Raw genomic sequence first — 57,671 nt, 5'->3', positions numbered from 1 at the left:
CGGAGAGTCCATTCATCCCTTGAACTGGGGCTACGACCGCCAGCAGTTCCTGGACGAGCCGATGGGTGCACTTGCCAGGAGCAACCTCCCGCCAAGCGAGGAGGTCCTCATCAACGATGAGCATGACGCAGCTGAGTTGAGGCCAGCGAAGAGGCCGAGGACCCTAGACAATCTGCACGGCCTTGCCAGCGAGCGGCAGCTGAGCGAGATCGCCAATTCAAATGGAGGTGGTGGAGCAATGCCGGCCGCCTCGGCGCTGCAGCCGGCTCAGTCAGCTGGGGTTTTGATAGGGCGGCAGAGCAAGCAGCCTCTTTATTCCGAGGATGCTCGCCTTATTTCGGGGCTTGAGGAGGCCCTCCGCAATGGCAACGCCGCCAACCAAACCGCCTACGCCTATGTAAGTTCTCTTCGCAGCTTTGGCCGCTGGCTCTTCGCAAATAACAAAGATCCAATTGCTGCTCGGCTCGACGACCAGTCGCTGACCGATGATGCGCGCGAGGCCATCGAAAAGGGTCATAACAGGAGACTCCGTCCGGCAATAGACCATCTCCGGACCTTCCAGTCGACGGGCGGCGGAGCCGTGCCGATCACAGGCCGCGCTGAGCTAAATCCTCACCCCCAGGACGTGGCTCTCATCGAAGAGTACAAAAACGAAGCAGCGACAGGGACCGGCAAGGCGTATGCAGTTGCTCTACGCAGTTTCAGTGACTACCTGCGTGAAAACAACAAGAAGGGCATTGCTGCTCGGCTTTCCGGCAACACGTTGGATGAAGATGTTGAGCGCTATAGGAAGGACGCCGGGGGTAATCCGACTATCGGTGCCGCACTGGCTGATCTCCGAAAATCGCAGGCCGGCGCTAAAGCGATGGAGCGCGAGCGCCATATTTCCCCCGTTCCTGATCCCGAAGACGCGGCCCTGATGGAGCCGAGGCGGGGCGGCGACGCCGCTGCGCAGCACAGCGCGTCGCAGGACGCGGGCAGTTGGCCAGAGGAGGTGCTTCCTGTAGAAGGCTACGATCAGGATTTGCTTTGGGAGCTGATGGACGAACCCGGCCCGTCGTCATCTCTCGAGCCAGCCGCGCGCCATGACCAGTCATCGGATCCCGGAGAGACCATTCGTCCCTTGAACTGGGGCTGCGACCGCCAGCAGTTCCTGGACGAGCCGATGGCTGCACTTGCCAAAAGCAACCTCCTGCCAAGCGAGGAGGTCCTCATCAACGATGAGCATGACACAGCTGAGTTGCGGCCAGCGAAGAGGCCGAGGCCCCTAGACAATCTGCACGGCCTTGCCAGCGAGCGGCAGCTGAGCGAGATCGCCAATTCAAATGGAGGTGGTGGAGCAATGCCGGCCGCCTCGGCGCTGCAGCCGGCTCAGTCAGCTGGGGTTTTGAAAGGGCGGAGCAAGCAGCCTCTTTATTCCGAGGACGCTCGCCTTATTTCGGGGCTTGAGGAGGCCCTCCGCAATGGCAACGCCGCCAACCAAACCGCCCACGGCTATGTAAGTTCTCTTCGCAGCTTTGGCCGCTGGCTCAAAGCAAATAACAAAGATCCGATTGCTGCTCGGCTCGACGACCAGTCGCTGACCGATGATGCGCGCGAGGCCATCGAAAAGGGTCATAACAGGAGACTCCGTCCGGCAATAGACCATCTCCGGACCTTCCAGTCGACGGGCGGAGTCGTGCCGATCACAGGCCGCTCTGGGCTAAATCCTCACCCCCAGGACGTGGCTCTCATCGAAGAGTACAAAAACGAAGCAGCGACAAGGACCAGCAAGGCGTATGCAGCTGCTCTACGCAGTTTCAGTGACTACCTGCGTGAAAACAACAAGAAGGGCATTGCTGGTCGGCTTTCCGGCAACACGTTGGATGAAGATGTTAAGCGCTATAGGAAGGACGCCGGGGGTAATCGGCATATCGGTGCCGCACTGGCTGATCTCCGAAAATCGCAGGCCGGCGCTAAAGCGATGGAGCGCGAGCGCCATATTTCCCCCGTTCCTGATCCCGAAGACGCGGCACTGATGGAGCCGATGCCCGTCGGCGGCGCCGCTGCGCAGCACAGCGCGTCGCAGGACGCGGGCAGTTGGCCAAAGGAGCGGCTTCCTGCAGAAGGCTACGATCAGGATTTGCTTTTGGGGCTGATGGACGAACCCGGCCCGTCGTCATCTCTCGAGCCAGCCGCGCGCCATGACCAGTCATCGGATCCCGGAGAGACCATTCGTCCCTTGAACTGGGGCTACGACCGCCAGCAGTTCCTGGACGAGCCGATGGCTGCACTTGCCAGGAGCAACCTCCTGCCAAGCGAGGAGGTCCTCATCAACGATGAGCATGACACGGCTGAGTTGCGGCCAGCGAAGAGGCCGAGGACCCTAGACAATCTGCACGGCCTTGCCGGCGAGCGGCAGCTGAGCGAGATCGCCAATTCAGGCGGTCGCCTGCTGACGTCGGTGGCCCCCACCCATCAACAGGGTGCATCGCCATGGCAGGCGCAGCCGATGATGCAGGCGAGCGGGCACGAAGATGCCACGGCGCCGCATGCGGTCGCGACGTACGTCGGAGGCGCCCCTGCGCACAGCGCGCCGCAGGGAGGTTACGATCAGGATCTGCGTTTGATGGTGGAAGACGGCCCACCGTGGTCCGGGGTTCCCCCTGAGCAGGCGCAGGAGATAGTCCAAGCTCGAGAGCAGGAACCTGCCAGGTCCACCTCAACCTGGTCGCCGCAGATGCCGCTCAACTTTGATTGGAGTATGTGGCCGACCCTGGAAGCAGCGTCAGCGCACTCTGCCAGGGCTCCTTCAGACATCGAAGGCGGTCTTGAGGCCGCGGTTCATCCGAATCCGCCCGCACCGTTCGAGTTGCGTGACAATGCTTGGAGCCCGGCGCCTGACTTTCCGCCGCCGTTTGCCGGGCCAGTACCGGGTCATCACCAGGGCGTTCGACAGCCCGGCTCGCCGCAGGGGCTTTCTCCGGCGCCAGCCTTCTCGGATGATGAAGCTTTGGCGTGGTTGCGCGAGGAGCTGGCGCGGCGGCAGATGCAAGAGCCGGCCTCACCATCAACCAGCAGGGCTCCGTCAGACACCTACGGCGGTCTTGAGTCTTTTGTTGATCTGGATGCGCCCCCGCCGTCCGAATTGCGCGACGATGCTCACTTTGCGCCGGCGCCCGCTGCCAGGGCTCGCTCAGACACCTACCGTGGTTTTCCATTGGTTGATCTGACTGCGCCCACGCCGTCCGAACCACGCGACGATGCTAATTCTGTACGGCCATTTCCGAGCACCTCCGCTGATGCTCAGATCGGGGCTTTAGATCCGACAGCCTCGTCCCACGGCCACGGGCTGGTGCTCGAGGACACGGAATGGCTGGGCGACGAGCATATCGACAGGGATTACCGGCTCCAGGAGCTGGATTTGCGGAGGAACCATCCGGATCTCGCCGCCCGGACGCGGTTCGTGAATCCCCTCATCGTCCTAAATTATCTGCGCTCTAACGACGATGGCGTCGTGCTAACCGAATTCCAGCGCATCGTCTACGATAATGGTAACGATACAGCCGACTTCCTGTTCCTGCCCGTGATTAATGCCGTTCCTGAAGATCCTAATAGCCTCGGCAACCATTGGTCGCTGCTGTTCGTTGATCGCCGCGACCGGGGGCGGCCGGTCGCCTATCACTACGATTCCTACGGGGGACTCAACAACAAGGATGCAGAACATCTCGCAGGTCGGCTGGACCTCCACCTGGAGCCAGCCGGCATGGCCCGGCAGCGGAACGGCTATGATTGCGGCGTCTTCGTGGTGGACGGCACGCGGGCGCTGGTTAGGCAATTGGAGCAAGGACGGGAGCCAGACCTGCTGAACCTCAGCAACCTCGTTGCCAATCGGCAGGCACTGCAGAACCGACTCAGGGGCTGATGTCGCCATGGGCGGATAGCTCAGGCTGGAGCGGCTCACGCCGACGGCCTGGGCCCCCGGGCACGAAGGACCGGAACCAGCGCAGCGTCGCGAACTCGGCTGTGGCCAATTCCCGGGCTTTGGGAATCGCGTCGCGCACGGTCAGCATCAGCCATTAAGCGGCGGTGTGGAGAACGAGGCGGACTTGATTGGCGAGCGCCGAACGGCAGCTGGTGCGATCGGAGGCGAGCTGTGTCTTATGCAGCTTGATCAGATTCTCGGCTTGGCCGCGTGCGCAATACAGGCTGTCGTAGATCCACTCGGCCGAGCCGACATCGAGGCTGGTGACGACGAAACGGATGTCGAGGCCGAGCATCGTCGCCTCAATACGGGCGACGGTACGCCGTTCGCGATCCCAGGACTTTGCCTTGTGGCGCGTCTCGGTATAGCCGCGCAGAACCGGCAGGTTCTCGATGGCGCGTCGCGTGCGGATGTCGTCGGCGGCCTCGTCGACTTTTCTGGCGAGCGGCTTGGTGCCGGACAGACCGAAGATGTAGTCGATGCCGTTGGTCTCGCACCACGCCATTGCCTCCGGCCGGGCATAGTGCCCGTCGCCACGGAACGTAATTCGCGTGTTGTGCCACCGCGTCCGGATATGCCGTATCAGGCGGCGCAGGTGGGCACGCACCTCGACGCCGCCCGGCGTCTTGCCGGGCCGCAGCACGACCGCCACGGGCCGGCTCTTCTCCGTGTCGTAGACGTGGATCGGCAGGAAGCAGCGTTCGTCATAATGAGCGTTGAACAGCGAGAGCTGCTGATGGCCGTGGACGACATCGCAGGTATCATCGATGTCGAGCGTGACGGATGCCGGCTCGCGCGGGTAGCTATCCATCCATGCGTCGACCAAAGTGTAGGTCAGTCGGATCACGTCGCGCAGGCGCGGAGCATTCTCCAGCCGCGACAGCGTCGGCTCGCCAGCCTCTCAGGCGCCCTCTGACGAATAAGACGGGCTAGGTGGTGTGGACACTTATCGCATCCATAAGACGATGGCTGCGAGAGTGACGACGGCCAGGTAATTTCGGGCGGTCTTTTCGAAGCGGGTTGCAACGCGGCGGAACTGCTTGAGCTTTGAGAAGCAGCATTCGACGAGATGACGCTGGGCATAGAAATGCTTGTCGAGTGGATATTTGAGCGCGCGTGACGGGTTGTTGGGGATCACGGCGAGCGCGCCTTTGGCGGCGATGGCTTGGCGCAAGTGATCGGCGTCATAGGCCGTATCGGCCATGACGACCTCGGCGGATAAGCCTTCGATCAATGCGGCGGCTTGCGGTGCATCGCCCTTCTGACCTGCGGTGAGCTTGAACCGCACCGGACATCCCAAGCCTCGAACGGCCATATGTATCTTGGTGCTCAGGCCGCCGCGCGAGCGGCCGATCGCTTGATCTTCCGCTTGATCTTCAGACCCCCCTTTTTGGCGCCGGCGGCGTGCTGATGCGCCCGAACGATGGTGGAATCGACGATCAGATATTCGAAGTCCGGATCATCGGACATCCGAACCAGATCACGATCTGGAAAAACCAGCTCCTGGAAGGCGCCGCCGGCGTGTTTGGGCATGACAAGGCGTCGGCCGAGACGCCGGTCGATTTGAAGGCGTTACATGCCAAGATCGGCGAGCTGGCGTTGGAAAACGATTTTTTGTCCGGCGCGCTCACCAAGGCGGGCCTGCTGAGCGCAAAGCGATGATCGACCGCGGTCATGATCTTTCTATCGTGCGCCAGGCGAAGGTCCTGAAGCTGGCTCGCAGCACGGTCTACTATGAACCTCGGCCAGTTTCGGCCGAGGACCTTGCCTTGATGCGTCGGCTCGATGAGCTGCATCTCGATTATCCCTTCGCGGGAGCGCGTATGCAGCGATCGTTGCTGCGGCGGGAGGGCGTATACGCCGGTCGCCGCCACATCGCGACGCTGATGAAGCGCATGGGGATCGAGGCGGTCTATCGTCGCCCGAACACGAGTAAGCCGGCACCGGGTCACAAGATCTACCCGTACCTGTTGCGCGGATTGAAGATCGAGCGGCCCGACCAGGCGTGGGCAATGGACATCACCTACATTCCGATGCGGCGTGGCTTCGTCTATCTCGCGGCGGTCGTCGATGTGTTCAGCCGACGGGTCCTGGCCCATCGCGTCTCGATCACAATGGAGGCGGCCTTCTGCGTCGAAGCGGTCCAGGAGGCGTTGGCGAAGCACGGCAGGCCCGAGATTTTCAACACGGACCAGGGCAGCCAGTTCACCAGCCTCGAGTTCACCGATGTGCTGCTGGACGCGAAGATCGCCATCAGCATGGACGGCAAGGGCGCCTGGCGCGACAACGTGTTTGTCGAGCGGCTCTGGCGCACGGTCAAATACGAAGAAGTTTATCTCCGCGCCTACGACAGCGTGTCCGAGGCGCGAGCGTCAATTGCCAAGTATCTGGCCTTCTACAATCAGGGACGCCCTCACTCGAGCCTTGACGGGCGCACGCCCGACGAGGCTTACTTCGGCACGCAAGCTATGGTGATGGCCGCATGACCGTCGCCGACGATTTTGTCGTCGCTCTGGTCGGGCTACGCCCTCCCGACGCAACGACAAAATCGTAAGGCCCCGCGTTCAGCATAACCCGGCAGGAATCCACTTAAATCCCGCGGGGCGCTGTCCAAACAACCGGCGCCAGCTCTATGATCTGCACCGTCCATAACCTCCTCAAGCTGTTCAACCTCGCAAACGCAGCCTGAGCCTGCTACTCTACAACAAATGCCCGTCACGAAAACATATCTGGACGGGCTCCTAGCCCGTCCTATTCGTGAGAGTGCGTTTTTTTTTGGTCCGATTGATGTGGCCGCACATCTGCTCTGACGAGGCGCGCGGGATTGCCTTCGGCTTTTCACCGCCTGACGACCGGTACTTTGCAACGCGCTTGAGGTGTAGGTTGGGCGAACGGGGGGCGGACGCCCCGCCGCTCAAGGACCGAGCGGCAGATCGGCGTGCCCGCCGACTGGCTGGCCGATGTCCGTGCGGCCAACGAAGATGGCTTCTTCGCGTTGGCGGCCCGAAAAAGCAGTGAATGATTTCGGTCGGCTGTGATTCCTTCGGATTTGCGAAGATTCGAGGGAGTGCACCATGCCATGGACCAAAATCACTCGTGGCACGCCGAAGACGGACTTGACGCCCCGCTCGTCAGCTTCTCGTCAGCTACTTCGCCAATCATCCTACAGTCAAATAGCCCGTGAGTGAGCGTAGGCGTAAATAATTCTCCCCTGGCAATGACCAACCTACAAAAGACTTTCTCAGTAGGAACGCAAATCGCGATGTATGGCAGAATTGGTTGCTCATCCAATATCCCGTCCACGAGTGCTGGCGAGGCTGACGAAACGAGACAGTCAGCAGGCTGCCACGAATTCGAAAAGAAATTAGCAGATATGCACTTGGAGACGCCGGATCCCAACGCTAGTTCGTCTTCGACGACAACACGGTTGTATTGTCTCGTTCCCCGACCTCCTGTGGTAGAGATCTCAAGGTCTTCATTCGAGCGGAAGATGAAGGACTTTCATGGCGATCGAATCAGGCATATCGCCGCGAACCCAGAAGAGTACTCGCATTTCGTATCCTCAAAAGCCGAGCGCACGGTAGGTCTTGCTAAAGGCGTCGGTTCTGCCAGAAAGCATACGAGCGACGCGCGCTATTTCAGCTATGAGCTGGGCAATAAGAGTGTTGGACTTCTGAGAACAGAAGGCGGATTTAGCATGAGTGATGTGTTCGAAGGGGAAAAGTGGAAGGATCAGTTTCCCGGACGAACTGAAATCACCTCCACTACAGTTCTTCGGGTCACTCATCCACTTGTCGACAACGCAGGCGATATTCTGCTGGAACACCAACTTCGGCTCGACGGCGAACGACCGTTAGTTGATTCTACTCCTGCCAGCCTAGAGGCACAATCACGCTTAGCAGCCATGGGTTATGTTGAGGTGGATGAAGCGAACATGGTGCTTGACCCCACCCAGCATCCCGAAAAGTGGACCAAGAACGGCGATGGTGAATGGCAACGTGCAGACAAACCTACACTATATCTTTCCAAAGTTGGTAGCGGTGAGGACGATGATAGCGAGAGTGCAGAAAGCGCCTCGACGGCCTCGAGCCATGATGACTTTGATGTAGACGACCTTACTCACGCGCTCGACGACCTTCTCGCGTAACGATAAACGGTTAATGCGAGTCGCTTAAACAAAAGCCTACTACCTGCTTCCGCCCTCCTTGCTGGCGGAAGGAGAGCGGACGAGCAGCGCAGAAGGCCGTGACTGGCGCGAAGCGTTGAATTGCAAATCTCCTCAGAATCATTATTTCATAGTTCAGACAAAAGCGGCCGCCGGTGTCTGCTTAAGCTGCGGTACCCAGCTTATCGAAGAAATCGATTTGCCCGTCGTTGACCTTCGGGATTGCCTCAGGAAACGCGCGATAGAAGGCTCTCTCAAACTCCACTTTGTCCCTAGAAGCGTTCCCGATACCGATTGCCTGCCAAAGGTGCTGACGCAACGCTGGAACGCCAACCTCTTCGGTTAAGAACTGATGGAGTTTGAATTTGCGGGCGCCGCCTGCGTAGACGACAGGGTTACCGCATGATGGTGATGCAGGAGAATGACCGGGTGCGCCTGATCACCAAAGGCGGGCTGGATTGGTCAAAGCGCTTTCCGTGGATTGTCGAGTCGGCACTCAAGCTGCGGCAGCAGCAATTCATCCTGGACGGCGAAGCAGTGGTGCTCGGCGTCGACGGCATGTCGGACTTCGATGCACTACACTCGCGCGAGCACGATCAAGAAGCCCAGTTCTTCGCCTTTGACATGCTGGCTGGCGGTGGCGATGACTTTCGGCGGTTGCCGCTGTTGCTGCGCAAGCAGAACCTGGCGGCGCTGCTCGCGCGCGGCGCCGACGGCATCCATGCGCACCGTTCGAACAAGGCGAGATCGGCCCCGATCTGTTTCGCCACGCCTGCCTGATGGGATTGGAAGGGCTGGTGTCGAAGCACCGCGAGCGCGCCTGTGGCGCTGGCCGTTGCACGCACTGGCTCAAGATCAAGAACCCGCAGCATCCGGCCTATCGGCGCGTGCAGGATCACTTCTGATCAGCCCGAGCCTTTTGTCGTGACCTTCAACTCGATCTGAAGGACGACGACCTCTTGGTGGTGTCAACGGGGAACCCGTGTACAATCTTGACCGAATCGAGGTGAAGAATGTCGCTCCGTGGCGTGACTGATGAGGACCTGAAGGCGGTTCTTTCTGAAAATTTGACCCCCTCGGATTCGATCAAGACCCGGGAACGGCTGTTCGGCCGGGAGAAGACACTGCGCACGATCGACCGCGCCTTCGCATCTCCTGGCCGCCAGATTTTCATCTTCGGCGACCGCGGCGTGGGCAAAACGTCGCTCGCACTGACAGCGGCCTATCTGCATACCGGCATCGAAAACCTGCCCGTCTATGTGATGTGCGGAAAGACGAACAACTTCGGACAGACGATTCAAGCCATCGGAAACGCCCTGATCCCCGTGGAGCAGCGGATGGAAAAGCCGTCCTCCGGTGGTGGGTTCAATTTCAACCTGCCTGGAGGAATGGGCGGAGTCGGGCTGTCGGGTGGTACTCAAAGTGCGGCCGCCATCCCGGTGCCCCAGTCGCTCAACGAAGCGCTCGATATCATCCGGTATGTCGCTGCGAAGCGGAACACCACAACCATTGTCATTGTCGACGAACTGGAGCGCATTGATAGCACCCCGGAGCGAGAGAAATTCGCCGAATTCATCCGCAACATTCCGGAGCTGAACGCGAACGTGCGGTTCATATTCTGTGGCATCATGCATGACGTGACGGAGCTTTTGCAGTCGCACCCGTCCGCCGGCCGCATTCTGGAAACGATTGAGCTGAAGCGGCTGAATCACGACGACCTATGGAAGATCTTGAGCGTCGTCGCGACAAAACTCAATGTCGAGCTCCAACAAGAAGCGCTGATCCGCGTCGGGCAGGTGAGCGACGGCTTCCCCCACTACGTCCACTTGATCGGCGAGTCGATGTTTTGGAGCATGTTCGACGACCCCGAAGAGGTTCGGAAGTCGGATTCTCGCCATTACAAAGAGGGCATCAAGGGCGCTCTACAGCGGACTGAGGCGGCGCTCAAGGCCCAGTACGAAAAGGCCACGCAGAAGTACCGCAATACGCAGGAATTCGAGGAAGCGTTATGGGCACTGGCCGATAGCACATCAGACCGGCGCCAAATCGCGGAGATTTACGACAGTTCGTACAAATGGATCATGGGCAAGCGGTCAGACCGCCCACTCCTCCCGCGTGAGAGACTCAACCAGCGCTATCTTTCTCTGCGTAAAGACACGCATAGCCGGATAGTTGTAGGCCACGGCTCCGGCTGGTTTTCTTTCCGGGAAGCCATCATGCGCGGTTACGTGCGGCTCAAGGCCGAAGACAACGGCATCGACCTCGGGAAGCACCACAACACCGCCGGGATGAAATAAACGAAAAGGGCGCCCCATTCCTGAGATGCCCGATCCGTTAGAACAACCGAGATATGCGGCTAATCGCGTGGGTGAGCATACACCGTCCACAGCTGCAAGCCCCGCGCTTCCTCGGGGCCTGGAATGCCGCTCATGTCGTTCATCGCCTGCACCTCCACGAGAGCCACCGGCTGATGTGGAAATAGCGGCGGCCCCGGCTGCCGCATACCGGATCGGCATAGCGCGCGGCATGCCTTGGCCTCGCTTGGATCGGTTTGGGCTCATCTGGCCTTATCTCGGCCTCTGCCACTTTGCGCTCCTGCTGCATGGCTGGAACTGGAGTCTGCCAGCGATCATCGAAGAGCAGCTCCGGGGTGATCGGGATCGTCCGCACCATCAACGTAAATGGCTGCGGCGGATCAGCGGCCGCTGGCGCTGGTGCGTTTATCGGGAAGGTATGGACGAAGACAGCGGCCACCGTCCACGCGCACCACACGGCTCCTGAAGCGATGGCCAGCTTGGTCGGAAACATTGGCTGCAGCATCGGATGCATTCTCGCACCTCGCCGCGCCCCAGAAGCTGATGGCAACAAAGAAGCTGCCTCGGATCAACCGCGGCAGCTAATTTTTTCTGAGCTATGTCACTTTTCGCATACCGTTTTTAAGCGGCCTGTCGCATCTCCTCCTGCGCTTCCGCCGGCTCGGCGATGATGCGCCGCAGCTCATCGGCCAGCCGCTGCAGGGCCTCGCGCTTCTCGCCGATGCGCGGGTCCTGATCATAGTGCAGCCCGGTCACCGCAGAGACCGCGCCATGATCGTCGGACTTGATGGTGTGATCCAAGCAGAGCGAGATGGTCGAGCGCGGCACCTTGATGTTGCCCATCAGGCTCGCCGCCGTGCGCCGCAGATCGTGCGGCGTGAAAGGCTTCAGCCCGAGCAGCTCGCACAGCCCCATGGTCTTGGTGACCATCTTGCCGCCGACCTTCTTCTTGGTGCCGCGCAGCGCGCAAGCCATCGCCTTGCGGTTCAGCGGCTCGGTGCCCCAGCGGCCCGCGAACAGCCAAGGGTAATTGCCCAGCGCTTCCTTCGCGATCTCGACCGCCAGATCGCTCAGCGGCTGATGAATCTCGCGGCCCGCCTTGACGCGCTCCTCGGGGATCACCACCAGCGGCAGCTCGCTGTTCAGGCCATTGCGCCCCAGCTCATCGCGGTGGATGTGCAGCAGCTCAAGCGAGCGCAGCATGCTCGCCAGCGCGAACTTGATCGCGAGACAGATGCGGCGATCAATGGTGATGTCGGGCCGTTCGAGACCATGCCAGAGAATCCTGATCTCGTCAGGGTTCAGCTTGCGCTTGCGCGGCGGCTCCGCGTCGAGCGGCGGCAGGTTCACGCAGGGCGAGGTCTGGACATAATCGCGGCCCGCTTCAGCCGCCCAGTTGAACAGGCCAGAGACCGCCTTGCGCATGTGGCGGGCGCTGGAGATCGAGCCCTTCTTGGTGGTCTTGCCCTTCTTGATGATCAGCGTGCCCGCGAGGATGTCGGCCTGCAGCTGCGCAATGTCATGCTTGGTGACTTCGCTGGCGATCCTCTTGCCGAGGCGCGGGCGCACGAAACGGTTCAGATGCGAGGCCATGTTCGCCCAGTCCTTCTTGCGCGGCCCCATCTTGATCTTGATGCCGTCCTTGTCGCGGCCCTTCGGCACCAGCTCGCTGATCCACGCGATGCGCTCGTCAATGATCTGATCCACGGTGATCCCCGACCGCTTGGCCTGCAGCTTGCGGGCCTGCCGCGCGCTCTGCGCGATGTCCTCGCCGGCATTGATCTTGACCTTCAGCTTCCACGCTTCCTTGCGCCAATAGTCCACGCCGCGCTCGGGCTCCTGATAGACGCCGAGCCAATGGGTGAGCCGCTCCTTGGTGATGGGGCAAGTGTATTTCAGGGAGAACGTCGGCGGCGCTGTCGGGCTCAGACTGACGTACAGGCCCGAGCATTCAGCATCGTAAATTTTCGAGCGCGCGGTAACGGCCTTGCGGCACTGCTTGTTGGTGATGTTGGGCATGGGTGATGCCTTTCCTTATCGGATGGTTTCGTTGCGCGGATGATCGGGATGCGGCTCCAGCTGCATCAGGTGGAGGTTCAGAACGAGGTAGTGGCCGTTGTCGTGCAGGCCCGAGTACCAGCCGCGCGAATCAAGCTCGTGCCGCATGTCCTCCTCATTGCAGCGATGCTGCCAGCCGCCGCCCACATTGAAGTTTGCGATCAGCTGGTTCAGCAGCATGATGGCAGGGCCTTCATTGTCGGCCCGGTACAGCACGCGCATATCGGTGGGGTGCACCATGGTGAAGGCCAGCTCGGTGATCTTGCGCGCCCTCGGATGGACAAGGCAGTCGCCTTCCATCCTGATCAGGCCGCGCTTCAGCATCACTGCAAACTTCTTGTCATCCAGCTGCCAGTGCAGGATCGCGCCGTCAGCCTTCTCCAGCTCGGCGAGGCAACCCACGATCTCGGCGCGCTCCTCCTCGACGGCTTCGATGATCACCCAGAGGATGATTGGCAATGCGAAGTTGCCGAAGGTTGCGCCGTTTGCGACGGCGATGGTTTCGGCGACGATGATCAGGGCGAAGGTGCCGCCGATCAGGGTGGGGATGAATGCTTGCTTCATTGGCTGATGATCCTGTTTGAACTGAGGAGGAGCTGCAGCGATCTGCTGCAGCTCCAGTTGCTTCACTTCGGGGCCGAGGCAGAGAGGGTGCCGTCTGCGGCCTTCTTCAGCTTCATGCCCTTCCGAGCGCAGATCGCCTTGATGTTGATCGACGGCCACTCGGTGGCCTCGGCAATATCCTTGCGGGTGACCGCCTTCTTGCCGGTGAGCATCGCGATCACGATCTCAACCTTCGAGCCCTCGCGCTTCGCCGCCTTCTTGGCGGCTGGCTTCGCCTTTGCCTTCCTGGCTGACTTCGCCTTCGCTGGTCTCGCTACCTTTGCGGGCTTCGCGGCCTTCGCGGCCTTTGCATCGCGCGCCTTGTCATCGGCCTTCGCTGCCTCGCTGCCTGCATCGGCAGGCGTGCGCCCATACAATGCCGGAACGAGGATCGCGCGGCCTTCGGCGGTGATCGCGTGCACCAGCGCCTTGCGGCTATTGTTCGCAGTCGCGTTCAGTTTCGCCGCCTCAAGCCGCGCGCCAGCGAGCGTGTCAAACTCGGAGGTCTGCGGCTTGTTGTTCTTGAGGATGGTCGCGGTGAACTTCTTGCAAGCCGGGATGAGCGCGAGATCGGCGACATCGGCGGGGTGGGTTTTTTTGGTAGTCATTTTGCCGGTTTCCTTTTTTCAGAAGCCTGCGCCGGAATGGCGAGGTTCTGACCGCCTAACCCCGGCACCTTGCGGTGATCCGGGGCTTTGGCTGGGAAGCTGGGCCGCGCTATTGGTTCGCGGCTCCTTTGGTTTCGCGATGCAGAATCGCGGTGGCCGTTTCAATTTCCTTGATGCGGAGCGCGGCCTGCAGCGCTGCGATCATGCGCTGCAGTTCGGCGATGCGAGCGCGGATGATCTCGCCCTCGGTCATGCTGCACCGCCAGTAATGAAGGCGGGCTCGTCGCCAGCGCAGCGGCAAACGAAGCAGAAGCCGGAATCGCTCGGCATGCTGCCCATCTGCCAAGAGCCAGCCCAGCCGAATTTTTCGGCGAGGGCCTCGGCGGCCTGCGCGTGATTGGCTTCGCTGCTCAAAGCATGATCGAGATGCAGGGTGATGTTGCCAGCGGCAGCGCTCGCCTTGATGCGCGAGCCCTTGGTGTTCGTCGCGCTGAGATACTTGGTGAGGATCGCTTGGTAGGTTCGATGCGCAGTCATTTTCGTGTAGGCTCTCTGGGCTGTGCCCATTGCTCGGTTTTGGGTGCTGCCTCTGGGTGCAGGCTCCAGCCTCGTCGGCCTGTGGAAGGGTTCGAGGCTGGGGCCTTGCCCCAGTTGCAGCGGTTCAGCGGCGAGCCTGCTGCCTTTGATCGAAAATGATAATTCCAAAAGGGCCTATTTTAGAAGCACTTAGATAGGCTCGCTTGGGGCCAGATAGGCTCGCCAAGGGCCAAAATAGGGCCGTGTGGTCCTGACGCCCCAGTGGCAGGTGTCCCCTTGTAAGACGCAATTGCGTCTTGCGAAGGCGGTGACAAAAAAGCCAAGTCTCGCCGGGGAGAGCACGAAATAAGCCGTAACCCATCGCGCAGGGAAAGCCGGGTTGCTCCCGGTTACACCTGTGGTCCTACCTCCGGTGCTTTTTGTTGCACCGGACCCATGGGTGCAATCGGCACCCGGCTTTCCCTGCGCCCTCTGTTTGATGAGAGGGGCAGAACGAATGGCAAAACTCGGGCGCTTCATGTCGCGAGAGTGCGAAGCCATGCTCGCACTCACATTTGTCATCGCCCGGCTCGACCGGGCGATCCAGTACGCCGCGGCCCCTCAGCTCAAGCACGGACGCCTCTGGAATACTGGATCACCCGCATGCGCGGGTGATGACACCGAATACATGGTCTTCGTTGCTGCCGCTCTTCGCAACGACGGTGGTGGAATTCTGGGTCGCGCAACGGCCTTTCTTGCTACCTGCTTTCGCAGGGACGACAGCGCAGCATTCGCGCACCGCGAACTCGCCATTGCCAAACCTCGCATTGACCGTATCGCGATGGCCGGGCACAGCGTGCGGGCGGTGTCATTGAACGGTCGCAAGAGCCGAAGGGGATACCGCCGCATCGGATTTTGCAGTGCAGCAACGGCGCATTTAGCCCCTGCTAAAGGGGCAATGGCAATCGCCGCGGCTTGTCTGTAATGGTGCGACCGGATGTCTCGGGGCCGGTAAACGTGCTCCGCAATTACGCGGGAGGAAACATGCGTAAACTCATATTGGCTGCGGCTTCGATCGCGGCCTTGACCTTTGTCGGGCCGGCGTCGGCGCAGTCGCCTGTTGTCATCAAGTTCAGCCACGTGGTGGCCTCGGATACGCCGAAGGGCAAGGCGGCCGACAAGTTCAAGGAACTCGCCGAGAAGTACACCGGCGGCAAGGTAAAGGTCGAGGTCTATCCGAACTCGACGCTTTACAAGGACAAGGAAGAGCTCGAGGCGCTGCAGCTCGGCGCCGTGCAGATGCTGGCGCCGTCGAACTCGAAGTTCGGCCCGATCGGCATCAAGGAATTCGAAGTCTTCGATCTGCCCTACATCCTCCCCGACCTGAAATCGCTGCGCAAGGTGACCGACGGTCCGCTCGGCGCCCAGCTGCTCAAGAAGCTGGATTCCAAGGGCATGACCGGTCTCGCCTATTGGGACAACGGCTTCAAGCAGATGAGCGCGAACAAGAAGCTGGTCGCGCCCGCCGACTACAAGGGGCTCAAGTTCCGCATCCAGTCGTCGAAGGTGCTGGAAGCACAGTTCCGCTCGCTCGGCGCGATTCCGCAGGTGATGGCGTTCTCGGACGTCTACCAGGCGCTGCAGACCGGCGTGGTCGATGGCCAGGAGAACACCTGGTCGAACATCTACACCCAGAAAATGCATGAGGTGCAGAAGTACGCCACCGTCACCAATCACGGCTATATCGGCTACATCGTCGTCGTGAACAAGAAGTTCTGGGACGGCCTGCCGGCCGATATCCGCGATCAGCTCTCCAAGGCGATGAAGGAAGCGACCGAGTTCGGCAACGGCCAGTCGGCCAAGGAGAACGAGGACGCGCTCGCCGAGATCAAGAAGGCCGGCAAGACCGAGATCATCGCATTGACGCCCGAGCAGGACGAGGCGATGCGCAAGGCGATGATGCCGGTCTACAAGGACGTGGCGTCGCGCGTCGGCCAGCCGCTGATCGACGAATTCCTCAAGGAAACGGGCCGCGGCCCGATGAACTGAGGCGGGTCGCCTATTAGCCGCCAAGAAGGCGGTGCGCTCCCTCTCCCGCTTGCGGGGGAGGGCTGGGGTGGGGGTATCACCGCGAGTCGTATTGTCGATAGAGCCCCCACCCGCATTGCATCTTCGATGCAATGCGACCTCCCCGCGCAAGCGTGAGAGGTGTAACGAGTGCGCGGATGGGCCTCTCGATTGAGAACCGTCACGTAAAAACACAACGAATGCCGTGGCCGGTCGCCGCATCAGGCCATGACAGGGGAGATCAATGCTGCTGAAAATTCTGGATCGGCTCGAGGAAATCATCATCGCGAGCCTGATGGGCGCAGCGACCTTGCTGACCTTCATCACGGTCGTGCACCGCTTTCTGGTCGACGTGCCGGTGCTCTATCCGTACCTGTTCGGCATCAATCTCGCATGGTCGCAGGAACTCTGCATCTACATGTTCATCTGGATGGCGAAGTTCGGCGCCGCCTATGGCGTGCGCGCCGGCGTCCATGTCGGCGTCGACGTGCTGATCAACCGCCTCAATGATTTCTGGCGCAAGCGCACCATCATGTTCGGCCTGCTCGGCGGCGCGCTGTTCACCGGGATCGTCGGCACCATGGGCGCCAAGTTCGTGTTCGAACTGATGCATACCGACCAGGTCTCGCCCGATCTCGAGATCCCGAGCTGGATCGTCTACGCCTGTATCCCGCTCGGCTCCTATCTGATGTGCTTCCGCTTCCTGCAGGTGTGCTGGAACTACTGGTGGACCGACCAGCTGCCGCACCATGACGCCTCCCATGTCGACGGCGTCGAGACCAGCAAGACCGCGCCGATCGCGCTTGGAGAAGCGTGATGAGCGCCGCCCTTATTTTCGGACTGCTGTTTGCCCTGATGCTGACGGGCATGCCGATCTCGATTTCGCTCGGCCTGACCGTGCTCACCTTCCTGTTCACGATGACCGAGGTGCCGATCGAGAGCGTCGGCCTGAAACTATTTTCGGGCCTCGACAATTTCGGCATCATGGCGATCCCGTTCTTCATCCTGGCCGGCACCTTCCTGACCCGCGGCGGCGTCGCGCGGCGCATGATCGCGTTCACGACCTCGCTGGTCGGCCATCTGCCCGGCGGCCTCGGGCTTGCGGGTGTCGCTGCTTGCGCGATGTTCGCGGCGATCTCGGGCTCGAGCGTCGCCACCGTGGTCGCGATCGGCTCGATCATGATGCCGGCGATGGTCGATCACGGCTATCCGAAGCGGTTCGGCGTCGGCGTGATCTCGACCTCGGGCGCGCTCGGCATCCTGGTGCCGCCCTCGATCATCCTGGTGCTGTACGGCGTCTCCACCAATACCTCGATCGGCGCGCTGTTCATGGCCGGCATCGTGCCGGGCGTCGTGCTCGCATTGATGCTGGCTGCGGTGACCTTCTTCGTCGCGCAGCGCAACGGCTATCCGAGGATGCCGCGCGCGACGGTCGGCCAGCAGTTCACGGCGTTCCGTGAAAGCATCTGGGGCCTCTCGCTGATCGCGATCGTGCTCGGCGGCATCTATGGCGGCGTCTTCACGCCGACCGAGGCGGCTGCGGTCGCCGCGACCTATGCCTTCTTCATCACCGTGTTCGTCTACAAGGAGCTGAAGCTCTCCGAGGTGCCGAAGGTGCTGCTGCAGGCGGCGAGCATGAGCTCGATGCTGCTCTACATCATCACCAACGCGGTGCTGTTCTCGTTCCTGATGACGCATGAGCAGATCCCGCAGGAGATGGCGGCCTAGATCATCGACAAGAACTTCTCGGTGTGGATGTTCCTGCTGGTCGTCAACGTCATCCTGTTGCTCGCCGGCAACGTGATGGATCCGTCGTCGATCCTCCTGATCATGGCGCCGATCCTGTTTCCGCTGGCGACCAAGCTCGGCGTGCATCCGGTGCATCTGGGCATCCTGATGATCGTCAACACCGAGGTCGGGCTGTGCCATCCGCCGGTCGGGCTCAACCTCTACATCGCGAGCAGTATCGCCAAGATGGGCATCAGCGAGATCACCATCTCGGTGCTGCCGTGGCTGTGCGCGATGCTGGTGTTCCTCGGCCTGATCACCTACGTGCCGGAGATCTCGCTGTGGCTGCCGCGGTTGTTGGGAATGATCTAGCGACAACAAGAAATCCAAAGCGCGACCTCGCGCTCTGGATGTTTCTGGCGGGCAAAGAAGGGGATTACATCTTGGTAAGAGAGGTCTCCCTGTCCAATCCGTAAGTTGAAGGCGTGGGCAGGGCGCATCATCTTCGAGCAACCTTCAAAGGAGGTTCGTATGAAGAAAGTTCTGCTCGCCGGCGTCGCGGCGCTCACGATTGCCGGTTCGACCGTGGTCTATGCCCAGCATCGTCCCTGGTTCCACGGCCATATGCGGATGAGCCCCGAGGATCGGGCGGCCTTCCTCGACGCGCGGATCGCCGCCGTCCACGCCGGGCTGAAGCTGACGGCGGATCAGGAGAAGCTGTGGCCGCCGGTCGAGGCCGCGGTGCGCGACTTCGCCAAGGCGCGGCTCGATCGCGCCAATGCGCGGATGGCCGCGGAGAAGGCCGACGCGGACAAGGCCGGGAACAAGGCCGAGAAGCCGGACGATCCGGTCGCCCGTCTGCGCGAGCGCGCCGACAACATGGCGGCGACCGCGACGTCGCTGAAGAAGATCGCCGACGCCGCCGACCCGCTCTACAAGACGCTCGACGACAACCAGAAGCGGCGGCTGACGATGCTCACCCACATGGAAGGGCGCGGCTTCGGCGCCGAGGGCTGGCGCCGCCACCGCCTCGAGCGCGGCATGGACCGCTGGGAACGCGGCGGCCGCGACCGCCATTTCGACCGGGACGACGGTCCGGATCAGGAGCGCTCCGGCCGGCTCTGAGAGCCGTCCACCGAGCTCTTCACCAAGCTACTGAAAGGCCGCCGGAATCCGGCGGCCTTTCGGCTGTGAGGAGGGCTGGTAAAAGTCGGGAAAACTTGCGCCCATTTGCTGGACATCGGGGAATCGCTTTGCTAAACGACCGCTCTCTTGCGAGGGTCATTTCCGGACAAGTTCCGGGCGCATAGCTCAGTTGGTAGAGCAGCTGACTCTTAATCAGCGGGTCCCAGGTTCGAGCCCTGGTGCGCCCACCACCCTCAAGAGTTTGGCCCTGCGGGGCTTTTTACATTTTTGCCAATAGAACAAATTGTGCTCATGCGACGTTTTTCGTGGTCGCACGTCGCACGGCATGCGACGACGTCCTCGTCGCCTGGACATGAGCTGGTCCGCGAAGGGTCGCCGCGTGTCGTTGCCGGAAATCGACCGTGAGTCAAAGGGGCGCAGGGCGGAACTGCGAACCGCCATCGGCGTGGCAAATCGAACCGATGGGGTCGCGTTCGTCGTTAGCAGACACGCACAGCTCGCGGTACCATTATGCCGGAAACCGCGGAATCGAGCGCCGCTCTGTTGCGATCAGCTCTTCATCCCGTCCTTGCGCACCTGCAATTCGAGCTGGTCGATACCGGCATCGGCGCGATCGGCATTGCGAGCACGATAATGCTTCACGATGGTCTGCGCGCTTCGGTATGAATGGCCGGTGATGTCGCAGATCGTCAGCAAGTCGCAGCCGGCTCGGTCAAGCAGCATGACGCAAGTATCGCGCAGATCCTGGTCGTGTTTCTGGTCAAGTTCGCCGGCACTATTGACGAACATTAGGGACCGGCACGGCCTCAGGCGCCAGGCTCCGTCATCACCATTGCTGTCACGCGCAGACTGTGCGTCCAACCATTCCGACAGCGCACGCGCGCGCTGATCGACCGAACGAGCTCGCAGCGCCTTGTTCTCTTCATCGAGAGGGAAACGCGTGAAAAGCGCTTCGACGGTTCCGTTCAGTTCAGTGATCAGTCGCTCCGCACGGACGATCGCCTGGCGTACGCTATCGCGCGCGAGAAAGCCGAACACGGCGACCGCGCGCGCGGTCGACACCCAATGGCGATAGGTGCTCTCGTCATAAGGCGCACCATTGTCTTCGTTGACGACGAGTTCACGTGGTACTGCTTCAAGCTGAAGTCGCAGCTTAAGCGTCTTTATCCGGGTGCGCGATGCGCTCAGCCGCGCGCTGAGTTGTCGAGCCTCCTTGATGTCGACGAGCTCACCCGTCTTGCTTTGCCTGAAGGCATGTCGTCCCGGAGTATCGCTCTCGTCGCGCATGATCAAACGGTCGGTCTGGCGCTGCCCCGTGAACAACGCCAGATAGAAGCTGTCACCAATTGAGGCCCGTTCGATGGCATCGGCTGCAGCGACCCAGGCAGAAAACTCCCCCATCGCGACCAGTACGATGCGGCCGTCTGGATGATCGAATTCCATGCCAGCTCGTGGGTTGGGTCCGAGGCGCCACAGGATGCTTTCCTGGCCCCAGGTAAACGCGGCTGACAAAGTAGCAATCATAGCCAGCGCCATATGATGGCCGCGGGTCGACCTGGCATAGTTATAGAACGCCCGGAGCTCCGGCTTGCCGAATGACGACGGAGTGGCGGTCGCGATCGCCTCGAGTTCTCGCGCCGGCTCGGATACGCCGAGCAGCCTGGCGGCGCGGATCTCGGCCCGCATCTTTGCAGCGGCCTCGCGCGTCTGCGGCCGGTGGAGGATGGCTGAAATGCACTTGCGATAGGAAGATTGCGAGGCGGATGAAAGGGCTTTGAACTCGGTCGATTTGCTCCAGTCATCAAGAAGATCCTGGATCGTGGTTCGCTTTCGTATGGTAACCCTCTTCGGCAGTTTGCCCGAGCGCCGCGCCGCCTCAATTTCCGAACTTCGTTTGTCGGAGAATTCAGAAGCCTCCTGAAGATTAAACCATGGGCCTACCGGTCGGCCCTTTTCATCATGGGGCGGATGGCGCAGGTCGGAGTCCACAAAGCCGAGCGCTCTCGCGTAAGCGCCATGCGATGAGCGTGGACGACCGTCACGCCACTTCACGTAGGGGAATTTGGGATCGGCCATGACAAGCCTCGGTGCCGAATTGATGGAGGCACCCATAGGAGTCCAGCGCGATCTTTAATGTCAAGCGCCATGATCTCCGTAAGCTGTTCTCAACCGCGTGCGATGTTCTTCATCGCTTGCAGCATGAGGTAGCACGAATGCGTCATTAGCGATCGTCTTCGGACGCATGGGATGGTGGCGAGTCAGCCACGCGTCGAAGCCAGAACGCTCCCATTTAAGCGGTCCGCGTTCGCTGATTGGTGCGGGCAAGTTGTCACGCTGGTGCCGGATATGGCGCGTGCGATAGAACGTGTCTAATGAGATACCTATTGCCATCGCAACCTCGGCCGAAGAATAAGGGGGCTCTATCCCCTTTGGATTGCCCGGCGAGCGCAAATGCAAAAGTCCGCAACGCCGGCTCACCTTTCTCTCCTTTGACCAAAGTCGATGGAGCATGAAAGCAGACACAATCGAGAGTGAGAAGCGAACGCGGCCGTCGTAGGGAATTTGGATGATATAGGCGGCAAATGTGATGCTGGCCGTCCTGTCGTGTCGTGGGGGGCCGAGCGTGTTCTTCTTGAAGGCCGTACGGACTAATCGAGAGCGAGCCTGCCCGCGTGTCGCAATTGCGCCTTCAATTGCTGCAGGCTAGACACCGCAAAAACGTAAAAGTATGAGCGTCTCCGCTAAACTTGGCAGGCAGGATTGCACATCGCTCAAACGTGAGGCTTTTCGGCTTTATCGTCGAGTGCTTTGTCGACTGGGCGGCCTTCGGCCAATGCTTCGACGGTCTCGACAACGTGCCGACGCGCAGCCGGTTCCTTGATCAAGCGAAACGCTCGCAGCAGTCGGAATATTTCTGCGGCGTCTCGAGCGAGCTGCTCTTTCGTCAAGAATCCCCCATAGTCTATCCGCTGAGGCCCGCTGGCCATTAACGCTATCGGCGGACCCATAGAGGCTGGGCCTTGCCAGAAAGTACCTTGGACGCTTTAATCGAACGATTGCATTACGTTAATCATTTAGTCTGGGTTACTGATGAACGCTATAGAACAAATCATCGCTGGCTACGTGTCATTGAAGGACCGACAAGCTCTGAAAAGATCAGAGAGCATCGCCAACGACTGCTGGACAACGTTCAAACGCTGGGCGTCCCTGGCTTCAAGCCATCGGTCTTGAGCGATACTCTCCGCGAGGAGCTACAACTCATCGAAGCAGCATTGGCTCGCTTCGACGATGATCGGACGGTTCCAGCGAGCGACGAGCGTGAGGACACTGAGACCAAGGCGGCGGGTTCCGTGGTTGACAACGATGGCTTGCGGGAAGCCGAGAGCGACACAGAGCAAAGGTAGTAGTGCGCCGCCGCCGCGACCGCTAAGAAGTTAGATCGGAAAATACTGCTGATCGCAATCGCTGCCGCGCAGTACAGGGCACGATCTCTATCTCGGGAGATATCCCTTCCAGTGTGTTTCCGATACCAGGCAAATTGGCAGGCCGTCGTCACGCCATTCGCAGGCCTTCATGATCTTGTTTCCAAACGACGAGTGCTTCCAAGAGTCGGTGGCATAGATGCCTATGACCAGAACGGTCGTCTTCTGTGTGAGACTGCCGACTTCGGCGCCTAGAGTCTGCACAGCCTGCTCGCACTCCTTGCGGCAGCCAAAGTTGAACGTGCCTGTGAAGCAATATCGTTGACCCGCAAACGTCAGTGGCGGTTCCGGATCATTCAGAGGGAGAGAAGTCGATTTAAGGATCTCACCCAAACCACCTATGTCGCGATTTGAAAACCGATTGAGCGTATCAAGCAGCTCGGCTTTCTCGCTATCATCAACAATTCCGTCGCTCAGCATCTCCGTGACACGCTTGTAGAGCACTCGCACGACCGGTTGGTCGCTGATGTGGAGGTTGGCGGCAAGCCACTTCTGCAGAAATTCAACTTCGGCCTGGCTGATCTGGTTGTCTGCGACCAGGCCCCGCGCAATGCCTATCAATTCGTCGATCTGCCTTGAGCCGATTCTGTCACCACCTACGCGATTGTAGAAATCGTCGCCCGCGGTTTCTGCCATCGAAAATCTCCAAAATATGAACTCAAGCGTAAGCAGCGGGCAAGCGAGACCGTTGTGGCAAATCATTTGTTTACGGTCGCGTCGGCGGCGGTGCTTGTTCCTTGATGTCGTGCGCACCTTCCATGAGTGAACGAATGGCTGCGCCTTTCGTAGCGGCCTGATCAGCTCCGGTGGCGACACGCTCTGGCGTACATTTCGTCGATGGCGGATTGCCGCACTGTCGCGCCAGCGCCTCCCAGCCCACGCACGTGCCTGCCTGGTTGCGGTAGCCCGGGCCGCCGCTGTCGCCGCAAGCTGCCAGCGCCGGCTCACACGCAAAGCAGAGTGCGAGAGCAATCGTGGCTCTCGTGATCATCGCGACGCCGGTGAATATGCGGGCTTAGTGTCAGCTGCCGATGAGGCGCGACCGCTTAATGCAGCGCCAAATGCTGCTGCTGAAAGTCTCTTCATGAAAACGAGCCTCCCCAGTAGCACCGACTTAATCGCAACCAGTGGTGGAGAGCAAGTCCGTAGGTACACGGGGCTAAGGAAATGAGATAACCCTTGGTCGACACGCACCTTTGGCCGGATCGCGCCTGATTCATAACTCGTGCTCGTGTTCCCATCGTCACGACGTTTGCGCCGACGCTATTCGCCGTTGCCCGCCGGCGCCTGGTTTACCCGGTCTTGTCGGTATTAAATCGATCGGCACTCTGCCGATCGTTTCTCTTTCTACGCCTGTCTACGCTCGACAGCGGCCTCTCGTTGCGATCAGGAAAATTCTGCCCTCTCTAATCATCCCCATCGAAGGGCGCTACTTGCCCATTTTCAATGAGGGTGGTGGTGAATTCAGTTCATTCACTCGCACGCTGCGTCGCGCGCTCGATGCTGCGATTTATCTCGATCGCGAGGATGCGTCGATCGTCGAGACGGTGCTCGAAACAAATGGTCGATCGCCGGATCGACCGAAGATCCTGCGGGCCAACAGATGCCGACAGACGTTTCGCGGTCGCTCATCGCGAACGAGCTGCCCGGCGAGCTAGCCATCACATGAGCGGCAATCGTCCGCGCCGCGCTGTCGCGCGCGAGCGTTCGGCGACGTGACCTCGCGGCTAGGGTGCGCCGATCCAGCCCGCATTTTCAGTTCTTCACGCGAAAGGAAATCGTGACATGTTGAGACCGACATTGGGAGCCGTCCTCTTCCTATCGGGGGTGGCCGTTTGGCTTTCCGCACCGGCAAGGGCGCAGGTCCAACATTCCGGGGCGACAACGGCAGCGCAGAACAGCCGTCCCTCGGGCGGTTGCACAGACCAACTCAAGCAGCAGTGGACGGCCATGGGCGGCGCCCTTGACTGCGGCGAACAGAAGCCGGCGCAGGTGCCACAATCGGACGCGAGCGTAAAATCGCTCCCGGCTGCACAGTCGGTGTCGACGCCGCAACCGGTGACCCAAGGTCCCAGCCCGAAAACCACGATAAGCAACGAGGTGAAGTCATTGAACGACAGGCCGACTGCGACCGGTGCTAGCCCGTCGAAGACGAACGGCGACTTGGGAGCGGCTAGCGATGGACTGACCGCTTCAAATCACGCACTCCAGGTTACCAACAATGCGTTAGCCAAGCTGACCAACGACATCGGAAACGGCACGATCGGGTTGGTCCGGCAGACGGACGCAAATGCAGCCGTAACCATTGCTGCCAAGACGGGCGGCAGGCTCGTCGATCTGACCGGCGGCGACGACAGTCGGACCTTGAGGGGCATCACAAATGGCGCTGTCTCACCGCAATCATCTGACGCGCTAACGGGACAACAGCTGTACCGATCCGCTGATTCCGTCGCGACTTGGCTTGGCGGAGGCTCTCACGTCAATCCGGACGGAACTGTGTCGCAGCCGTCCTATGCAGTCCTCGGGGGCATCTATCATGACGTCGCCTCTGCGTTGAATGCTGCGTCCACAAACAGCATTCAATATGACGTCTCGGCAGACGGTCATCGGCTAAATTCGGTAACTCTGCAGGGGGGCTCTCCGGGAACTGTCGCGCTGCACAACGTGGCGGCGGGTACCGCGGCGAACGATGCGACGAATCTGAAACAGCTGAATGATGCTCTCGCCGTGCTGGGCGCTGATGACCGGGCGTACACAGATCGGAAGGTGGCCGAGGTCGACCGGCACGCGCGAGCGGCTGGTTCAGCAGCGATGGCAGCGGCGGGACTCGCCTTCTCAGATGAAGCCAAAGGCGACCGCTCTGTAGCAATTGCGATCGGCACTTTCCGTGACTCGATCTCGCTGGCTGGGGGGCTCGCCTACCGCGTGAGTGATGCGGTGCGTGTCAAGGCAAGTGTGTCCTACACGCCGGACACTGGCGACGTCGGAGGCTCCGCTTCCCTCGGTGTCAGATTCTGATCTCCTCGGCGCCGCGCCGCTGTCGTTCGGATCCGCCGTCCTCAAGCCGGAAACAAGCCATGCCCAAGTCACGCTTGCCTATTATTGCTGCTTGGCTCTTGCCATTGGCCCTGGCCGGTTTGTCGGCGGCGATCGCTTCCGATCCTTCACCCGGGCCTCCGGGCCAGCCTGGAGCCGCCCCTGCGAGCATCTTACCCGAACCGGCGAGAGCGCAATCGCTTGGATTCGAGTGGGCGAGCGTGTTCGCGCCAGGGAAATCGGTCGCGGCGGGCGACTACACCCGCACGATCAGGCCTTTCCTCGATTGGACCCAGATTTGCGATGAAGTCCGCAACGTGCGGCGCATTTGCTATCTTGAAACGATTTCGCGCGACGACGCCGCACTATTGAACTGGCGTATCGCGCTAACCAAGGATGGGCGTTCGATGGCCCTGATCATGCTACCACGCGACAGCAGCGCAGAGGTCGGCGTTGCGGTAACTTTTGGCGGCTTCACGCGAATCGCCAAGCCGCTGATCTGCGACCAAGCGCTATGCGTCGCAACGTTTCCGGCGGACAGCGCGTTGATCTCGTTACTTGTACGTGAGGACCACGCCACGATTGTGTTCGAGCGAGTTGGCAAGCCCATCGCGATGATGGCGAGCCTGCGCGGCCTAATGTCGGCACTGACAGATCTTTCGCTAGCGGCTGCTCCTGGCACCTCGGCCCGCCCTCCAGCGGCAAAGCCCGTTGCCCGCCGGCCATCGACCGGAGTCGTTGCCGAAACCTCAGGTGCTGGCGGCGCCTGGAACGGCGTCCGATGACGCTTGGCACTTGAGAATAGAACGACGATCCGCTGGCTGTTTCGCTCGCAAGCGGGGGCAGTTTGAGGACTGATAAGCAGATGGTCGCGAATCAATGAAACTTCAGAAATCCGAACACCGCGATGTCGGGATTTCCCAGATAGTCGGACCCGACCACTCGACCGTCTGCTCTTTGATCCCGGGGGGCATGGCGCGATTGCTTCGATGGGACGAGAGATCATACCGGCACGTACTTGAGATGACAGGGCGAGCTGGCGCAAGAACATCGTCGGTTACGAAGCCTGTCGTGACCTCCGTTCTCGCTTCCGCTAGCGAATCAGGTCATTCATTTGGAGAGCAAGATAAAGCAGCACGCGCTGCTCGTGAGCTGCGAGCTTCAAACCTGTTATACGCTCGATCTTATCGAGTCGATAAGCGATGGTCTTTTGGTGTGTTCGGAGTTCTCTTGCCGTCGCCTGCTGAGAACAATTGCATGCGAAGAAAACACGCAAGGTTTGCAATAGGGTCTCTCGTTGCGGGCTCTTCTCCTTTAACAGCCCTCCTATCGATTGTCCGACAAATCCCTGAAAATCGGTCCCTTCCCGGATACTCATTAGAAGACCGGCGACTCCAACGTCATTGTAGTCGATGACCGCTGCTGTACGACTCTGGCAGGCCACATCCAGGGCGATGCGCGCGTCCCGCCAAGCTGACGGTATCGACATAGGTTCCGAGCAACCTCGGCTCAGGCCGACGCGCGCGGTACATCCAGGAACGCGGCGCATGATCTCGACAATAAGACTTTGGGCAAAATCACGAGCCTTGACACTCTCGCAGCTCGAGATAACGAGGGCGAGTTCGTTGCCGCGCAGCCCGGACAATTTTGCGATTTGACGTCCTGGTAAATGGTTCGGAGCTTCAGCTACTGACCGGCGACGACCTTCTATTTCTCCACCGGTCAGGACGCCGGATTTGTCCGGCTTGTCTAGTCCGTCGATGCGACAGACGGCGATGCAGTACTCTGCGGGGATTTCAGCATCCAGCTCCTTGGCGCGTTGAAGCGCCAACTGCCGTAGATGGTCCGTTCCTTCCAGAAGATCCCAAGTCAACGTCGCGAGCTTGTCGCTGAGTGCACGCGCTGCCGCCCTTTCTTTGGTTTGATGGAGTGCGGCAGTAACACATAGTTCTGTAATCGCGAGCTGTGCGCTTTCATTTTCGATCTCCGGGTTGAGCATGACGGCCCAACCCAACTGTTCTGACCCTGCCGTTATGCTCTGAAACGCGAACCGCAGTGCTCCAGCTGATATCGTCTTGTATCGAGTATCAGGGCCTCTATTTTGCGAGATCGCGATACGAACCGCGCGGAGAACTGCGTCCGTAGCTGCCGTTCGAGGATGGCAGGCCTGAACATCCAAATGTTTGTCCAGAATAAGCACGGGGCTGTGAAGATGTTGATGCGCGCGTTGCGCAATTTCGCAAAGGCCGCCGCCATCGAGTAAGGTAGAGATAAGCCCTTCCTGAAGATCGGCGGAATTGCGGATGACGTTATACCGCTGCTGGAGCTTGGAATGCGCATCCTCTAGCTCCCGAGCGGCGGCTTCGCGCGCGTCGAGCAGGGCGGCATTCTCGATCGCAAGAGACGCAAGATTAGCGAGCGTAGCGAGTTCCGCCGTATGCTGCGGCGTAAATGTCGATGGTTTGCGACGCCAGACCTCGAGAACGCCGATGACCTGATCCTGGGACATCAGCGGTACCGCGAGGGCAGAACGAACGCGTTCGGCCCGCGCCAAGCTCATGAAGTCACGGCTGATGATCTCGCTTTGTACGTAGTCTTCGATGGAACAAGGCTGACGAGTTTCGAGGACGCGTCCGCCGACGCCCTGTCCGGCCTTCATGCGAAGGGCCGCCGTTTCCGCTGCCAGATTACCCGTGCAGCGCTTCATGACCAGCGCTTCTTCTTCGAGGAGCATGATGCCGCATATATCAGCGGAGAGCCTCGCTTTCGCCTCATGCGTGATCTGGAGGAAAATCTCTTGGAGATTGCGGCTTTTCAGAATTTTGTTGGCGACGCGTTGGAAGACGCGGATCGCTTCGAGCTTGTCGGGATTGCCGTTGCGGGTCTCGCTGGATGCGATCGCGAGCCTGAAGACGTGCGACAGGGTCGCGGCGCGCTCACGCAGTGCATCGGAATCGGTCATGCCCTCGACGAGGAGAGCCACGCTTCCGACCTGGACTGGAACCAAGATAGCGTCCTCGAATCGCATCATATCGATGAACGAGTCGGGAAGCCGCTCTATCAGCGCTTCATCGGCGCCATCGTTGAGTTTCTCCCATTCACGCCAGGCGCCGGCCGAGCGGACCAGGAGTCGGACATCTCGGACAGCAAGGAGATTGCGGAACAATATGCGGGCTTCGGCGAAGAGCACCTGAGGCCCGCGATCTGCTGCTTCTGAAAGGGAGATGATCGCTTCTCTCAGCACTGCGAGCCCTTGGTGCGGATCATCACTAAACGTCCCTCGCTGAGCCAGTAGCGCGGTCCCACTCATTGAGCATCCTCCAGGCGGCTCAAGTTCGGCACCGCGGCGCTCGTCTCACGCGAGCGTTCTTGTGCGGTGCAATATAATTGCCGCTCCTGTAAGAGCTTGCGCTGCTTAGCTTAATTTGGCAACCGCCGGACCAGCCGTATTAGAGCCGGGGGTCGATAACCGCTTTCATGATCCGCTGGGCCTTGAGGTCGGCATACGTCTGGGGAGCGGCCGCAAACCCGATCTTGCGATCGATGACCACGGTTGGATCGAGAGCGCCCGTGGTGATGAGCGAAAGGAGACGAGGACGAAGACGGATCGAATCCCCGATCGCGAAGCCCAGGGTCAACTCGTTGGCAAAGCTCCTCGCCAATGGAAACGGCCACGTCTCAGCTGCATGGGCGCCTACCGAGATGATTCGGCCTCGCTTTCGCACCAAGTCAAACGCCGCCGTGAGAGCGGATGCGCCACCTACGGCCTCGATGACAACATCGACGCCTTCTCCGTCTGTCACGCGGCTGGCCAACTCGCGAGCCTCTTGCGGCGACGCCGCAAGACTGCCGTTTGCGCGGGCGAACTCGCGGCGTCCTTCGCTCGGCTCCACCACGATGACCGCGCCCGCTCCAGCGGCCTGCGCCGAAAGACTCGCAAGTTGACCGACCGTTCCGCCGCCGATCACTGCGACGATCTCGCCCGGCAAGAGCCCGCTGCGCTCTACGGCCGCCCATCCCGTCGCTAGATTATCCCCGAGGAGGATTGCAGCCTCGTCAGAACAGCCCTTTGGCATACGTCCGAGCGTCGTGTCGGCATGCGGGACCCGCACGATTTCGGCCTGCGCACCGGCCAGGGGCAGCCCGAAAGAAGTGCCTGTCCCGAAGAAGGCTCGCTCCGGACATTCCCAATGGTCGCCCCGCTCACAACACCGGCAACGGCCACAGGCGGTGAAGTCGGACGCCATAACCCTGTCACCGACGGCAAATCCGGTCACGGCACTCCCGATAGCCGTGAGCACACCCACGAACTCGTGGCCGATAACGGCTCCTGGCTGGATGCCCGCAAAATCGCCGGCAATCACATGCAGATCGGTACCGCAAATGCCGGCTAACTCTACTCGAACCAGAGCGTCTCTGGGGTCCTCGAGCCGAGGCGGCGGTACGTCCCGTACCGCAATTGCGCCCGGTCCCTGGTAGACGATTGCGCGCATGTCAGGCCAATTCGGAGATGCGTTTGGCGATGCTTCCGGTGGCCGCCGCAAGCGCGGCCCGCTCATCGGGCCGCAGCGGCAGTTCCGCGATTTCCTTCACTCCGTCCGTGTCTAGTCGGACCGGAAGCCCAATGCGCGTATCGTCAACGCCGTAGGCGCCTCCCGATTGAACGCACGCGGCGATCAATTCGCTGTCTCCCTTCACCATGGCTGCCACCATGGACGCTGCCGATTCGGCCGGAGAGAAATAGGCGCTGCCCTTCTGAAGTAGTTTGACGACCTCGGCGCCGGAGTCTCTCGCGCGCTCCACGATCGCAGCCAGGCGGTCCTTGGGGATCAGTTGCTCGAGGGGACGACCTTGGACCTTGGCAAGGCTCAAAGGAATCACCATCTCGGCGCCGTGGCTGCCCAGCGCGATTGCATCGACGTCCTCTGGCCGGGCGATTCCTTCCAGGGCGACGAGCGAGCAGAAGCGTGCGCTGTCGAGCACGCCCGCCATGCCAATGACCCTTGCCGAGGGAAACCCCGTCCGCTTCGCCATCAGGTGGGTCATTTCCTCAAGTGGATTTGTCACAACAACGACGACCGAAGCGGGAGCATAGCGACGGATCCCGTCGGCGACGTTTCCTACTATTTCTGCGTTCACGCCGGTGAGATCAGTTCGGCTCATGCCCGGTTGACGGGGACGGCCGGCCGTCATGACGATGTAGCGTGCTCCCTCAAGCGCCGAGAGATCGGTGCTTCCCTCGATCCTGGTCGTAAATCTGCGCAGCGGGGCGCTGTGCCACATGTCGAGGGCCAATCCGGCCGCAAGTCCAGGGACGATGTCAACGAGTGTGACCCGCGAGAATAGCGATGTTTCAGCGAGGCGCAGCGCCGTCATGGCGCCGACGTGACCGGCGCCGATGACCGCAGCCCGCGGTCGATCGTCACGAGCGGCGGATGCCGCATCTCCTTGAACCCGCATCGCGGCGGGGACCGGCGCTCCACGACGATACAGAGCGCCCGACAGCGCTCCGGGTTGCACGGCACCGGCGTTAGCTATGGGTTTGGCCGCGGGCTCTGCCTTCGCCGACAATTGGACGGTCGGCCGCGAAGGGGCCACGACAGGCGATGTCACTTCTCTTGCGGAGCTGCTGGATCGCTCGATCCGAACGTTCAACTCCTTGGCGCGATCGGCGGCAAGCGGCGTGAGGATATCTCTCGCTCCGACGACGAGTACCCCATTTGCATTCTCTACATCCGCAACGGAGACGACGCTCATTTCTTGCCTCCCAGCTCCTCGAGTGACGCAACAGCAGCTTTCGCTGCGGTCTCGACTTCGCTCTCGGTCCCTGAGATAAACAAGCGGCCAAACCGGCCCACCGCACGAACTTCAATCAGGCTGATGTTTGCGGCCTTTTCTGCCTCATTGCCGGCGAGCGTGACATACGCCGCCGGTGTCGCCTCGAGGACGAAAAGGCTGGACCTCGGCAGCAGCAGATTGCCCTTGCGCCACTTATTGATGAGCTGTGCTTGGTAGGGATTAACATTGGTGACGAATTGCGACGAAGCGATCGTCGGTCGCACCCGATCTTCCTCTTTGAGGCCGAGATAATCCAGCACGGCTTGCCCTGCGGCGTGCACTTCCGATTGCGTGTGGGAGTGAATCTCCAGGAGACCGAACTCTCGTTCGATAATCTGCAGCGCCGGGCGGACATCAGCTGCCTTCAAGGCGATGTCTGCGCAGCGAAAGATCTCGTTTCCGGGCGCGACTTCGATGAAGAGCTCGGACATCCCCGCGACAGGCACGTCTCCTTGACACGTTGAGGCGACATGCGCCGCCGCTTGAGGCTGCATGCTATCGATGAAGGCGTACGTGCGTAATTGAAAATCCATGGGTCAGCTCATCGCGATTCCGAAGGGGGTTACGAGTTCCGAGTGAGGGTATGCCGTGGTTTGGATTCCGCTAAAGCGAGCGACAATGGATGCCGCATGAGGAACCCGAACCGCACCGCCGACGAGGTGGATAGATCGGACAGTATGGTCTCCGATCTGGCGGATGATCGAGCTTGCTATCCGCTCGATGCCGGGGCGGAGAATGTGCGAGTAGTCCTGCTCGCCTTTGCGTTTTCGCTCCTCGGCGTCCTCCACGGGAATTCCCAAGGCGCCGGCCAGGATCAGATCCAGATGATGACCGCCGCCCGGTTCGTCATCGAGTGCAATGATGACGCCGTCCGATACGATGCCGACGCCCGTCGATCCGCCGCCGACATCGACGATCACCCCATCATGCAACCGAAGCAAGGCCTGCGCCGCAGTCACTTCATCAACCAGATGGCGGCAGGTAATGCCCGCGTTCTCCAGAACGTAGTGGCAGGCACGAGCTTCTGCCTGGGGGACGCCTGGAGGAAATGCAGTAGCCGCTTCGGCAATTTCGCGCTCCAGTGCTGACGTGGCGGTTTCTTTGAGCTGTTTGACAGCGCTCACCGCGTCCGCGAAGTTGACAACGACACCGTCACGCACGGCTTGGCAGGGCAGGCTGTCCCAGTAGACGGGACGCCCTTGTGCATCCACGGCGGTCAGAACGATCGTTGCCGTGCCGAGATCGACGCCGAAGGACAAGGCGTCAGACGAGCAAACCGGGGCACGATACGTCACGGCCGCCTCTTCGAGAAACGCGGTGGCTTCCTGACTGGGCATGGGCCGAAGGGATCGCGTGCGCGCGAGCATGCTCAGAGTCCCATGTTCGCTTGATAGAGTGAGCGCCACGGCCTAATTTCGTGAGCGACACGCTTGATGTTGATGAGATGAAGCGGGGTCACGTTGTCTGAAACAATCGAGCCGCTCCAGGTCCCAGTGCCGAGCATGAAGGATGGGTCAGTCGCGCAGCTATACCCCATGCCGCCAAACAAGGTCGGGGTGTTGATGACGATGCGTCCAGCGGGAAGCGACGCGAGCGTAGCGATGACCTGGTCGTCCTCGCAGTGAAGACCTAGCGTATGCCCTTCACCGCCAAAGGCGAGAATCTGCCGGCACCGCTCAAAGCCAGCTGAAAGGTCCGCAGTGCGGTAGAAGGAGAGGACGGGCCCGAGAATTTCGCGCGAGAGGGGAGCCTGTGGGCCCACTTCGGCCAATAGGGCGCCAAGCACCTTGCAGTCGCTGGGAACGCTGACGTTGATCTGGCGAGCCAACTCCTGCGCGGAAAGGCCTACCGCTTCCGGCCTGAATTCGCCCTTATCGGTGAAGATGATCTCGGCGAGCCGGTTCTGATCGGTGGGGTTCAGAAAGAACGTCCCCTGGGCAGCGAACGCCGCGAGACCAGCCTCGGCGATTGGCTCGTCAAGCACGATAGATTGCTCGGCGACGCATGCCGTGCCGTTGTCGAAGGATTTCGACGTGATAGCCATCAGCGAGGCTTCCTTCACGTCCTTCACTGAACGGTGGACGTAGACCGGCACATTCCCAGCGCCGACGGCGAACGTGGGTTTGCCGCTTGAATAGGCGGCTCGCACCATTCCAGGCCCGCCCGTCGCGAGCACAACTGAAACGTCGGGATGCCGCATCAATTCGCCAGTCGATTGGATGGTCGGTAGCGAAAGGCAGGAAATCAAGCCCTTTGGCGCTCCGGCCTTGACCGCAGCGTCAGCCATGATCTCGGTAGCTCGCATGCAGGCTCGAACGGCGCGCGGGTGGGGTGCGCATACGATTGCGTTGCCTGATTTGACGGTCGCGAGGCACTTGAAGAGCACCGTCGAAGTTGGATTGGTTACGGGGATAATGGCCGCAATCACGCCCATCGGAGAGCCGACCGCGGTCATGCGATTGGCTTCGTCCACCCACAGCACGCCGACGGTCCGCATCGGAAGCATCGATGCGGCAACAAACTTGGTATTGTAGAGGTTCTTGAGGATCTTATCCTCGTACACTCCGATCCCAGTCTCGTCGACAGCCATTCGGGCGAGCTCCTGGGCGGCTGCGGTACCCGCATCCGCCATAGCTCGAACGATGCTGTCGACCTTTTCCTGGTCGGCACCAACAAATGCCTGAAAGGCCAAGCGGGCTTGACGCGCCTTGCTGCGCGCGTCCGCCAAGCCTGCCAAGTCAGAATCAAGATCCAATGCCACGCCCATGCGCTCACTCATGCCTTCGGATTGCGAGAATTACCTGAGAGAGGATTGTGATTAACCCTTGCCCAGAATTCCCTCGACGTCCTCATGCGGACGCGGAATGACGTGCACCGATACGACCTCGCCGACCTTTCCGGCCGCCGCAGCGCCAGCATCCGTCGCGGCCTTTACCGCGCCGACGTCGCCTCGGACCATCACGGTCACCAGTCCGCCGCCGATCTGTTCACGTCCGATCAGCCTGACGTTGGCGGCCTTCACCATGGCATCGGCTGCCTCGATGGCGCCCACGAGACCTTTTGTCTCGATCAGACCAAGAGCACCTCGCGGCTGACCCGGGGTTGGCGTGTTGTTCATGTGTATTTCTCCTTGCTTGGGTTGAAGTTGACGTTTCGACAGGCGTCGTTGCCGGTCAGGTTTTCGAGTAGGCATTTTGACTGCCGAGCTGAACGGTATCGACCACGGCGATGATGGCCGCATCGGTCGGGACATTTGTCGCGTCGGAGAGCCGTGCCGCGCTTCCCTTGGTCACGAGAACGACGTCGCCATCGCCGGCGCCGATGAGATCGATTGCGACATAGGTGTCCTTGGGGTCGACGGCAGTCAGCTCCTCACCGGCTGCAAGGGGGGTTACGACCAGCAATTTGAAAGAGTTCAGGCCGGACGACTTGACCGTCGAAACGACGGTCCCGACCACACGCCCGATCTCCATAGCGTACTCCCTACACAATCTTCGGCGTTCGATTACCGCCGTTTTCCGAACTCTAGGAGGCCATTGTGCGGGCGGTCATTCTCTCGTGGGGATAAAAAGAAGCTAGGAGCTTGTCTGGATAGTCGCTGTTCAAATCTGGTCGGGTCTGATTCAACATTGGGCGATGAGCAAGTATTTTCGGCCTTGGAACATCGATCAGACGCTGCTTCTGCCGCCGAATGTGCAGGACTTCGTGCCGAAAGGCCATGTCTCGCGGTTTATGGTTGATCTGGTGCGGGAGAGCCTCGATCTCAGGGAGATCATGGGCAGCTATGTGAGCGGGCTTGGGCAGCCGCCGTTTGATCCGCGGATGATGGTGGCGCTGCTGCTGCATAGCTATGCGAGTGGGCTGTATTCGTCGCGTCGGATTGCCAAGGCCTGCCGGGAGCGGAACGATTTTGTGATGATCGTGGCGCTGGATGCGCCGGATTTTCGGACGATCAGCGACTTTCGCAAGCGACATTTGAAGGCGCTCGGCGCGCTATTCGTGCAGGTTCTGAAGTTGTGCGAGACGGCCGGGCTGGTCAAGCTCGGTCATGTCGCGCTGGATGGTACGAAGATCAAGGCGAACGCGTCGAAACACAAGGCGATGAGTTATGAGCGCATGAAGAAGCGCGAGGCGGAATTGAAGGCCGAGGTCGCTCGCATGCTGGCGGCCGCCGAGGCGGCGGATGCCTCGGAGGATGAGACTTTCGGCAACAGCGACGAACTGCCGGACTGGACCGTCGACAAGCAGAAACGGCTGGCGAAGATCCAGCAAGCGATGGCGGCGCTGGAAGCGGACGCCAAACTGGCGGCGGAGGAAGAGCGCCGCATCGAGGCCGAAAAGGAACAGCAGCGCCAGGCCGAAGGCCGCAAGAAGCCGGGCAAACCGGCGGCGCTGCCATCGGAGGAACCCAATCCCAAGGCGCAACGCAACTTCACCGATCCGGAAAGCCGCATCATGAAGTCGAAGGATGGCTTCGTTCAGGCCTATAATGCCCAGGCGGCCGTCGATGCACATGCCCAGATCATTGTCGCGCAAGAACTGACCCAGCACGGCAGCGATCAGGGCCAGTTGGTGCCCCTGATCGAGGCCATCGAGAGCAATCTTGGCCGCAAGCCGCGGCAGGCCTCAGCGGATTCCGGCTACTGCAGCGAAGCCAATCTCGAAGCGCTCGACACACGCAGCATCGATGGCTATGTCGCGCCCGGACGCGCCAAACACCCGACAGTAGCGAACGGAAAAGTCGGCGGCCCGCTGACACAGGCCATGCGAAAGAAGATCGACGATGGCGGCTTCGAAACACCCTACCGATTGCGAAAGCAAGTGGTGGAGCCGGTGTTCGGGCAGATCAAACAGGCAAGAGGCTTCCGCCAGTTCCTGTTGCGGGGCATCGAGAAAGTGCGCGCCGAGTGGACAATGATCTGCACCGTCCATAACCTCCTCAAGCTGTTCAACCTCGCAAACGCAGCCTGAGCCTGCTACTCTACAACAAATGCCCGTCACGAAAACATATCTGGACGGGCTCCTAGGCGATTTATCTTGCGCGGCCATAGTGAGGCGACTCTAAATGCGGATGATGGCGGTGCTCGAAGAGGGTGCCGCAAGAGCGCCAGCTAGGGGAGAGAAGCAGAATGATCCAAGATGAAGACGTCCATTTTCATAAGGCGGACGCGGCCGTCCGGAATTGGGCGGAGACGAACTTTTTCGGATTCTTCAATGCCGACGCAAAGCTGAATGTCGGCGTCTATGCCCTGTTTCGGCCCAATCTGGGCATCGTCAGTTCCACGATCTGCATGAATTCCGGGTTCGCCAACACTCCCTGGGAAGCGGACTTCTGCGATCTGCGAGCCTCGATGCCCATCCCCGAGCCGCGCGACCTGAGTGCATTCACCCTCGAGAATTCGCTGAGCATCAAGTGCCTGCGCCCGAACATGGACTGGCACATCGGGTACGACGACGGTGAGGGCACCGTGATCGACGTCGAGTACCGCTCGATCATGCTCCCTTTCGACATCCATGACCCTTCTATGGATCCGATGAAGGCGAAAGCCCTCAAGGAAGCGGAGCAAGGTGGTAAGTTCGCCTGGGGTACGGCCTACAACGGCCACTTCGACCAAACTGGCCATTTCAAGGGAAAGGTGGCGGTTCGCGGCAAGACGTTCCCGATCGATTGCATCTCGACGATGGATCACAGTTGGGGGCCGCGTCCTGAGCGCGGCGCACCCAACATGAGCTGGTTGCACGCGCACTTCTCCAAGGATCTGGCCTTCCACGCCATCTTTAGCTTTGACCCGAAGACCAACGGCCGCGACCTGTCGCTGGCCCACGGCTACGTCGTCCAGAAGGGCGAGATATTCGGGCTGAAGGCCGCACATGGAACGACGAAGCGTTCGCGTGATCGGTATGCCGACGAGGTCGATCTCGTCCTCACTGACAGCAGTGATCGAGAGTGGCTGCTTCGCGGCCAGGGACTAACAAGCTTTCCCTGGCAGTGCTGGCCGAACATGGTGTCGTTCAATGCGCTGGCACGCTGGACCTGCCAGAACCTCACCGGCTATGGAGAGATCCAGGACTTCTTCGAGATGCCGCAGCTCACGGCTTTGAACGCGAGCCCGGAAACGCGCGTTCTTGCCGGAGGGGTGGGGTCGCGATGAAGCCCGTGCGTGCCATCCTCTTTGATCTTGATGGGACCCTGGTGCAAACACGGGAAGCGTCATGGCGCGTCTTTGCGAAGACCAATGCTGCCCTGGGGCTTGGCATCAACAGCCAGGCGGAGTTCTTCCGCCTGCTCGAAGACAACATGTTCCACGGCTTGTCGAAGCATTGCGGCGACGCCCGCAAAGCCGACGAGGCTGCCAAGCACTTTCTCAATCTATTGCAGAATGAATACAATCCGGACTTCGTCCCGGGTATGGCTGACGTGGTACGGGCGTTCGCGGGAAGCTGCTCGCTGGCGGTCATCTCGTCGAATTCGGTCGCGACCATCAGGCGCATACTCGAGCGCGAAGGCCTTACCAATTGCTTCTCTCATGTCTTTGGCGGTGACGTCGAGCAGGACAAGCGCGCGTGCGTACGGCGCTTTCTCTCGGACCGATCATACCTCGTCAGCAGAAACTGCTCGCCGGCCTATCAAGAAGGTCACGAGCCGGACGCTCCGCGCGCCGATCAGATCGCTTTGATCACTGACACGGTAGGAGACGTCAAACACGCGGTCGAGTGCGGCGTCCGAGCCATCGGCGTTTCTTGGGGAATGCATACCGAGCAGCAATTGCTTGCAGCTGGTGCGGAATTCGTTGCCGTCTGGCCGCAGGAGCTCGTGGCGCGGCTGCTTCCCAACGGGTACGCCTCGAGTTGCTCGATCAGCTCCTGCGCAATCGAGGAGCCGATCTCCGCCGGTTGTGTCTCGGGCTGTGCGTGCGGCTGTCAGGATGGCGGTCTGGCCGACGCAGCAAGCCTTCGCCGGCGTCGGAGGATGGCCGCCAGCGCGGCACTCGAACAGAGAGCAACCGGCGGGCTCGACTGGTCCAGCCGGGGTGCGGACGCTGCTGCCGGAGGCGCCGGCAGCGTCGACAAGGTGCTTTTAGCGAGCCTTCGTCGCTTGAAGAGCAGCGATCCGCCGTCGTTGCATTGACCGATTTACCAACCACCGCAAACACACAGGGAGGAGTCTAGATGAGTTATGTCGCGGAAGGATACAATAGCTTCGAGACCAAGAAGAGCCCGTCGGGGATCGTCAAGTATCTGCCAGACCCGAAGTCCGTCATCGCCCTGATCCAGAGCGGGAAGCTGAAGGAGCACATTCTCCTTGTTCAGGGCGGCACGACAACGTTCCTTGCGCCGGCGTTGAGCATGGGTGCCATCGGCGTGATTACGATGTCCGGTGCGCCGGAGTCCCACCTCGGCATTCTCTCCCGCGAATTCCAAATGCCGTGCGTCATGACTGCGTACCTTACCGAGAGCGATGCCCGGTACGTCACGGGCGGAAACAACGAAGCCCACTTCGCGGCGATGATTAAGGCCCTCGATGGGAAGAAGGTGCAGTTGCACTGCGAGGACAGGGAGACAGGTCGAGTCGCTCTCCTGAGCTGATCTATTCAAGCAAATCTGAATCGAGGAGGAAACAGATGTCTACCTATAAGGATCGCTACAAGGACGCCGATAACGGCTTGCGCTTTCAGGACCTCGTGTATCAGGGCAATTTCAAGGGCATGGATCCCGTGCCAGATGGCATTCTGGGCGACAAGGTCTTGCGACAGCGTGCGAAAAGCAAGGTTTTGGAGAAGGTCACCAAGGAAGACGTACTTCGCGACCAGTTCTCGGTTAACGAACTGAACGATCTGAACAACTATCTCGCCTGGAATATTTGGGACGTGCTTGTCATGCGCGCGACCGAAGGTGTTTCAGGTATGATCCCGCGGCAGGAATACGAAATCCTTGCCTTCATGCAGGAGTTCCTTCGCTGGCCCGAGATTTTGGAGATGACGACCAATGAGGTCGGCGCCCAGGGTGTAATTGATATTGGTGCGACGGCGCGCCGCGAAATCGGCACCAAAATCAATTGCGTTCATGACTGGTGTATCGGCGCCGTGGGGTTCGGCATGGGACGATGCGGCCTGCTGGCGCTCGAAGCGATCCAGCCCCAAGACTATGTTCGTGAAAGCAACGTAATCCTGAAATTCATGCAGCGTATCCTCTGGGGTAAACGGCAGGACGGCTACATACTCAATTCACAAGATCGCTATCGTTGCCGGATTCATGAAAAGGACGTCATCCAAAATCTTGCCGGTCAAATCGAATACTTCGAGCCGGGCAGTGAGAAGCACGACAGCTTTGTGCGCTTCAATGCCGCCGCCGAACTGCTTTCGTTTCTAGACCACTACGATTGCCGCCTGGGGTTGGGTGATACGGGTCCGTACGAACTGCCGGACGGCAAGATCATGATCATCCGCGACCGTTTCACCAACGAGGAGGCCTACGACTGGAGCGATGTCTGCGATCATGAGAAGGTCCCGCATTGCTACACGCTCTGTCTCGTCATCGACCCTGAAAAGATGGCTCTCGATGAGATCCGCGTGAACGATATTTCAACGACGTTTACGCGTCCGAAGAACTACATCGAACATATCGTCGGCGGGGCGGTCTTCGTGCGGGAGAAGTGGAACACGCCGATGGGCGAGGTCTACCCGATCAAGATCTCGGAGCTCGACAAGCGGCTCGAAGGAATCCAGCAGGCGACCTTCAAGCTCTATACGAAGTTCTCTCGCATGTCGCGGCGCACGCTTATCACGAACGGCATGTACGTGTACTATATCGACATGATCCTGCCGCATCTGCGCCTGGCGGGCACGTACGAGAAGGCATGCAAGGACTATGAGTTCTGGGAGATCGACCAGCGCGTATCGAACTATTACTACGACATCGTCAAGCGGGGTTTTGCGCAGGCGACGGTGCCGCAGAAGATCTTCTCGGGCGAGGGGTACCTTCCTTTCCCGGACGACGTGAGCCTCACCAGGTCGAAGTATTACTGGAAATAGTGCTCACGAGAGCACCGGGCGCGGCTCTACGTCGCGCTCGGTTCGGGCATCGATTGGACGGACGATGACAGTGTTGAGCGAACAAGAGTTTCTCGTGCTCAATGGCGCCCATCTGAAGAAGATGGCGACAGCGAAAGAAGTGGCGAGCGCCATTGGCCTTGATGTAGAGCAGGTCGAGGTGGCGCTCGGTGAAGCGGTTGCGAGCGGCCTCGTGATGGCTGCCGAAGGCAGGCATCTCCTCCTGCCTGAGGGGACGAACGCGGTCCAAGAATACTATCGGAGCGCCTACGAAGCATTGCGTTCCAATGACCTCGTGCTCGGATGGTACGATCGCTTCGAGATCATCAACGAGCAGTTCATCAAACAGGTCAGCGAGTGGCAGTCGGCAGATGGCGACGCGCGAGTGCAGTCCCGCCTCATTAAGACGGTCGAGCGCCTGACCAAGAATCTGCAAGAGCTTACTCCGCTGATTTCTCGGTATGAGACGTACACCGACCGCTTCAACGCTAGCGTGGCGCGGATCGACCAGGGCGACAAGGATTTCGTGTGCAAGCCGACGATCGATTCGGTCCACAATATCTGGTTCGAATTTCACGAAGACATTCTCTCAGTCATCGGGCGTCCGAGGGATACGTGAATGCACAAGCTTGTGATGGCTGATGCGATGGATACCATTTTCGTTCGTGAAGTGACTGACCGCGACGTTGAGGACGCGCTGCGTTTTGGCGGCAAGGCGAGCGGCCTTGCCAAGATGGCGCGAGCCGGAATTCCTATTCCGCCGGCATTCGTGATCGGTGTCGAGGGCTTCCGTCAATTTCGCGCCAGCCGCGCGGGGCTCGGCGAGGGCCTTCTCGCGGAGATCCACGGCGCTATCCGTAATCTCGAACATCAGTCAGGGCGATCGTTTGCAGACAACGATCGCCCGCTTCTCGTCTCGGTGCGCTCCGGCGCGCCCGTTAGCATGCCCGGCATGATGGATACGATCCTCAATCTGGGGCTAACGTCAGCCTCCGCGCTTTCGCTCGCGCAGGGGACGGGCGGAAGCGACTTTGCGCTCGACACGTGGATGCGCTTTTGGCGCATGTTTGCCGATATCGTATTAGGGATCGATCTCTCCGAACTGGTCGAATCTGTGAAGGAGGCGGAGTCGATCGCGCGAAAGGAACTCACCGCTTCGGCCTTCCAGAATCCGGAGCGCGCGATTCTCGATCACATCGAGGCTGCCGGAGAGGTGGCGAGCGCCGATCCGTTTTGGCAGCTCGAGAAGGCGATTGAAGCGGTGTTCCGATCTTGGGACAGCGCACGCGCGAAAGCGTACCGGAAACATCATGGAATCTCAGACGACTTGGGGACCGCGGTCACCATTCAAGCCATGGTCTTCGGCAATGCGGACGATAGGTCGGGTTCAGGCGTGGCCTTCACTCGCAATCCGAACGATGGCCGCAAGGCGTTATACGGCGAGTATCTGATCGGCCGGCAGGGAGAGGACCTTGTCTCCGGAACGCACACGCCGATCGATTTGTCTCAACCTGATGCGCTTGACCCACTATTGCGCCAGGCGTTCGAAACGCATAGCCGAACCTTGGAAGAGCTCTACGCGGATGCAGTGGATATCGAGTTTACCGTTGAGTCCGGGAAGCTATATTTCCTACAGGTGAGGCCGGCCAAACGCACCGCGGCCGCCGCTATCAAGATTGCCGAGGATCTGGTCGGAGAAGGCCTCATAGATGAGCGGACCGCGTTGGGGCGGATCAGTTCGGAGCAGGTCAGAAAGGTTTCGCGGCCGTCATTCGACGAGGCCGAACTCGCGATAACGCCCGTGCTTGTGCAAGGGCTCGGTTCCTCGCCAGGCCATGCCCATGGCGCCGCGGTTCTCGACGCCGACCGGGCGGCGGACCTCGTCCTCTCTGGCGAGGCGGTTATCCTGCTGCGTCCGACGACTAGCCCGCAAGACATCCGTGGAATGCTTGCTGCTAATGGCGTGATAACCGCGCGGGGCGGAGCGCTCAGCCACGCTGCTGTTGTCTCGCGGGCGCTCGATAGGCCCTGCATCGTGGGCTGCGAAGCAATCGAAATCGACCTGAACCGCAAGACGTTCTCAATCGCGGGTAAGACCTACCGCGAGGGCGACCAGATCTCGATGGATGGAGCAAGCGGAAAGATCTTCGCGGGGGCGCTCAAGCTCAAGCCTGCCGGCGCTGGCTTGCCTTCATTGAGACACATCCTGGAATGGGCGGATCGCAGGTCAGAGGCGGCGATCTGGATATCGCCGAAATCGAGCGAAGAGCTCCTCGAAGCGACGAGCGCCGGCCGAGTTGTCAGCGTCACCGATCTCATCATCGCGAAGGGCGGCGTCGGCCGTTTCGTTGAACTGACAGCCGCCGCGGGGCTGCCCACCACATCGCGGGCCGTCGCAGACGAGATCCGCGCCATTGTGTGCGAAGCATGTGTTCCCGCATTCTTGGGGTCTGTGGGTGGCTCGGTCCAGTTTCGGCTGCCGCGGGTGAGTTCGGATCGGGCCCGCCGCCTGATTGAGAATTGGCAGGAACTTCCGCCGAGCTTCTTCTTGCCTCTCGGGTCGCTGAACTACCTTCGGGCAATCCTCCTGGGGATATCAGCCGCAGCAGAGAGCGCTCGATATCGGGACGCTACCGCCCTTATCGGTGGCATCTCAAGTTCGTCCGAATTCGCCGCGTTTCAGCGGGAGGTTCGCCAGGTGGGTCTAGGCGCCGGAGCCATGATCCAGAATGTAATGGCTCTTGATGACGTCGTCGAGATAGCCGGATCAGCTGCTCCGATTTGGGTAGATATCGGAGATGTCGTGCGCACAATATATGGCTTCCCCATAGAAGTGCAGCAGTCGCTGGAAGTGCTCGACCAATACGTCTGCGAAGATCTCGTTCGAGCCAATCCATTCCGGAGGCTCCCCTCCTACGCGACCAATTTGCTGATGGCGGCAATCACTGCCGCGGAGAAGGGCGCCCAATTGGGAATCGAGGGCAGCACCGTACCCTCGGAGCTTCTAGTCGAGCTTCATCGTCTCGGATTTCGACGGTTTTCTGTTCCGACAGGGCGGCGCGACGAGCTTCGCTTCCTGCTCGGGCGTTCGCTTAAGGAGTAAGCCATGGCATTGCAGGCACTCGGATTGGTCGAGACGAAGGGTTTAGTGGCTGCAGTTCAAGCGGCTGACGCGATGGTGAAGGCGGCGAACGTCAAGCTGGTCACGAAGCAGCAGCCGGGAGGCGGCCTAATATCCATCATCGTGCAGGGCGACGTCGGCGCCGTGAAAGCGGCGGTCGATGCGGGTGCAGCGGCTGCAAACCAAATCGGACAAGTCGTGTCGGCGCATGTGATTCCGCGCCCGCACGAAGGCATGGAAGAAATTTTGGAGCGGCCCCCGGTTCGCTAGGCCAGGTGTAGCCGATCAGCCATGAGCGCTTGCGCTCTGCAGGACTGTTTCCGACTTGTCGGCATCGGCGGGTTGCACTTTCCCCGGATTCCCCCCACCTAGATTTCAAAGCGAAATCGAAGATTCAACCCGTTTACGACTGATAGGCTTTGGACTGCAGATGAAGTCACTTCGCCGACTGAGAGGGAAATGAGAGAAAGCTTATCAGTTTGAGCTCAAGGGGCAGTCTCGTTCTTCTTTCGCCCGCCAGGCTCGTACCCGAAGGTCATAGGTTCAAACCCGGTCCCCGCAACCAAGATCGATATCAAAAACCCAGCAATCTCAATGGATTGTTGGGCTTTTGTTTTTGAGGTCGAACCATCGCCCCAGCGCAGCGGCACACGGCGGCGATGGCGTATTCCTTCGTGTCGGGGAGGAGTGTGTCGAGACATGCTCGGCCTTACGGATCGTTGACGCGTGATCCTTGACGGCATCGAGTTCAAGCAAACCGCGTATGCATTGGATCGGGATTTGCGGAACGCCGCGCTAGCCCGCTTCCTGAAGATGGCTTCGGTCGGTGATCATCCCGAGGTGGTTGAAGAGGAGCGCCGTCTGGCTGTCTAGGTGCTGTGCCAGGCAAGGTCGCGCAACCCCAGCAGCCACAAAACTCCCCGAAGGCCTGATCAGGGGCGTAGTGAAAGGCCTTTGTCTGTTTACTCGGATCCTCCGGATCCGAGCCAGCTGGGCATAGCCCGATCAACTTGGCTTCGGACGGTTGTCGCCATTCAGTCCAGCGACGCTGCTCTTAGCGCGGTCTCAGCCTTCACGGCACTCTTCAGCGAACGGATCCATTCCACGTCGCCGACGGATTGAGCGAGCAATCTCGCTCCGATCACGGCTGCGATAGAACCTTGGCCTCCTGATCGGACGACGCGCCGTTCGCCGCCGCGCGCGATCTCACCATGTGGTCGAGAAACTGCGAATACTGGGCTTTCGTCCCATCCTTGTAGGAGTTGCGTGAGGACTTGTCGGCGGCTCGGTCCGTCATGACGGCGAACTTCACACTGCTTACGGCAGGCAATGGGCTGGAAGAGCCGCAGTAACGGAGGGAATTTGTGAACGGCGAAACCGGGTAGAATTGGTCAAGTCTTTTGGAAGACAGCGACATACCCCACGCCCTGAGTCCACGGCAGATTTGAGCCGCTGACCGAAGGAGACACGCGAGCGAGCCGCACGTCGGCTTTGCCGTGATCTTGCCGGCCGAGCCATGGCGGGCGGCGTCCGTCTGACTGGAAGTCTCGGCCGAATGGTCTCACCCGCCGTGCCTTGGTGGGGAGATGACCCGGTAAATCTACACGTTAGATAGGAGAAAATGCCGTGGACTTTGAACTCACCAAGGAGCAACTCGATCTCCAACAGCGAGCACGCACTTTCATTAACACCGAGGTTTTACCTCATTATCGCTCCTGGCCGATAACCGCGCCCGAGTACAGCCCGGAACTCACCGCGCATTTGAAGAAGAAGCTGCACGAATTTGAGCTCACGAAGCTGATCGTGCCGAAGAAGTATGGCGGGCAAGGGCTCGGAGCAATGGAGGACGTAATCGTTCTCACCGAATTCTCGAGATCGCCGAGGCGCGTGCCCGGCGCGATCTTTGCGCCGTGGCCGGTGCTCTACGATGCAAGTGAAGAGATCAAACAGAAGTATCTGTACCCAGTTCTAGAGGGCCGGACCGGTTGGTCCATGTGCTTCACCGAGCCTCAAGCGGGATCCGATCTAGCTCGCATCAAAACCACCGCCGTCAAGAAGGGGGACCACTACGTCATTAACGGAAGAAAAATGTGGAGGACGGGACATCACGAGGCTTCGTATACAGCCGTCGCCGCGGTGACCGACCCTGAGAAGGGCCACCGAGGCATCAGCATTTTTCTGGTGGATAACGACACACCCGGCTTCGAGAAGGTGCGCGACATCCCCGTAATCTCTCGGCAGTGGGGCGTCGAAGAGGAAGTAAAGCTCGAAAACGTAGTGGTCCCGGCGGAAAACCTTTTGGGTGGTGAAGGTGCGGGCTTCGCGGTTGCGCAGCATCAGTTTAATCGCTTCAGACTTCGGTTGGGAGGCGTCGCGCTGGGGATGGCTGAACGGAGCCAGGAACTCGCGGTCGAGTGGGCGCAGACGCGCGAAGTTTTCGGCGGGAAGCTGGGCGACAACCAGGCGATCCAGTGGATGCTGACCGACTCGCAATACGACATCGAATCGATCCGATGGAACACATACTATGCAGCCTGGCTCGTCGACCGGGGAGGCTATTCGGCCGCGAGACTTCCGGCTTCGATGGTCAAAGGCTACTGTATCGACGCGGGATTGCGTGTCGTGGATCGATCGATGCAGATCCTCGGTGGACGGGGCCTCGCGATCGACGACTACCCGTTCAGCGACTTCTATAATCAACTTCGCATGTGCAAGCAGATGGAAGGGTCCACGGAGATCATGAAGATCGTGATGGCTCGTGAGATCCTGGGCAAGGGCAAGTAACTGCTGCACAAGGGGCTCGATCACTCGGTTCGAGCCCCCGATCGGGCGTGGACGTAACCGGTACCGGAGACCGGTTCAAACGAGGCTTGGCATCTTTGGCCTCTCGTCAATAGGCGACTAGTAAGATGCGCCACGCAGGCAGGCACTAATCCGGAGCACCGCGTGGCAGTGCAGCGGTTCTGCAAATAGCTAAGAAGGACGATGACAAGACGGCGAGCGTCGTCAGCCGTCAAAGTCTCATTTCTCGGCGTCGATCACTTCGCCAATCGATTTCCAGGTCGTGCCATCGAACTGCACCAGCTGCTCCTGGCTCAGCGGCGTGTACCGCGTCGGGCTGGTATTGAGCTTGATGCCAGGAAGCATGATCGAGAGCTCGAGATCCTTGATGCTCGTCGCCTGCCTCATCAGGTTTTCGCGGGTCAGGTTGTCACCGCAATCTCTCAAGACATGAACGAATGTCTGCGCGGTGGCGTAACCGAAGAGATGAAGGGTCTCCGTCGGATTGGCTTCGGGCATGTATTGCTTCATGAAGGCAAGATACTCCCTCATCCCGGGATCGTCGGCCCATGTCTGGTCAGTGGGCTCCTTACGGAACAGCATCGTGATGACACCTTTGGAGTTCTCGAGTCCGGCTGGAACAAGCGTGCTCGAGATCGAGCCGGCCGCATCGCTGAGCAGATGCAAGGCATCCCACTTCGTTTCGGCCGTCTTCTTGATGGCCTGCGCCGCAAACTTCGGCGTTGAAATGTCAACCAGCACGTCGGCTCCCGACGCTTTTAAAACCAAAACCTGCGAATCTATGGTGGGCTCGGCAACCTCATAGCTCAGCTCCTTGACGATCATCCTAGCAGCCTTGTCGCCCAGGCCGTCACGGAGCCCCTTGAGATGGTCGCGTCCGAAATCGTCATTCTGGAAAAGCACCGCTATCTTCGCGTTGGGCCGCTCCTTCAGTAGATGCTTGGCGTAGATCACACCCTTGGCGTGGTTGTTCGGCTGCCAGCCCATCGACCACGGATAAGTGGCAGGCTCCGACACCCGATTGGCGCCCGTGCCCAGGAACAGTGCCGGTACCTTCTTTGCGTTCAGATACTTCTGCGTCGCAAAATTTGATGGTGACCCGAAAGTGCCCACGATCGCCAGCACCTCTTCACTTTCGATAAGACGGCGCGTCTGCTCGACCGCCTTGGGCGGGCTGTAGCCGTCGTCGAGCGAGATCAGGTTGATCTTCCGGCCATTGACTCCACCTTCAGCGTTCACCTTCTGGAAATAGGCTGTCATGGCGCGTCCGATCGCGGCGAAGCTCGAAGCAGGACCGCTATAGGGCATGGTTTGCCCGATCTTCACTTCGGTGTCGGTCACGCCGGACCCATAGTTCTTCTCCTGACTGAGTGCGGGAAAGCTCGATCCCGCCCAGAGGATCGCGCACGTCGCTATATGAGCTTCTTCACGTTCGTCTTCCTTTTGGATTCTTGTAGTCAGGCGGACCGCAAATAGCGCTGCTTAAGGACGTGCTTGAACAGCTTGCCGTTCTCTTGCCGCGGCAGCTCCGCCTCGAAGTCGATCGATCGCGGACACTTGATGTGTGAAAGACCCTCGCGGCAGAAGGCGATCAAATCGGCGGCGAGCGAGGGCGACGCCTTCGAAACGTCCTTCAATTGCACCACGGCTTTGACCTCTTCGCCAAATTCGGGGTTTGGAAGTCCAAACACGGCGACGTCGGCGATGTCCGGATGCAGCGCCAGGCGGTTCTCGATCTCGGCGGGATAGATGTTGACGCCCCCTGAGATGATCATGTGGGAGCGACGGTCGGTCAGATAGAGATAGCCGTCCCCGTCAAGGTAGCCGACGTCGCCCAAGGTCGACCAACCTTTCGCGTTTCGTGACCGCGCGGTCTTCTCGGCATCGTTGTGATAGACGAATTTGGGGCCATCGAAGTAGACATCGCCAATCTGGCCGGGACCGAGTTCCTCTTGATTTTGATCGAGGATGTGGAGTTCGCCAAGACAAGCTCGTCCGACCGACCCTCGATGAGTTAGCCACTCTTCCGTCGAGATGCAGGTCACACCGTTACGTTCGGAGCCGGCGTAGTATTCCCAGATGATTGGACCCCACCACTCGATCATTCGCTCCTTGATCTCGGGAGGGCAGGGCGCGGCCGCGTGGATAGCGCATCGATGGGACGAAAGATCGTACCGGCGACGTACTTTGGATGGCAGGGCGAGCAGACGAAAGAACATCGTCGGCACCCACTGGCTGTGGGTTATCCGGTAGCGCTCTACAGCGGCGAGCGCCTGTTCGGCCGCGAACTTCCTCATGATGATCGCAGTGCCCCCGCATTCCAGCGTACGCATGGTGAAACGAAGCGGCGCGGCGTGGTACAGGGGGGCGGGGGAAAGATACGCAGTATCCTCAGCGAACCCGAAATGCCCTTGCACCCAATCTCCGTTCAGCTGAGCCTGGATCGCATTGGTGGAGAGAGGCTGCTTGATGCCCTTGGGCTTACCGGTCGTGCCGGACGAATAGCAGAAATCCTTTCCGACCGGCCCGTCCGGTATCTCGATCAGGCGATCGAAACGCGCAATCTCTTTGGCGTAGTCGCGACCCATTTCCAGGGAGCCACCCACGACATAAACCGGGCAACCTTGCGGATTTTCGGCCAGCAGGATCTGAACGGTCTCCGCGAAACGCGAAGCGACGAAGAATGCCTTGGCACCGCAATCACGAACGATGTATGCCGCCTCTTCAGGCCTGAGGTGTCCGCTTACCGGGGTATAGTAGAGGCCGTGGCGACGTGCGCCCCAGATTATCTCGAAATAGGTGAGGTCGTTGTCGAGCATGATGGCGATGCCGTCGCCCGGCGACAGGCCCATCCACATCATAAGCTGCGTTACCTTGTCGGCGCTGCGATCCAGCTCGCCATATGTCACAGCTTCATCCGAAAACGCGATCAGAGCTGCAATTTTGTCGGGATGACGTTCCGCCCATTGACGCAGGATTGGCATTTCTTCCCCTCGGCTGAAAGACAGCGGTCTCGAGTGCCGATTGAAATCGGTTCTCGGCGCATTATCCTTTCAGGCGTCGGGGGATTGAATGACCGCGCATGCCAAACGGATTGACAAAATCCGACGCGCTTACTTTGCCCTCGATCTGTGGCGTTCACGGAACTCGCCGGGGGACAAGCCGGTCCACCGTCTGAACGCCCGGTGGAACGTGCTCAGTTCAGAAAAACCCAAGGAGAGCGCGACCTCTTCGAGAGACAACCGAGATTTCTGTAGCAGGTGAACGGCGACGTCGTGCCGCATCCGGTCCTTGATGTCTTGGAAGCCGCAATTCTCCTCCTCGAGCAGGCGCCGGCGCAGCGTCTGCTGGGAAACGGCCAGCATGTCTGCGACGGCCTCAAACGACAAAGCTCGCTTCAAATTGCGGCGAAGAATGGCGCGCACCCGCTCTGCCATGCTGCTGTCGTCGCGATAGCGTAGCAGGAGCGCATTCGGCATCGATGCTAGAAAGCGCCGCAGCCGCTCCTCGTCGGGCATGATCGGCAGATCCAGTAACTCGCAGTCGAAGCGGATTTCCGTGCGCGGCTGCTCGAACAACATCGGAGCACGGTAGAACGGCTCGAGCTCCGAACTGAACGGCTCCTCCGGGAAGACGTAGTGAATAGTGATCAGGGGGAGCCGGCGCCCTACGAGCCAGCACATCAGTCCGTAAGCGAACAGCAGAATCGCGCCATTCACCATACGCCTGCGGTTCGGCTGGGAAATGGTATCGGTGACGTAGAGCGAAGCGTCATCAGGACCTTCCGCAAGACGCACCGTGAAATCATCCACGACCAGATGGTAGAACTGGCAGCCGATGCGGATGGCTTCGCGCAAGTTCGCGCAACGTATCAGCAGCCGGCACATCATGCGGAAAGTGCCAGGTTTGATAGGACGGTTGCACAGCAGCCAAAGCTCGTCGCGAGTTTCCCGGGTAAGGACGGCGATGAGCTTGGCAAATTTGTCCTGCGGCAATCTGGCACCCGGTACAGCGAGCTGTTCGGGCGGAATGCCGGCTCGGGCGAGGAGTCGGTCGACGTCCAGCCCCGCCTCCCGCACACCGCTCAGGACCAGTCCGACGTAACCGGTATCGATGGCCGAACGTGGCGGCACAGCGCGTGATGATCCGACTGCTTCAGAGGCTCCCGGCATGGCCCACCATGTTAGCCCTTGGATCGGGAACTGTCGCCATCTTCGTGATGGCAGGTAAGGTCAACGCTATTGGTGGTTTTCGTCATTGCGAGCGGAAAGCTTCCTCTCATTCTCACGACCAAAGTGTGTGCGGGAGAAGATCTGGATGCGGGCGTTGATGAGTTGCGAGCCGGGCGGGCCCGAGACGCTGCGGCTGCTGGATGTGTCGGTGCCGATCCCCGACGCGGGACAGGTCCTGCTGGAAGTCAAGGCTTGCGGCGTCAACTATCCGGACTTCCTCACCATCCAGGATCGATACCAGGTCAAGACTCCGCGTCCGTTCTCTCCGGGCGCTGAGGTGGCCGGAATAGTCTCTGCCGTCGGCCCCGAGGTCTCCGAGCTTCGCGTTGGGCAGCGGATCGCCGCCCGTATCGGAACCGGAGGCATGGCTGAGTTCGTGGTCGTGGATGCAGCACGTTGCAGTGAAATTCCGGACGGTATGTCCTTTGCCGATGCCGCGGTCATGCAATTCACGTTCGAGACGGCATATTATGCACTCCATACGTACGCATCCGGCGGGCGCCGTCTTGTCTGACACGCTGTAATTCGCCAAGCGTGTGACCTTAAGTCTAGCTTTAAGGTCATCGGGCGATGCGGGTCGAGGTTTTGGGCGGGCTGGAGCGTCGGCGGCGTTGGTCGCAGGATGACAAGGCACGGATTGTCGAGGAGACGTTGGCGCCGGGCGCAAAGGTGACAGCGGTTGCACGTCGCAACGGAGTAGCGGCCAGCCTGGTGTTCACCTGGCGTCGTCAAGCGCGGACATCCGAGCAGGTCGCACCGTCTTTTGCGCCGGTGCAGATCGCCGCCACGGAGGCGGAGGAAACTCCGAAGCTCTTACCTGCGGGTGATAGCCGAGGGCGGTCTGTAGTGGCCGCGCGTACTGGATTGATCGAGATCGACCTCGGTAACCGGCGACGGATCCGAGTGGATTCGCACGTCGATCCAGAAGCGCTGGCGCGGGTCCTCGAGGTACTTGAGCGCCGATGATTGCGATACCGGGTAATGTGCGGGTGTGGCTTGCGACCGGCCACACCGATATGCGCCGCGGCTTCCCGGGCCTCGCGCGTCTGGTCCAGGAGAGTTTGAAGCGTGATCCGCATGCCGGTGATCTCTATGTTTTTAGAGGCCGCCGCGGCGACCTGATCAAGATCATCTGGCATGATGGCCAAGGCGCGTGTCTGTTCACGAAGCGGCTGGAGCGAGGCCGCTTTTTGTGGCCATCAATGGCGGATGGCGTTGTGACGATCAGCGTTGCGCAGCTATCCTATCTCCTCTCCGGAATTGATTGGCGGATGCCGCAGGCAACCTGGCGTCCACGGGCTTCCGGTTAAATCGAGCGGGATTTTTTGCGACGAATATGGTTGATTCGTCCTCGTGACGACGCCCGCCGATCCGCTTCCCACCGACCTTGCCGCAGCACACGCGATGATCATTGCGCAGCGCGAGCAGCTGACGCTGGCGAAGAGCGAGGTGACCGTCGGCCGGCTGGAGATCGAGCGGCTGAAGCTGATGCTGGCCAAGGCACGGCGAGAACAGTTCGGGCAATCTTCTGAGCGCGGCAAGCTGCTGGTCGAGCAGCTCGAACTCGCCATCGAGGATCTTGAAGAGACCCAGGCTGAGCAGGAAACCAAGGCCGAGCTCGCAGCGCCGGAAGCCGCCAAACAGCAGCGCGTGCAAAATCCACGGCCGCCGCGACGTCCGTTGCCGGACAATCTACCGATCGAACGCATCGTCGAACCCGCTCCTTGCGTATGTGGCAAGTGCGGCAGCGAGCGACTGCACAAGCTCGGCGAGGTGGTATCGAAGACCCTGGAATGTGAGCCACGGCGCTGGAAGATTATCGAGCATGTCCGCGAAAAGTTCTCCTGCCGGGATTGTGAGGCAATCACCGAGGCGCCGGCGCCCTCCCATCCGATCCCGCGAGGCTTTGCCGGGCCGAGCCTGCTGGCGATGGTGCTGGTCAACAAGTTCCTGCTGCACCAGCCGTTGAACCGACAGAGCAAGACCTATGCCCGCGAAGGGATCGAGATCGACGTCTCGACCCTGGCGGATCGGATCGGCGCCTGCGTGGTGGCACTCGATCCCATCATTGAGGCGATCCGGATCCACGTCATGAGCGCGGAACGCATCCACGGCGACGATACGACGGTGCCGGTGCTGGCCAAGCTCAAGACGGTTACCGGCCGGATCTGGACCTATGTTCGCGATGACCGGCCGTTTGGCGGCACGGATCCGCCGGCGGCCCTGTTCTACTACTCACGCAACCGGGCTGGAGAACACCCGCAAAGCCATCTTGCCGGCTATGTCGGCCTCATGCAGGCCGATGCCTTCGATGGGTATAACCAGCTCTACAAGGCCCAAAGGAAGCCAGCTCCGATCCTTGAAGCGGCCTGTTGGAGCCACGGCCGCAGAAAGTTCTTCGACTTGGCGAAATCTGGAGAGGCGCCGATTGCCAGCGAGGCCGTGCGACGCATCGATATCCTTTTCGAGATCGAGCGCACCATCAACGGCAAAACGCCGGAACAGCGGCTTGCGGTACGTCGTGATAAGTCGAGGCCGATCGTCGCCGATCTCGAAATCTGGATGCGTCAGCAGCGAACCTTGCTCTCATCAGGCAACGATACTGCAAAGGCGATCAACTACCTGCTCAACCGTTGGGCGGCGTTCACCCGCTTCCTGGACGATGGTCGCGTCTGCCTCTCGAACAACGCTGCCGAACGAGCGTTACGCGGTGTGGCTGTCGGAAGACGAAATTGGACCTTCGCCGGTTCAGATGCCGGCGGCCATCGCGCCGCCGCCGTCTATACCCTGATCGAAACCTGCAAGATGAACGACGTTGATCCGCAAGCCTGGCTCGCGGATGTGTTGGCCAGGCTTCCAGATCACCCCGTCAACAAAGTCGCCGACCTGCTCCCGTGGAATTGGAAGGCGACCCAACAGTCCACAGCGGCTGCCGCCTGAGCGCCACGGCTGACCGGCGCGCCTGCCCGGGGTGCTGACCGGATGCGTACCTCCATACTCGCGCGCATCTGGAAGCTGGCAAGACCGTGCTCGTGTTGGGAGCGGGCGGTGGGGTAGGCATCGCGGCGGTGCAGGTGGCGCGCAATCTCGGAGCCCATGTCGTCGCCGCGGCCTCGTCGGAGGAGAAGGTCAACTTCGCCCGCCGGCACGGCGCCGGCGGTGGCGTCATTTACCCGTGCGTGGCCCCTGAAGACCGCCGAGAAGTAGCTACTGTCTTGAAGAACTCGGTTGGCACGCGCGGCGCCGACGTGGTGATCGATCCTGTGGGCGGTTGGTTGAGTGAAACCGCCATCCGTTGCTTGGCGGAAGGGGGCAGATACCTTGTGCTCGGCTTTACAGGGGGTATTCCTTCACTGCCCCTCAATCTTCCTCTCCTGAAAAACTGCGACGTGCTCGGGATCAATTGGCGGACTTTCTTATTGCAGCAAGGTCCGCGAAATGACGCTAACCGCCGGGAACTTCACCGCTGGTACCGGGAAGGCATCCTGTCCCCCGGCATCACCGCTGAATTCTCCTTGCACGACGGCGGCAAAGCTATCCGGATACTTGCCGACCGAAACGCCGTCGGAAAAGTCGTCGTGAGAATCTGAAGGTGACACTTTCGCAATCGTGATGCGTTTTGCCAATTGTTTTGGCCGAAACCGCCAATGTGATCTGCCAAAAGAAGTGGCACGTTAGTTCGAACGACCCGGTTCAAAACAAACTGCAGCGGCGCCAACCTTCCTTAAGAACGCGACCCAATTTGTCGCCATCCCATCATGTCGTCTCCGGGTATCGCACCGAACGGAACGTCATGCCAGCGACGCATAAACGGCCGAGACTCCAATTAGAGGTTTGCCCCCATGAACGTCGAACAAGTTGCCAGACACTGGCTCGATCAGTTACAGAAGCCCAATTCGGATGCTTTCGCACGGCTGTTCACCCAAAACGGTCGCTATATTGATCCAGCGTTCGGATTGGCGCGCCAAGGGCGAGACTTCGTTCGACTGCATCACAAGAAGTGGCACGCGGCGGTACCTGATTTTAGAGCAAACGTCGAGCGCGTGCTCGTGGACGGCCAAACCGCAGTTATCCAGTACGAGGCGACGGGAACGTTCGACGGCGAGCCACTGGGAGCTGGAGAAAACGCTATTCAGCCGACTCACAAGCGATTCAAGGCGCGCGTCGTGATCGTGCTCGATCTTGATGACGACGGTCAAGTTAAGACATGTACTGAATATTACGATCGCTCGATCATGCCAGACGGGGCGACAACACCATACGCCGACGACCCCCGCGGTTTGCAGTAAGCTTGGCAGTAGGGGTTTCGACGGCGCGTCGTGGCAATTGAGCTGCGGGGGGCAAAGAATGCTGCGCTCGGTATTGACGGCGTTCCTTCACCATCACTGTCAGGTCGATAGGTCGTTCGCAACAAGTAGTCGGCCCGCTTGCCGCCACGAAATGATCATTGATCGGACTACGAATTCAACCATCATCAACGGCTCCGTCCAGTCCATCGTACGCGTATAGATTGGAAACACGACGATGCCGTGCACGGCGGCGATCAGACTATCAACCGCGCACTTGGCGTCTATCGAGGGAGAGCCGTAAGCCGCGAGTAGATCCCTGACTATTCGATCGTAAAGAGAATAGGAACGTACCACGATCGGGGAGCGTCCGAAGGGAATTCCGGCTGCGTCCTTGACTATAACTTTGTGCGGCGGAAGAGAGAACAGCGTTTGATAGTGGTCGAAATTGTCGAGCCAGTAATGCGCTACTCCAAGGAAGACCTTGATCACGCGTTGCTCGGGGTCCGGCTCGCTCGCGGCGATTCCCTCGAAAGCTACGACGGCCGAAAGCATGTCCTCTTCGCGGATCGCAAGCAGCAGCGCGCGATGATCGTCAAAGTATTGGTAGATGGTTCCTGGCGAATAGCCGGCCGCTGCCGCGATACTGCGCAGAGATACGTCGTTTGATCCTCGATCAGCCAACAGTTTGCGACCGGCCTTGATGAAGGCCGCACGGAGGTCGTTCTTAGCCTTGGCCGTGTTGGCGCGGGATCGCGGCACTCGTCGTGCCGTCGCAAGCTTGGTTTGACGTGTCTTGCTCAAGTGAACCTCTGGATGTGCCGCCTCTTTCTATGCGCTGAGGAAGTCACACTGCAACAGGTCCTGCCATAATAAATGAACGCGTTCATATATCGATTGACATTATTGAACGCGTTCAGATAAGGTTTGGAAACTCTGGCGGTTGACGCCGCCATCTGAAAAGAACGACGGGAGGCTCGCGGTGGCTCAAATCGATGGCGGCCAGGCGTTGGTCGCGACACTAAAGCGGTTTGGCGTCGACACCATCTTCACGCTGCATGGCGGTCACCTCGACTGCGTCTACCAAGCAGCCGTGGCCGAAGGCTTGCGCATCATCGATCACCGACACGAGCAGGCGGCTGGAATCGCCGCGACCGGATACGCGCGAACGACCGGAAAGGTCGGCGTGGCCATGGTCACCGCAGGTGGCGGCATCACAAACGTGGTCACAGCCATCGCCAACGCCTATTCCGACTGCGTCGCAAGCGTGTTTCTCGGCGGTGCGCCACCATTGCGGGATTTTGACGCGCTGCCGGTCAATAGCGGCTACGACCAATTATCAGTGATGGGTGGCATCACCAAGTGGTGCCATCGTGTCACGCACGTCGAGAGGCTACCGGATCTTCTCGGGCGGGCGTTCCACATCGCGCGGGAGGGGCGCCCCGGCCCCGTTTATCTGGATCTTCCAAGCGATGTGCTGTTCGCTCTGGTCGAAGTGAGCGATCTCGCATATCCGAATGGCGAAGCAAAGATATCGCGGCCCTCGCCATCGAAGGCCGCTGTGGCGACCGCGCTCGAATTGCTGCGAAATGCAGAACGTCCAGTCATACTCGCGGGCGGCGGCGTGGCCTATTCGGGAGGCGCCGGTCTGCTGACGCGTTTTGCCGAACTCGCCGGCATTCCCGTTGCGACCAACAACAAGTCGCGTGGAGCACTGGCGACTGACAATCCCCTCTGGGTCAGAGGTTTTGGAACGCTGGGCGCGGCGGCTGCGCGCGGAGCGGGGCAGCCCGACGTCGTTCTGCTGTTGGGCGCGCGGCTCGGCCTCTATACCGGAGGGCGTCGCAAGTCCGTCATTCCGGCCGATGCCAAGATCATCCAGGTCGATATTGCGGCCGAAGAGATCGGTCGGGTGCGCGATGTCGAACTCGGCGTGGTCTCCGATTGTCGGCAATTGCTGGAGGCGTTGATCGAGCAGGCGGGCAATGGTCCGTGGCCCGACCGCCGCGAGTGGCTGTCCGGTCTGCGCGGGGACAATGCGCCGAAGCCTCCGCTCCCCGGTCCCGGCGACGGCCTCACTCCCGGGGTGCTGGCGTCCACTCTCGCCTCGGCAGCTCCGCCAGACGCGATCTTCGTGCTCGACGGCGGCGAAACTCCGGCCTGGTTCGATGGCTTCGCTGCAAGCAGCAAACCGGGCCGCTGGCTCGGTCACGGCTACATGGGAATCATGGGCGAAGGTATGCCGCTCGCGGTCGGCGCGCAGGTCGCCCATCCCGACAAGCGCGTGATCTGCTTCTCCGGCGACGGTGCCGTGGGGTTCAACTTCGCGGAATTCGACACCATGGTGCGCCATAATCTCCCGGTGGTCGTGGTGGTCAACAACGACCAGCAGTGGGGCATGTCGGCTCACGGCCAAGATCTGATCTTTGGCCCCGGCAAGCGCGTGGCTTCCGAACTCGCAGCAACGCGTTACGATCTCGCGGCGGCAGGGTTCGGAGCGCACGCGGAATACGTGACGAAGGTCGAGGAATTGGGGCCCGCGTTGAAGCGGGCGCTCGCCACGAACCGGCCGGCCTGCGTCAACGTGATGACCAAGCCTGTGATGAACCCGATCACGCAGCGCTTCATGGGACGCGCCGCGGAAGGTCTTCGCA

Annotated in this window: 49 protein-coding genes, 1 tRNA gene and 4 pseudogenes (2 of these 54 running past the window's edge); 31 read left to right on the top strand and 23 right to left on the bottom strand. The window is 60.3% G+C overall.

The annotated features are described in order from the left end of the window. Window positions 1–3,904, top strand: partial view of a Ulp1 family isopeptidase gene (locus HAP48_RS49100; protein WP_224496878.1) — the 3' portion only. The gene continues 1,007 nt to the left of window position 1, outside the view; only the last 3,904 of its 4,911 coding nucleotides appear in the window; its start codon lies off the left edge, out of view; it ends in the stop codon at window positions 3,902–3,904. A 79-nt stretch (window positions 3,905–3,983) separates the two neighbouring features. Here HAP48_RS49100 and HAP48_RS49095 read toward each other — a convergent pair. Together HAP48_RS49095 and HAP48_RS49090 are read right to left on the bottom strand one after the other, a co-directional pair. Further along, a pseudogene (locus HAP48_RS49095) lies at window positions 3,984–4,856 on the bottom strand (IS1380 family transposase); the annotation flags it as partial. 54 nt (window positions 4,857–4,910) lie between these two features. Next, window positions 4,911–5,434: pseudogene (locus tag HAP48_RS49090) on the bottom strand (IS5 family transposase); the annotation flags it as partial. Between HAP48_RS49090 and HAP48_RS49085 the strand changes: the two are divergent. The 4 genes and pseudogenes from HAP48_RS49085 to HAP48_RS49070 form a co-directional block, all read left to right on the top strand. Further along, window positions 5,432–6,450 (top strand): annotated as a pseudogene (locus HAP48_RS49085) (IS3-like element ISRj2 family transposase); the annotation flags it as partial. The pseudogenes HAP48_RS49090 and HAP48_RS49085 sit on opposite strands and share 3 nt — an antisense overlap. Window positions 6,451–7,454: 1,004 nt before the next feature. Then, window positions 7,455–8,111, top strand: coding sequence for an effector protein NopP (locus tag HAP48_RS49080; RefSeq protein WP_210292784.1), 657 nt, complete (start codon window positions 7,455–7,457; stop codon window positions 8,109–8,111). Between the two features lie 420 nt (window positions 8,112–8,531). Continuing rightward, window positions 8,532–8,909 (top strand): ATP-dependent DNA ligase, encoded by a 378-nt coding sequence (locus HAP48_RS49075; protein WP_166208368.1) that lies wholly within the window; start codon window positions 8,532–8,534, stop codon window positions 8,907–8,909. A 233-nt stretch (window positions 8,910–9,142) separates the two neighbouring features. Then, window positions 9,143–10,426 carry an AAA family ATPase gene (locus HAP48_RS49070; protein ID WP_166208365.1) on the top strand — a complete coding sequence of 428 codons (1,284 nt, stop codon included), beginning with the start codon at window positions 9,143–9,145 and terminating at the stop codon, window positions 10,424–10,426. A gap of 139 nt (window positions 10,427–10,565) precedes the next feature. Here the strand turns inward: HAP48_RS49070 and HAP48_RS49065 are convergent, their stop codons facing one another. The 6 genes from HAP48_RS49065 to HAP48_RS49040 form a co-directional block, all read right to left on the bottom strand. Further along, window positions 10,566–10,958, bottom strand: coding sequence for a hypothetical protein (locus HAP48_RS49065; protein WP_166208362.1), 393 nt, complete (start codon window positions 10,956–10,958; stop codon window positions 10,566–10,568). 107 nt (window positions 10,959–11,065) lie between these two features. After that, window positions 11,066–12,463 carry a tyrosine-type recombinase/integrase gene (locus HAP48_RS49060; protein WP_166208359.1) on the bottom strand — a complete coding sequence of 466 codons (1,398 nt, stop codon included), beginning with the start codon at window positions 12,461–12,463 and terminating at the stop codon, window positions 11,066–11,068. A 15-nt stretch (window positions 12,464–12,478) separates the two neighbouring features. Then, window positions 12,479–13,225 carry a hypothetical protein gene (locus HAP48_RS49055; RefSeq protein ID WP_166208356.1) on the bottom strand — a complete coding sequence of 249 codons (747 nt, stop codon included), beginning with the start codon at window positions 13,223–13,225 and terminating at the stop codon, window positions 12,479–12,481. Next, a complete protein-coding gene (locus HAP48_RS49050) occupies window positions 13,129–13,713 on the bottom strand; it encodes a hypothetical protein (RefSeq protein ID WP_166208353.1) in 585 nt (194 codons plus the stop codon). The genes HAP48_RS49055 and HAP48_RS49050 overlap by 97 nt, the downstream gene beginning before the upstream one ends. A 109-nt stretch (window positions 13,714–13,822) precedes the next feature. Next, complete coding sequence (locus tag HAP48_RS49045; RefSeq protein ID WP_166208350.1) at window positions 13,823–13,966, bottom strand: hypothetical protein; 144 nt, start codon at window positions 13,964–13,966, stop codon at window positions 13,823–13,825. Beyond that, window positions 13,963–14,280 carry a hypothetical protein gene (locus tag HAP48_RS49040; protein WP_166208347.1) on the bottom strand — a complete coding sequence of 106 codons (318 nt, stop codon included), beginning with the start codon at window positions 14,278–14,280 and terminating at the stop codon, window positions 13,963–13,965. Before HAP48_RS49040 ends, HAP48_RS49045 begins: the two co-directional genes overlap by 4 nt. A 466-nt stretch (window positions 14,281–14,746) precedes the next feature. Here HAP48_RS49040 and HAP48_RS49035 point away from each other — a divergent pair, with 466 nt between their 5' ends. The 6 genes and pseudogenes from HAP48_RS49035 (at window position 14,747) to HAP48_RS49010 (ending at window position 19,400) form a co-directional block, all read left to right on the top strand. Continuing rightward, window positions 14,747–15,214, top strand: coding sequence for a hypothetical protein (locus tag HAP48_RS49035; protein ID WP_166208344.1), 468 nt, complete (start codon window positions 14,747–14,749; stop codon window positions 15,212–15,214). A gap of 59 nt (window positions 15,215–15,273) precedes the next feature. Next, window positions 15,274–16,278: a TRAP transporter substrate-binding protein gene (locus HAP48_RS49030; protein WP_166208341.1), complete on the top strand. Its 1,005-nt coding sequence runs from the start codon at window positions 15,274–15,276 to the stop codon at window positions 16,276–16,278. A 262-nt stretch (window positions 16,279–16,540) separates the two neighbouring features. Beyond that, window positions 16,541–17,113 carry a TRAP transporter small permease gene (locus tag HAP48_RS49025; protein ID WP_166208338.1) on the top strand — a complete coding sequence of 191 codons (573 nt, stop codon included), beginning with the start codon at window positions 16,541–16,543 and terminating at the stop codon, window positions 17,111–17,113. Then, window positions 17,113–18,396 (top strand): annotated as a pseudogene (locus HAP48_RS49020) (TRAP transporter large permease). Before HAP48_RS49025 ends, HAP48_RS49020 begins: the two are co-directional and overlap by 1 nt. Window positions 18,397–18,555: 159 nt before the next feature. Beyond that, complete coding sequence (locus HAP48_RS49015; RefSeq protein WP_166208335.1) at window positions 18,556–19,149, top strand: Spy/CpxP family protein refolding chaperone; 594 nt, start codon at window positions 18,556–18,558, stop codon at window positions 19,147–19,149. Between the two features lie 175 nt (window positions 19,150–19,324). After that, window positions 19,325–19,400: transfer RNA gene (locus tag HAP48_RS49010), tRNA-Lys, on the top strand. Window positions 19,401–19,719: 319 nt separating this feature from the next. Here the strand turns inward: HAP48_RS49010 and HAP48_RS49005 are convergent. After that, window positions 19,720–21,246 (bottom strand): site-specific integrase, encoded by a 1,527-nt coding sequence (locus HAP48_RS49005; RefSeq protein WP_166202873.1) that lies wholly within the window; start codon window positions 21,244–21,246, stop codon window positions 19,720–19,722. Between the two features lie 944 nt (window positions 21,247–22,190). Here HAP48_RS49005 and HAP48_RS49000 point away from each other — a divergent pair. Continuing rightward, complete coding sequence (locus HAP48_RS49000; RefSeq protein ID WP_175612285.1) at window positions 22,191–22,574, top strand: hypothetical protein; 384 nt, start codon at window positions 22,191–22,193, stop codon at window positions 22,572–22,574. A gap of 87 nt (window positions 22,575–22,661) precedes the next feature. Here the strand turns inward: HAP48_RS49000 and HAP48_RS48995 are convergent, their stop codons facing one another. Then, window positions 22,662–23,288, bottom strand: coding sequence for a BRCT domain-containing protein (locus HAP48_RS48995; protein WP_166208330.1), 627 nt, complete (start codon window positions 23,286–23,288; stop codon window positions 22,662–22,664). A gap of 1,149 nt (window positions 23,289–24,437) precedes the next feature. Between HAP48_RS48995 and HAP48_RS48990 the strand changes: the two genes are divergently transcribed. Then, complete coding sequence (locus HAP48_RS48990; protein WP_234622347.1) at window positions 24,438–25,670, top strand: YadA-like family protein; 1,233 nt, start codon at window positions 24,438–24,440, stop codon at window positions 25,668–25,670. Window positions 25,671–25,729: 59 nt separating this feature from the next. Then, complete coding sequence (locus HAP48_RS48985; RefSeq protein WP_166208324.1) at window positions 25,730–26,473, top strand: invasion associated locus B family protein; 744 nt, start codon at window positions 25,730–25,732, stop codon at window positions 26,471–26,473. Window positions 26,474–26,781: 308 nt separating this feature from the next. Here the strand turns inward: HAP48_RS48985 and HAP48_RS48980 are convergent, their stop codons facing one another. The 8 genes from HAP48_RS48980 to HAP48_RS48945 all read right to left on the bottom strand — a co-directional run bounded on the left by HAP48_RS48980 (window position 26,782) and on the right by HAP48_RS48945 (window position 34,999). After that, window positions 26,782–28,998, bottom strand: coding sequence for a helix-turn-helix domain-containing protein (locus HAP48_RS48980; RefSeq protein ID WP_166208321.1), 2,217 nt, complete (start codon window positions 28,996–28,998; stop codon window positions 26,782–26,784). A gap of 139 nt (window positions 28,999–29,137) precedes the next feature. Then, window positions 29,138–30,181 (bottom strand): alcohol dehydrogenase catalytic domain-containing protein, encoded by a 1,044-nt coding sequence (locus tag HAP48_RS48975; protein ID WP_166208318.1) that lies wholly within the window; start codon window positions 30,179–30,181, stop codon window positions 29,138–29,140. A gap of 1 nt (window position 30,182) precedes the next feature. Continuing rightward, complete coding sequence (locus HAP48_RS48970) at window positions 30,183–31,445, bottom strand: malate dehydrogenase (RefSeq protein ID WP_166208314.1); 1,263 nt, start codon at window positions 31,443–31,445, stop codon at window positions 30,183–30,185. After that, window positions 31,442–32,059, bottom strand: a complete 618-nt coding sequence (locus HAP48_RS48965; protein WP_166208311.1) for a BMC domain-containing protein — start codon at window positions 32,057–32,059, stop codon at window positions 31,442–31,444. Before HAP48_RS48965 ends, HAP48_RS48970 begins: the two co-directional genes overlap by 4 nt. Window positions 32,060–32,062: 3 nt before the next feature. Next, window positions 32,063–32,893, bottom strand: a complete 831-nt coding sequence (gene eutJ / locus HAP48_RS48960; protein WP_166208308.1) for an ethanolamine utilization protein EutJ — start codon at window positions 32,891–32,893, stop codon at window positions 32,063–32,065. Between the two features lie 2 nt (window positions 32,894–32,895). Continuing rightward, entirely contained in the window at window positions 32,896–34,305 is a 1,410-nt protein-coding gene (locus HAP48_RS48955; protein WP_210292783.1) for an aldehyde dehydrogenase family protein, read from the bottom strand. A 39-nt stretch (window positions 34,306–34,344) separates the two neighbouring features. Continuing rightward, on the bottom strand, window positions 34,345–34,644 hold the full coding sequence (locus HAP48_RS48950; protein WP_165125437.1) for a BMC domain-containing protein: 300 nt from the start codon (window positions 34,642–34,644) through the stop codon (window positions 34,345–34,347). 55 nt (window positions 34,645–34,699) lie between these two features. Continuing rightward, window positions 34,700–34,999: a EutN/CcmL family microcompartment protein gene (locus HAP48_RS48945; protein WP_166208305.1), complete on the bottom strand. Its 300-nt coding sequence runs from the start codon at window positions 34,997–34,999 to the stop codon at window positions 34,700–34,702. 163 nt (window positions 35,000–35,162) lie between these two features. Here HAP48_RS48945 and HAP48_RS48940 point away from each other — a divergent pair, with 163 nt between their 5' ends. From HAP48_RS48940 to HAP48_RS48900, 9 genes are all read left to right on the top strand, one after another. Continuing rightward, window positions 35,163–36,497, top strand: coding sequence for an IS1182 family transposase (locus HAP48_RS48940; RefSeq protein ID WP_166202952.1), 1,335 nt, complete (start codon window positions 35,163–35,165; stop codon window positions 36,495–36,497). 158 nt (window positions 36,498–36,655) lie between these two features. After that, window positions 36,656–37,678, top strand: coding sequence for a DUF7064 domain-containing protein (locus tag HAP48_RS48935; RefSeq protein ID WP_166208302.1), 1,023 nt, complete (start codon window positions 36,656–36,658; stop codon window positions 37,676–37,678). Further along, window positions 37,675–38,655: an HAD family hydrolase gene (locus HAP48_RS48930; protein WP_166208299.1), complete on the top strand. Its 981-nt coding sequence runs from the start codon at window positions 37,675–37,677 to the stop codon at window positions 38,653–38,655. The genes HAP48_RS48935 and HAP48_RS48930 overlap by 4 nt, the downstream gene beginning before the upstream one ends. A 41-nt stretch (window positions 38,656–38,696) precedes the next feature. Next, entirely contained in the window at window positions 38,697–39,113 is a 417-nt protein-coding gene (locus tag HAP48_RS48925) for a PEP-utilizing enzyme (protein WP_166208296.1), read from the top strand. A gap of 35 nt (window positions 39,114–39,148) precedes the next feature. After that, on the top strand, window positions 39,149–40,558 hold the full coding sequence (locus HAP48_RS48920; protein ID WP_166208293.1) for a hypothetical protein: 1,410 nt from the start codon (window positions 39,149–39,151) through the stop codon (window positions 40,556–40,558). Between the two features lie 64 nt (window positions 40,559–40,622). Then, a complete protein-coding gene (locus tag HAP48_RS48915; RefSeq protein ID WP_166208290.1) occupies window positions 40,623–41,195 on the top strand; it encodes a hypothetical protein in 573 nt (190 codons plus the stop codon). After that, window positions 41,196–43,679 (top strand): pyruvate, phosphate dikinase, encoded by a 2,484-nt coding sequence (locus HAP48_RS48910; RefSeq protein WP_166208287.1) that lies wholly within the window; start codon window positions 41,196–41,198, stop codon window positions 43,677–43,679. Window positions 43,680–43,682: 3 nt separating this feature from the next. Then, window positions 43,683–43,967, top strand: coding sequence for a BMC domain-containing protein (locus tag HAP48_RS48905; protein ID WP_166208284.1), 285 nt, complete (start codon window positions 43,683–43,685; stop codon window positions 43,965–43,967). A 456-nt stretch (window positions 43,968–44,423) separates the two neighbouring features. After that, the gene (locus HAP48_RS48900) at window positions 44,424–44,570 is read left to right on the top strand and encodes a hypothetical protein (RefSeq protein WP_420869847.1); all 147 of its coding nucleotides are present in this window, start codon (window positions 44,424–44,426) and stop codon (window positions 44,568–44,570) included. 268 nt (window positions 44,571–44,838) lie between these two features. Here the strand turns inward: HAP48_RS48900 and HAP48_RS48895 are convergent, their stop codons facing one another. After that, window positions 44,839–44,994: a hypothetical protein gene (locus HAP48_RS48895; RefSeq protein WP_166208281.1), complete on the bottom strand. Its 156-nt coding sequence runs from the start codon at window positions 44,992–44,994 to the stop codon at window positions 44,839–44,841. Window positions 44,995–45,323: 329 nt separating this feature from the next. On the opposite strand from HAP48_RS48895, the gene HAP48_RS48890 reads away from it, so the two are divergent. Then, window positions 45,324–46,481 carry an acyl-CoA dehydrogenase family protein gene (locus HAP48_RS48890; RefSeq protein WP_166208278.1) on the top strand — a complete coding sequence of 386 codons (1,158 nt, stop codon included), beginning with the start codon at window positions 45,324–45,326 and terminating at the stop codon, window positions 46,479–46,481. 237 nt (window positions 46,482–46,718) lie between these two features. Here the strand turns inward: HAP48_RS48890 and HAP48_RS48885 are convergent, their stop codons facing one another. From HAP48_RS48885 to HAP48_RS48875, 3 genes are all read right to left on the bottom strand, one after another. Beyond that, window positions 46,719–47,840, bottom strand: a complete 1,122-nt coding sequence (locus tag HAP48_RS48885) for an ABC transporter substrate-binding protein (protein WP_224496877.1) — start codon at window positions 47,838–47,840, stop codon at window positions 46,719–46,721. A gap of 116 nt (window positions 47,841–47,956) precedes the next feature. Then, window positions 47,957–49,483: an acyl-CoA synthetase gene (locus HAP48_RS48880; RefSeq protein WP_176399255.1), complete on the bottom strand. Its 1,527-nt coding sequence runs from the start codon at window positions 49,481–49,483 to the stop codon at window positions 47,957–47,959. A 129-nt stretch (window positions 49,484–49,612) separates the two neighbouring features. Further along, on the bottom strand, window positions 49,613–50,632 hold the full coding sequence (locus HAP48_RS48875; protein WP_166208274.1) for an AraC family transcriptional regulator: 1,020 nt from the start codon (window positions 50,630–50,632) through the stop codon (window positions 49,613–49,615). Window positions 50,633–50,816: 184 nt separating this feature from the next. Between HAP48_RS48875 and HAP48_RS48870 the strand changes: the two genes are divergently transcribed. The 6 genes from HAP48_RS48870 to HAP48_RS48845 all read left to right on the top strand — a co-directional run bounded on the left by HAP48_RS48870 (window position 50,817) and on the right by HAP48_RS48845 (window position 55,020). Beyond that, window positions 50,817–51,245 (top strand): alcohol dehydrogenase catalytic domain-containing protein, encoded by a 429-nt coding sequence (locus HAP48_RS48870; protein WP_166208271.1) that lies wholly within the window; start codon window positions 50,817–50,819, stop codon window positions 51,243–51,245. Window positions 51,246–51,301: 56 nt separating this feature from the next. Beyond that, window positions 51,302–51,697 carry an IS66-like element accessory protein TnpA gene (tnpA, locus tag HAP48_RS48865; RefSeq protein ID WP_166204418.1) on the top strand — a complete coding sequence of 132 codons (396 nt, stop codon included), beginning with the start codon at window positions 51,302–51,304 and terminating at the stop codon, window positions 51,695–51,697. After that, complete coding sequence (gene tnpB, locus HAP48_RS48860; RefSeq protein ID WP_166208268.1) at window positions 51,694–52,041, top strand: IS66 family insertion sequence element accessory protein TnpB; 348 nt, start codon at window positions 51,694–51,696, stop codon at window positions 52,039–52,041. The genes tnpA and tnpB overlap by 4 nt, the downstream gene beginning before the upstream one ends. Window positions 52,042–52,135: 94 nt before the next feature. Next, window positions 52,136–53,671, top strand: a complete 1,536-nt coding sequence (gene tnpC / locus HAP48_RS48855) for an IS66 family transposase (RefSeq protein WP_175612385.1) — start codon at window positions 52,136–52,138, stop codon at window positions 53,669–53,671. Between the two features lie 86 nt (window positions 53,672–53,757). Beyond that, window positions 53,758–54,321 (top strand): zinc-binding dehydrogenase, encoded by a 564-nt coding sequence (locus tag HAP48_RS48850; RefSeq protein ID WP_338028974.1) that lies wholly within the window; start codon window positions 53,758–53,760, stop codon window positions 54,319–54,321. Window positions 54,322–54,573: 252 nt separating this feature from the next. Then, window positions 54,574–55,020: a nuclear transport factor 2 family protein gene (locus HAP48_RS48845; protein ID WP_166208262.1), complete on the top strand. Its 447-nt coding sequence runs from the start codon at window positions 54,574–54,576 to the stop codon at window positions 55,018–55,020. A 99-nt stretch (window positions 55,021–55,119) separates the two neighbouring features. On the opposite strand, the gene HAP48_RS48840 is transcribed toward HAP48_RS48845, so the two are convergent. Continuing rightward, on the bottom strand, window positions 55,120–55,821 hold the full coding sequence (locus HAP48_RS48840) for a TetR/AcrR family transcriptional regulator (RefSeq protein ID WP_166208259.1): 702 nt from the start codon (window positions 55,819–55,821) through the stop codon (window positions 55,120–55,122). A gap of 178 nt (window positions 55,822–55,999) precedes the next feature. Here HAP48_RS48840 and HAP48_RS48835 point away from each other — a divergent pair, with 178 nt between their 5' ends. Further along, window positions 56,000–57,671, top strand: partial view of a thiamine pyrophosphate-binding protein gene (locus HAP48_RS48835; protein WP_166208256.1) — the 5' portion only. Its footprint extends 50 nt past the window's final position; the window shows 1,672 of its 1,722 coding nt (coding positions 1–1,672); the start codon lies at window positions 56,000–56,002; the stop codon falls past the right edge of the window.

Source organism: Bradyrhizobium septentrionale, assembly GCF_011516645.4.
GTDB classification, from domain to species: domain Bacteria; phylum Pseudomonadota; class Alphaproteobacteria; order Rhizobiales; family Xanthobacteraceae; genus Bradyrhizobium; species Bradyrhizobium septentrionale.
Note: the sequence above shows the minus strand (reverse complement) of the source record. Positions and strands in the feature narration are given on the sequence as shown.

Bases quoted from the DNA above. Each gene is read 5' to 3' on its own strand.
- HAP48_RS48870 (WP_166208271.1), top strand. From the start codon at position 50,817: ATGCGGGCGTTGATGAGTTGCGAGCCGGGCGGGCCCGAGACGCTGCGG.
- HAP48_RS49070 (WP_166208365.1), top strand. From the start codon at position 9,143: ATGTCGCTCCGTGGCGTGACTGATGAGGACCTGAAGGCGGTTCTTTCT.
- HAP48_RS48940 (WP_166202952.1), top strand. From the start codon at position 35,163: ATGAGCAAGTATTTTCGGCCTTGGAACATCGATCAGACGCTGCTTCTG.
- HAP48_RS48950 (WP_165125437.1), bottom strand. From the start codon at position 34,644: ATGAACAACACGCCAACCCCGGGTCAGCCGCGAGGTGCTCTTGGTCTG.
- HAP48_RS49035 (WP_166208344.1), top strand. From the start codon at position 14,747: ATGGCAAAACTCGGGCGCTTCATGTCGCGAGAGTGCGAAGCCATGCTC.
- HAP48_RS48975 (WP_166208318.1), bottom strand. From the start codon at position 30,181: ATGCGCGCAATCGTCTACCAGGGACCGGGCGCAATTGCGGTACGGGAC.
- HAP48_RS48895 (WP_166208281.1), bottom strand. From the start codon at position 44,994: ATGACGGACCGAGCCGCCGACAAGTCCTCACGCAACTCCTACAAGGAT.
- HAP48_RS48970 (WP_166208314.1), bottom strand. From the start codon at position 31,445: ATGAGCGTCGTCTCCGTTGCGGATGTAGAGAATGCAAATGGGGTACTC.
- HAP48_RS49060 (WP_166208359.1), bottom strand. From the start codon at position 12,463: ATGCCCAACATCACCAACAAGCAGTGCCGCAAGGCCGTTACCGCGCGC.
- HAP48_RS48935 (WP_166208302.1), top strand. From the start codon at position 36,656: ATGATCCAAGATGAAGACGTCCATTTTCATAAGGCGGACGCGGCCGTC.
- HAP48_RS49040 (WP_166208347.1), bottom strand. From the start codon at position 14,280: ATGGGCACAGCCCAGAGAGCCTACACGAAAATGACTGCGCATCGAACC.
- HAP48_RS49015 (WP_166208335.1), top strand. From the start codon at position 18,556: ATGAAGAAAGTTCTGCTCGCCGGCGTCGCGGCGCTCACGATTGCCGGT.
- tnpB (WP_166208268.1), top strand. From the start codon at position 51,694: ATGATTGCGATACCGGGTAATGTGCGGGTGTGGCTTGCGACCGGCCAC.
- HAP48_RS48990 (WP_234622347.1), top strand. From the start codon at position 24,438: ATGTTGAGACCGACATTGGGAGCCGTCCTCTTCCTATCGGGGGTGGCC.
- HAP48_RS48915 (WP_166208290.1), top strand. From the start codon at position 40,623: ATGACAGTGTTGAGCGAACAAGAGTTTCTCGTGCTCAATGGCGCCCAT.
- HAP48_RS49050 (WP_166208353.1), bottom strand. From the start codon at position 13,713: ATGACTACCAAAAAAACCCACCCCGCCGATGTCGCCGATCTCGCGCTC.
- HAP48_RS48880 (WP_176399255.1), bottom strand. From the start codon at position 49,483: ATGCCAATCCTGCGTCAATGGGCGGAACGTCATCCCGACAAAATTGCA.
- HAP48_RS48920 (WP_166208293.1), top strand. From the start codon at position 39,149: ATGTCTACCTATAAGGATCGCTACAAGGACGCCGATAACGGCTTGCGC.
- HAP48_RS48905 (WP_166208284.1), top strand. From the start codon at position 43,683: ATGGCATTGCAGGCACTCGGATTGGTCGAGACGAAGGGTTTAGTGGCT.
- eutJ (WP_166208308.1), bottom strand. From the start codon at position 32,893: ATGCTCGCGCGCACGCGATCCCTTCGGCCCATGCCCAGTCAGGAAGCC.
- HAP48_RS48955 (WP_210292783.1), bottom strand. From the start codon at position 34,305: ATGAGTGAGCGCATGGGCGTGGCATTGGATCTTGATTCTGACTTGGCA.
- HAP48_RS48930 (WP_166208299.1), top strand. From the start codon at position 37,675: ATGAAGCCCGTGCGTGCCATCCTCTTTGATCTTGATGGGACCCTGGTG.
- HAP48_RS48980 (WP_166208321.1), bottom strand. From the start codon at position 28,998: ATGAGTGGGACCGCGCTACTGGCTCAGCGAGGGACGTTTAGTGATGAT.
- HAP48_RS49065 (WP_166208362.1), bottom strand. From the start codon at position 10,958: ATGCATCCGATGCTGCAGCCAATGTTTCCGACCAAGCTGGCCATCGCT.
- HAP48_RS49080 (WP_210292784.1), top strand. From the start codon at position 7,455: ATGAAGGACTTTCATGGCGATCGAATCAGGCATATCGCCGCGAACCCA.
- HAP48_RS48845 (WP_166208262.1), top strand. From the start codon at position 54,574: ATGAACGTCGAACAAGTTGCCAGACACTGGCTCGATCAGTTACAGAAG.
- HAP48_RS49030 (WP_166208341.1), top strand. From the start codon at position 15,274: ATGCGTAAACTCATATTGGCTGCGGCTTCGATCGCGGCCTTGACCTTT.
- HAP48_RS48985 (WP_166208324.1), top strand. From the start codon at position 25,730: ATGCCCAAGTCACGCTTGCCTATTATTGCTGCTTGGCTCTTGCCATTG.
- HAP48_RS48945 (WP_166208305.1), bottom strand. From the start codon at position 34,999: ATGGAGATCGGGCGTGTGGTCGGGACCGTCGTTTCGACGGTCAAGTCG.
- tnpC (WP_175612385.1), top strand. From the start codon at position 52,136: ATGATCATTGCGCAGCGCGAGCAGCTGACGCTGGCGAAGAGCGAGGTG.
- HAP48_RS48965 (WP_166208311.1), bottom strand. From the start codon at position 32,059: ATGGATTTTCAATTACGCACGTACGCCTTCATCGATAGCATGCAGCCT.
- HAP48_RS48995 (WP_166208330.1), bottom strand. From the start codon at position 23,288: ATGGCAGAAACCGCGGGCGACGATTTCTACAATCGCGTAGGTGGTGAC.
- HAP48_RS48910 (WP_166208287.1), top strand. From the start codon at position 41,196: ATGCACAAGCTTGTGATGGCTGATGCGATGGATACCATTTTCGTTCGT.
- HAP48_RS49005 (WP_166202873.1), bottom strand. From the start codon at position 21,246: ATGGCCGATCCCAAATTCCCCTACGTGAAGTGGCGTGACGGTCGTCCA.
- HAP48_RS48925 (WP_166208296.1), top strand. From the start codon at position 38,697: ATGAGTTATGTCGCGGAAGGATACAATAGCTTCGAGACCAAGAAGAGC.
- tnpA (WP_166204418.1), top strand. From the start codon at position 51,302: ATGCGGGTCGAGGTTTTGGGCGGGCTGGAGCGTCGGCGGCGTTGGTCG.
- HAP48_RS49045 (WP_166208350.1), bottom strand. From the start codon at position 13,966: ATGACCGAGGGCGAGATCATCCGCGCTCGCATCGCCGAACTGCAGCGC.
- HAP48_RS49075 (WP_166208368.1), top strand. From the start codon at position 8,532: ATGATGGTGATGCAGGAGAATGACCGGGTGCGCCTGATCACCAAAGGC.
- HAP48_RS49025 (WP_166208338.1), top strand. From the start codon at position 16,541: ATGCTGCTGAAAATTCTGGATCGGCTCGAGGAAATCATCATCGCGAGC.